General features: G+C 59.2%; 27 protein-coding genes, 2 tRNA genes and 7 rRNA genes (2 of these 36 only partly in view). 19 read left to right on the top strand and 17 right to left on the bottom strand.

Going from position 1 to position 57671, the window contains the following annotated elements; genetic code table 11:
- The 4 genes from ACJA3S_RS00715 to ACJA3S_RS00700 form a co-directional block, all read right to left on the bottom strand.
- Positions 1 to 820: the 5' portion of an ABC transporter substrate-binding protein gene (locus ACJA3S_RS00715; RefSeq protein ID WP_170027730.1), read on the bottom strand. Its footprint begins 200 nt before the window's first position; the window shows 820 of its 1020 coding nt (coding positions 1-820); its start codon is at positions 818 to 820; its stop codon lies off the left edge, out of view.
- 17 nt (positions 821 to 837) lie between these two features.
- Positions 838 to 1737 carry a TauD/TfdA dioxygenase family protein gene (locus ACJA3S_RS00710; protein ID WP_406820544.1) on the bottom strand — a complete coding sequence of 300 codons (900 nt, stop codon included), beginning with the start codon at positions 1735 to 1737 and terminating at the stop codon, positions 838 to 840.
- 198 nt (positions 1738 to 1935) lie between these two features.
- Positions 1936 to 2277: a tryptophan synthase subunit beta gene (locus ACJA3S_RS00705; protein WP_170027728.1), complete on the bottom strand. Its 342-nt coding sequence runs from the start codon at positions 2275 to 2277 to the stop codon at positions 1936 to 1938.
- A 257-nt stretch (positions 2278 to 2534) separates the two neighbouring features.
- Entirely contained in the window at positions 2535 to 18440 is a 15906-nt protein-coding gene (locus tag ACJA3S_RS00700; RefSeq protein WP_406820543.1) for a retention module-containing protein, read from the bottom strand.
- A 1000-nt stretch (positions 18441 to 19440) separates the two neighbouring features.
- On the opposite strand from ACJA3S_RS00700, the gene ACJA3S_RS00695 reads away from it, so the two are divergent.
- Together ACJA3S_RS00695 and ACJA3S_RS00690 are read left to right on the top strand one after the other, a co-directional pair.
- Entirely contained in the window at positions 19441 to 21597 is a 2157-nt protein-coding gene (locus tag ACJA3S_RS00695) for a type I secretion system permease/ATPase (protein ID WP_170027726.1), read from the top strand.
- Between the two features lie 7 nt (positions 21598 to 21604).
- A complete protein-coding gene (locus tag ACJA3S_RS00690; protein ID WP_170027725.1) occupies positions 21605 to 22963 on the top strand; it encodes an HlyD family type I secretion periplasmic adaptor subunit in 1359 nt (452 codons plus the stop codon).
- Positions 22964 to 23120: 157 nt separating this feature from the next.
- Here ACJA3S_RS00690 and lapD read toward each other — a convergent pair whose 3' ends face one another.
- Both lapD and lapG read right to left on the bottom strand, forming a co-directional pair.
- Positions 23121 to 25067: a cyclic di-GMP receptor LapD gene (gene lapD / locus ACJA3S_RS00685; RefSeq protein WP_406820542.1), complete on the bottom strand. Its 1947-nt coding sequence runs from the start codon at positions 25065 to 25067 to the stop codon at positions 23121 to 23123.
- Positions 25068 to 25077: 10 nt separating this feature from the next.
- Complete coding sequence (lapG, locus tag ACJA3S_RS00680; RefSeq protein ID WP_406820541.1) at positions 25078 to 25839, bottom strand: cysteine protease LapG; 762 nt, start codon at positions 25837 to 25839, stop codon at positions 25078 to 25080.
- Between the two features lie 203 nt (positions 25840 to 26042).
- Here lapG and ACJA3S_RS00675 point away from each other — a divergent pair, with 203 nt between their 5' ends.
- The 4 genes from ACJA3S_RS00675 (at position 26043) to ACJA3S_RS00660 (ending at position 30914) form a co-directional block, all read left to right on the top strand.
- Positions 26043 to 26732 (top strand): GntR family transcriptional regulator, encoded by a 690-nt coding sequence (locus ACJA3S_RS00675; protein WP_406820540.1) that lies wholly within the window; start codon positions 26043 to 26045, stop codon positions 26730 to 26732.
- A 110-nt stretch (positions 26733 to 26842) separates the two neighbouring features.
- On the top strand, positions 26843 to 27346 hold the full coding sequence (locus ACJA3S_RS00670) for a sigma-70 family RNA polymerase sigma factor (RefSeq protein WP_186690703.1): 504 nt from the start codon (positions 26843 to 26845) through the stop codon (positions 27344 to 27346).
- 4 nt (positions 27347 to 27350) lie between these two features.
- On the top strand, positions 27351 to 28307 hold the full coding sequence (locus tag ACJA3S_RS00665) for a FecR domain-containing protein (RefSeq protein ID WP_406820539.1): 957 nt from the start codon (positions 27351 to 27353) through the stop codon (positions 28305 to 28307).
- A 255-nt stretch (positions 28308 to 28562) separates the two neighbouring features.
- Positions 28563 to 30914, top strand: a complete 2352-nt coding sequence (locus ACJA3S_RS00660) for a TonB-dependent siderophore receptor (RefSeq protein ID WP_406820538.1) — start codon at positions 28563 to 28565, stop codon at positions 30912 to 30914.
- 115 nt (positions 30915 to 31029) lie between these two features.
- Here ACJA3S_RS00660 and rrf (ACJA3S_RS00655) read toward each other — a convergent pair.
- From rrf (ACJA3S_RS00655) to ACJA3S_RS00605, 11 genes are all read right to left on the bottom strand, one after another.
- A 5S ribosomal RNA gene (gene rrf, locus ACJA3S_RS00655) occupies positions 31030 to 31145 on the bottom strand.
- Between the two features lie 109 nt (positions 31146 to 31254).
- A 5S ribosomal RNA gene (gene rrf / locus ACJA3S_RS00650) occupies positions 31255 to 31370 on the bottom strand.
- 134 nt (positions 31371 to 31504) lie between these two features.
- A 23S ribosomal RNA gene (locus tag ACJA3S_RS00645) occupies positions 31505 to 34396 on the bottom strand.
- Positions 34397 to 34645: 249 nt separating this feature from the next.
- A tRNA-Ala gene (locus tag ACJA3S_RS00640) sits at positions 34646 to 34721 on the bottom strand.
- A gap of 24 nt (positions 34722 to 34745) precedes the next feature.
- A tRNA-Ile gene (locus ACJA3S_RS00635) sits at positions 34746 to 34822 on the bottom strand.
- An 85-nt stretch (positions 34823 to 34907) separates the two neighbouring features.
- Positions 34908 to 36444: ribosomal RNA gene (locus ACJA3S_RS00630) — 16S ribosomal RNA — on the bottom strand.
- 445 nt (positions 36445 to 36889) lie between these two features.
- Positions 36890 to 37005, bottom strand: a 5S ribosomal RNA gene (gene rrf, locus ACJA3S_RS00625).
- A 134-nt stretch (positions 37006 to 37139) separates the two neighbouring features.
- A 23S ribosomal RNA gene (locus tag ACJA3S_RS00620) occupies positions 37140 to 40031 on the bottom strand.
- Positions 40032 to 40347: 316 nt separating this feature from the next.
- Positions 40348 to 41884: ribosomal RNA gene (locus ACJA3S_RS00615) — 16S ribosomal RNA — on the bottom strand.
- The 16S, 23S and 5S rRNA genes sit together here with 2 tRNA genes alongside, the layout of an rRNA operon.
- 569 nt (positions 41885 to 42453) lie before the next feature.
- Positions 42454 to 43674 carry a CaiB/BaiF CoA transferase family protein gene (locus tag ACJA3S_RS00610; RefSeq protein WP_406820537.1) on the bottom strand — a complete coding sequence of 407 codons (1221 nt, stop codon included), beginning with the start codon at positions 43672 to 43674 and terminating at the stop codon, positions 42454 to 42456.
- 14 nt (positions 43675 to 43688) lie between these two features.
- On the bottom strand, positions 43689 to 44870 hold the full coding sequence (locus ACJA3S_RS00605; RefSeq protein ID WP_225779925.1) for an acyl-CoA dehydrogenase: 1182 nt from the start codon (positions 44868 to 44870) through the stop codon (positions 43689 to 43691).
- A 161-nt stretch (positions 44871 to 45031) separates the two neighbouring features.
- Between ACJA3S_RS00605 and ACJA3S_RS00600 the strand changes: the two genes are divergently transcribed.
- The 13 genes from ACJA3S_RS00600 to ACJA3S_RS00540 all read left to right on the top strand — a co-directional run.
- Positions 45032 to 45931, top strand: a complete 900-nt coding sequence (locus ACJA3S_RS00600) for a LysR family transcriptional regulator (RefSeq protein ID WP_406820536.1) — start codon at positions 45032 to 45034, stop codon at positions 45929 to 45931.
- Between the two features lie 437 nt (positions 45932 to 46368).
- Positions 46369 to 47490, top strand: coding sequence for a Re/Si-specific NAD(P)(+) transhydrogenase subunit alpha (locus ACJA3S_RS00595; protein ID WP_406820535.1), 1122 nt, complete (start codon positions 46369 to 46371; stop codon positions 47488 to 47490).
- An 11-nt stretch (positions 47491 to 47501) separates the two neighbouring features.
- Complete coding sequence (locus tag ACJA3S_RS00590) at positions 47502 to 47816, top strand: NAD(P) transhydrogenase subunit alpha (RefSeq protein WP_016484308.1); 315 nt, start codon at positions 47502 to 47504, stop codon at positions 47814 to 47816.
- A 2-nt stretch (positions 47817 to 47818) separates the two neighbouring features.
- Positions 47819 to 49255 carry an NAD(P)(+) transhydrogenase (Re/Si-specific) subunit beta gene (locus tag ACJA3S_RS00585; protein WP_170027715.1) on the top strand — a complete coding sequence of 479 codons (1437 nt, stop codon included), beginning with the start codon at positions 47819 to 47821 and terminating at the stop codon, positions 49253 to 49255.
- A 184-nt stretch (positions 49256 to 49439) separates the two neighbouring features.
- Positions 49440 to 50933 (top strand): acetyl-CoA hydrolase/transferase family protein, encoded by a 1494-nt coding sequence (locus ACJA3S_RS00580; protein WP_170027714.1) that lies wholly within the window; start codon positions 49440 to 49442, stop codon positions 50931 to 50933.
- A gap of 455 nt (positions 50934 to 51388) precedes the next feature.
- Complete coding sequence (locus ACJA3S_RS00575; protein ID WP_003256968.1) at positions 51389 to 51604, top strand: DUF1127 domain-containing protein; 216 nt, start codon at positions 51389 to 51391, stop codon at positions 51602 to 51604.
- Positions 51605 to 51907: 303 nt separating this feature from the next.
- The gene (locus tag ACJA3S_RS00570; RefSeq protein ID WP_170027713.1) at positions 51908 to 52225 is read left to right on the top strand and encodes a DUF2388 domain-containing protein; all 318 of its coding nucleotides are present in this window, start codon (positions 51908 to 51910) and stop codon (positions 52223 to 52225) included.
- Between the two features lie 79 nt (positions 52226 to 52304).
- A complete protein-coding gene (locus ACJA3S_RS00565; protein ID WP_406820534.1) occupies positions 52305 to 52598 on the top strand; it encodes a DUF2388 domain-containing protein in 294 nt (97 codons plus the stop codon).
- Between the two features lie 34 nt (positions 52599 to 52632).
- The gene (locus ACJA3S_RS00560) at positions 52633 to 52953 is read left to right on the top strand and encodes a DUF2388 domain-containing protein (RefSeq protein ID WP_406820533.1); all 321 of its coding nucleotides are present in this window, start codon (positions 52633 to 52635) and stop codon (positions 52951 to 52953) included.
- Complete coding sequence (locus tag ACJA3S_RS00555; RefSeq protein WP_406820532.1) at positions 52950 to 54905, top strand: DUF4105 domain-containing protein; 1956 nt, start codon at positions 52950 to 52952, stop codon at positions 54903 to 54905. Before ACJA3S_RS00560 ends, ACJA3S_RS00555 begins: the two co-directional genes overlap by 4 nt.
- Before the next feature lie 435 nt (positions 54906 to 55340).
- A complete protein-coding gene (locus ACJA3S_RS00550) occupies positions 55341 to 56648 on the top strand; it encodes a CitMHS family transporter (protein WP_406820531.1) in 1308 nt (435 codons plus the stop codon).
- 71 nt (positions 56649 to 56719) lie between these two features.
- Positions 56720 to 57490, top strand: a complete 771-nt coding sequence (locus ACJA3S_RS00545; protein WP_406820530.1) for a TerC family protein — start codon at positions 56720 to 56722, stop codon at positions 57488 to 57490.
- A gap of 108 nt (positions 57491 to 57598) precedes the next feature.
- Positions 57599 to 57671, top strand: a protein-coding gene (locus ACJA3S_RS00540; protein ID WP_264311055.1) for an IS3 family transposase (it continues 1147 nt past the right edge of the window). Within the gene, positions 57599 to 57671 belong to an annotated coding region that runs on past the window's edge; the region does not span the whole gene.

The raw sequence follows: 57671 nt of genomic DNA, 5'->3' as shown, positions 1-57671 counted from the left end.
AGGTGTCGGCAGCCGCTGCCTTGTCGTTCTGGGCGAAGTCGGCAGCCTCGGCCAGCGCATCGACGAAGGCCTTGTAGGTCTTGGGGTTGTCCTTGCGGAATTTCTCGGTGGCAAACAGCAAGGTCGGCGAGTTGGGGCCGAGCAGGTCGTAGCTGTTGAGCACCACGTGCACGGCCTTGTTGGCCAGCACCTGGTCCTGGAACGGCGGGTTGGAGAAATGCCCGTTGAGCTCGGTGCCGCCGGCCAGCAACGCGGCGGTGGCATCCGGGTGCGGCACGGCCAGGGTGTACTTGTCGAGGCGGTCGTATTGCTTGTCACCCCATTGCTGGGCGGCAGCGTATTGCAGGAAGCGCGACTGCACCGAAACGCCTACCGCCGGCACGGCGATGCGGTCCTTGTCGGAGATGTCGGCGATGGTCTTGACGTTGGGGTTGCTGCTGACCAGGTAATACGGGAAGTTGCCCAGCGAGGCCACAGCCTTGACGTTCTGCCGGCCCAGGGTACGGTCCCATACCGTCAGCAGCGGGCCGACGCCGGCGCCGGCGATATCCACCGAGCCGGACAGCAAGGCGTCATTGATGGCCGAACCACCGGATAGCTGGGCCCAGTCGACTTCGATGTCGATGCCCTGCGCCTTGCCATGTTTTTCAATCAGGTGCTGGTCCCGCACGACGTTGAGCAGCAGGTAGACGATACCGAACTGCTCGGCGATGCGGATCTTGCCTTCTGCCTGCGCCGCAGCAGGGGCGGCCAGGCTGCCGACAACCAGGCTCGCGCCCAGGCCGATGCTTGCCGCCAGGCGGCTGATGGATTTGCGCATGTTGGGTTCCTCGGTCGTCAAAACGGGGCATCGCCCTGGATAGTGGTGCGGTACAGCTTGCGACGCAGGTGTGCGGGGCAGCCGGTGGCCAGGTGGATCAGCGAGCGGTTATCCCAGAACACCAGGTCGTGGGGCTGCCACTGGTGGCGGTAGATGTTCTGTTCCAGCACGCTCAGGGCATACAGCTGTTGCAGCACGTCGCGGCTTTCGTCGTCTGGCAGGCCGACGATGCGGGTGGTGAAGCCTTCACTGACGAACAGCGCCTTGCGGCCGTTTTCCGGGTGGGTACGGACGACCGGGTGGATGACTTCCTGAACCTGCGCCAGCTGCTCTACGGTCAGGGTCGGGCGCCAGTTGCCTTCGAACTTGGTCTCGGCATAACGGGCCGTGTAGGAGTGCGCGGCACTGCGGCCCTCGACCACCTTGCGCAAGGCTTCGGGGACGGCGTCCCAGGCTTTGTGCATATCGGCGAACAGGGTATCGCCGCCCTCGCTGGGCAGCTCCTGGGCATGCAGCATGGAACCGAGGCTTGGCAGTTCCTTGTACGACAGGTCCGAATGCCAGAACTTGCCAGCATCCCCCAGGCCAATGTTGCGGCCATCCTCGATGATGTTGGATACGATCAGGATCTCGGGGTGGCCGGCGAGCAGGAACTGCTTGAGTACGTGGATCTGCAACTCGCCGAAGCGGCGGCTGAAGGCGATCTGCTGATCGGGGCTGATGCGCTGGTCGCGGAACACCAGCACATGATGGTCGAGGTGGGCACGGTGGATACGGGCGAAATCTTCGGCGTTGACCGGTTGAGCCAGGTCCAGGCCGATGACCTCGGCGCCTGTGGCAGCGGAGAACGGGCGGATTTCGAAGCGTTGCGGCTGGGCGCTGTCGATGATCGACAAGGCGTTCGAGGCGGCTGACATTTTTAACTCCCACGCAGTGCGCGACATCAATGGCGCGCAACGATCAGAAACGCACGGGGATTTCCCGTGTGGGTTCAAGTCGTGCGGCGCGCCGATTGGTCGACGGGTACGCAGTGGAAGTGACTATAAATGCATAAAAGCTATATTTTAAATAACTTTAAAGAATAAACATAGCACTGGCATTTGCCTGTTCCCCGATCAGATCAGGCCGCCCTGCTCTTCTTCTTCGATAAGGTTGTTCAGGCTGCTGAGCGCCTTGCGCGCCGTGGAACGATTAAGCAGCTTGGCCTGCGCCCCGGGAGGCAGGTCGGTGATCTTGAAGACCCCCTTGGCAGTCAGCACGTCGATCAGGTCCTCGAGCACCCGGATCATGTCGAGGTCGCTTTGCTTGAGCTGGTTGAGGCTGTTTTCGACAATGTCGTCGGCGAACCAGGCCTGGATATCGGCATGGTCGGCAGGGAGCATTTCTGTGAACTCGTCGAAAGCGGCTGCCTCTACCCGCCGCAACTGGCCGGCAGCATCGCGTTGCACATAGAACATGGCGTCCCTCGTCACATTGGTTCCTTGTTGGTAGGCAGCAGCATAGGCAAAGATTGCCGGGCACGCAGGCATGGCGCCAGAGTATGCGCTGTCGCAGGGGTCGCGGGAAAGGCCCGTAAGGGCAGCCTTGTGTCGCGAAAAGGCCGCAAGGCGGCCCCAGCGATTTTCAGCATCGTTGCCGAAACCCCGGGGCCGCTCCGCAACCCTTTCGCGACACAAGGCCGCCCTACAGGGCGCGCCAGCCGGCTCGTCGGCTATCAGCTGTCCTTGTTGTGGATGATGATGGTCGGGTCGGCACCGCTGATCAACGAGTTGATCGTGGTGTTGGACCAGTTCACCCCTTCCAGCTTGATGGTCACATCAGCATTGGCGATACCACCTTCGGCGTTCAGCTTGCCTTCGCTGCTGACCTGCAGCGTCGTCGTGCCTTCCACCGTGGTGAGCTTCAGGTAGTTGTCGATGGTGCTGCCCTTCTCGCCCTGGAGCAGGTCCTTCAGGTCGATCCGGTCGCCCTCGGCCACCTTGAAGTCCTTGATCACATCGTTGCCGATGTCACCAGCCTTCCACACGAAGGTGTCGGCACCGCTTCCGCCGATCAGGATATCGTTACCCTGGCCTCCGATGAGGGTGTCGTTGCCGGTACCGCCCAGCAGGATGTCGTTACCTTTGCCACCATCCAGCGTGTCGTTACCCCCCTGGCCAAAGAGGATGTCATTGCCATTGCCGCCCGACAGGAAGTCGTGGCCGTCGTTGGCACCAGAAATATCGAACTCGTTGTAGTGCTCGGTAATGTACTGGTGGACATTGCTGGTGGTGACGGCACTGGCTTCGACACCGCTCTTCTGTGCCACATAGGTCTGCAGCGCCTGGTAGCCTTCGCTGACGACACCGTTGAGGGTAATCAGGTCACCGAAGATGATGTCGTTGCCGTTGCCGCCATCAAGGCTGTCAGCGCCCGGCAAGGTCGCCTCGGAATGGCCGAGAATCGCCTTGGCCAGGTCGGACGGATCGATGCCTGCTTGAGGCTTGCCAGCAGAGTCGTACGGTTTCAGATCGTTCAGCGTGACATCGCTGTTCAAGCCAATCGCCTGCACTTTACTCACGCCATTGGTGCCACCGAGCAGGTTGAAGCTGGCGGTAGTGCCTGCTGCCGACTCCTGGTAGTTCCAGTACTCACCGTAGCCCGAACCGTCCAGGCTGGAGAACTCGTAGGTGCCGTCGCCCTGGGCATGCAGGGTTCCGACGGTGCTGGTGGACTGCAGCACCAATTCACCGCGCTTGTTCTCGCCGTAGGTCAGCACCTTGACCGAGCCACTGCTGCTGATCTCGACTTTGTGAGTGGCGTCGGCCCAAACGCTGAAGGTGTCGCCAAGCTTGTAGTTGTTGACGTTGACCACGTCATCCAGGTATTTGCCGTTGGTCCACAGCCGCGGGTTGGTGCTCTCCCCGCTCTGGTAGTAGGTCGGCTTGCCATCGGTGATGAAGTAGGTCAGGTTCTCGGCATTGGCATTACCGCTGGCCATGGTGCTCTTGAAGAAGTTGGCGGTGGCCTTGAACACGTCTTCGTAGTTGGTACCACCACCGCTCGCCATGGAGTTCAACACGGACTGCAGTTTGCTCAGGGCATTCGGGTCGGCAAGGTTCACCGCCACGTTCTGCTTGACCTGGGTGTCGAAGTCGACCAGGAAGATGTTGACCGTGCCCGACGTGTCCGAACCCAGGCTGGCCTTGAGCGTATTGAACACCGAGGCGAGCTGGGTCTTCGCATCGGAAAGCGACTTGTCGCTCATGCTGCCCGAGCTGTCGACGATAAAGGCAATGTTGTAGTTCTTGCCTTGCACCACGTTCAGGCCGGATACGTCGGCGACCATGATGTCGTTGCCTTCGCTGCCGGTCATCGCATCGTTGCCCGAAGTACCAACGTTGGCTTTGTAGGTGGCAGCGTATACGGTCACCGGAATATTACCGGTGGTGACAGCCGAACCGCCCACGCTTTCGGTCGCGACCGAGGTGACCGTGATGTCGAACGAACCTTTGAAGTAGGCCGGTGGAGTCAGCGTCAGGCTGCTGAGCTTCCAGCCGGTCACGTCTACGGGGCCCGTACCGACCGTGACAGTGTGGCCTGCGCCATCGCTCAGCACGGTGCCTTTCGGAATGCCACTGAGGGACACGCTCAGGCTTTCGGAACCGTCGGTATCGGTCAGCGCCGTCGAGATACCGACCAGTTTCACCGAACCACCTTCCGGCCCTTCATTGAGCTTGTAGCCGTCGTAGTAGCTCTGGCCATTGACGGTGTGCAGGTCGGACACGCCCAGGCCGGCGTTGGCCATCTCGGTCACGTTCTGGTACATCTTGATGTTCGAGCTGCTCAGGTCGGTGACAGCACCCGAGCCGACCTGGATGTTCAGGTCATAGCTGCCTGGCCCGCTCTGGTTGGCATGGTAGACCTCGATCGGGTAGTAGCCACTGGTGTTCGGCGTGAAGCTGCCCGAAACCTGGCCACCCGCGCCCCAGGTGGCGGTGACCACGGTCTTGCCACCGATGGTGACCACGAAGCTGTCGTCGGCAGTGCCGCTGAAGTTGTAGGTCTTGCCGGCTTCCAGATAGATCAGGCCGGAGGTTTTCGAGCCGGTACCAGCACTGACGCTGCCGTCGGACTGCACATTGGTGGTGGTGCTGCTGGCGTTGGCATTGCCGGAGTTGGCAAAGACCGTCTTCAGGGCGTCACCGGTGATGCCACTACCGTCGGTACCCAGGCCTTTGAGGCTGGTCCACACTTCCTTGGTCAGGCCTTTGGACTCGATCTCGGCGCTGCCGAAGCTCAGGGTCGGCTTGTCGGCAACCGGGCTGATGTCGACCTTCATGGTCACTTCACTGCCCAGGTTGGTGCCATCGTTCGGCTTGAACTTGAACTGCGCGTAGTCGGCCTGCTGGTTACCTACGCCATTCCCTCCGTAGTTGTCCGTACCTGACTGGTTGGGAGCCGGAACGAACTTGAGGTTGTTGGCCGTAATGTCAGCCTGGCTGACCACTTGGCCAACGGTCACGTTCACCCACGTTGTACCGTTGAAGAACTGCAGGCTACCCGCGGCCGGGAGCGAGGTAATGGTCACGGACAAGCCGGTGTTGGTATCGGCATCGGTGACTTTGAAATCGCCCCAGGCAAACACATAGTCGGTGTCTTCCACGCCAAACACTGCACCGCCAGGCGAAACCGGCAAGTGGTCATTGTCGAGGATGGCCGTGGTCACGCTGGCATTGCTGCTGTCGACCTTCAGGTTTTCGAAGCTGCCACCGGTAGCACTTTCGATCTTCACGGTGAAGTTCTCGGTGCCCTCGACAAGCTTGTCGTCGATGGTCGCGATGTCGAAGGTGGTGCCGGTGCTGTTGGCCGGGATCTTCACGGTGGTGACACCGGTGAAGTCCTCGCCATTCTTGGCAGTGCCGCTGTAGCTGAGGGTAATGGTTACCTCAGACTTCGACGGGTTGCTCAGGGCCAGCGTGTAGTGGCCGGTTTCGCCTTCGGTCAGCGACGTACTACCGCTGATGCCAACCGTGGTGACATCGCCCTGGCCGCTGCCTGGCTCATCGGTCACGGTGGTGCTTACCGGGGTCTTGTCCAGGGTCAGCTGTTCGAACTTGCCGACGTCGGTGCCGCTGACCGAGGCGATCGATTTGATCACAGGGTCATTGGTGCCGACATAGACGTTGTCCGGAGCGGTGACAGTAGCCGAACCGGTCGTGCTATTGGCTGGCACGGTGATGGTGGTGCCATCGTTCAGGGTGAAGGTCAGCGCACCGTGCTTGTCGATCGGCAGCCCGTCTTTGTTGGTCAGGGTCACGGTGTAGGTGATTACGCCGCCTTCGGTAACCGAAGGGGTGGCGGTCAGCTTGGCCACCACTTCGTCAGTGGTGTCGGTGACCTGAACCTTGGCCGCATCGCCCAGTTGCAGGTTTTCGAAGGTACGGCCATCGGCGTCCACCGCGGACTTGATGCCCAGGCTGAGTTCACCCGAGTCCTTGTAGACGTCATCGCCTTGGGCCGCGTGTTCGTACGCTGCGCTGGTCTCACCCGCCTTGATGGTGACCTGGGCATTGTTGCTCAGGGTCACGACCAGATCGTGGGCCAGGGCCTGGTTGATGTGAACGGTGAAGGTCGGTTTGACGTTCTCGGCCACCGAAGGCTGGTCGGCAGTGATGGTCACCTTGACCAGATCGCCTTCGTTGCCTGGAGTACCTGGCTCGTCGGTGACGGTGGTGCTGACGGGGGTCTTGTCCAGGGTCAGTTGCTCGAACTTGCCGACATCGTTGCCGCTGACCGAAGCAATCGATTTGACCACAGGGTCGTTAGCGCCGACATAGACGTTGTCTGGCGCAGTGACAGTGGTGCTGCCGGTGGTGCTGTTCGCCGGAACGGTGATGGTCGTGCCGTCGTTCAGGGTGAAGGTCAGCGCACCGTGCTTGTCGATCGGCAGGCCGTCTTTGTTGGTCAGGGTCACGGTGTAGGTGATTACGCCGCCTTCGGTAACCGAAGGGGTGGCGGTCAGCTTGGCCACCACTTCGTCAGTGGTGTCGGTGACCTGAACCTTGGCCGCATCGCCCAGTTGCAGGTTTTCGAAAGTACGGCCATCGGCGTCCACGGCGGACTTGATGCCCAGGCTGAGTTCACCCGAGTCCTTGTAGACGTCATCGCCTTGGGCCGCGTGTTCGTACGCTGCGCTGGTCTCACCCGCCTTGATGGTGACCTGGGCATTGTTGCTCAGAGTCACGACCAGATCGTGGGCCAGGGCCTGGTTGATGTGCACGGTGAAGGTCGGCTTGACGTTCTCGGCCACCGAAGGCTGGTCGGCAGTGATGGTCACCTTGACCAGATCGCCTTCGTTGCCTGGAGTACCTGGCTCGTCGGTGACGGTGGTGCTGACGGGGGTCTTGTCCAGGGTCAGTTGCTCGAACTTGCCGACATCGTTGCCGCTGACCGAAGCAATCGATTTGACCACAGGGTCGTTAGCGCCGACATAGACGTTGTCCGGAGCGGTGACAGTGGCCGAACCGGTCGTGCCATTGGCTGGCACGGTGATGGTGGTGCCGTCGTTCAGCGTGAAGGTCAGCGCGCCGTGCTTGTCGATCGGCAGGCCGTCTTTGTTGGTCAGGGTCACGGTGTAGGTGATTACGCCGCCTTCGGTAACCGACGGCGTCGCAGTCAGCTTGGCCACGACTTCGTCAGTGGTGTCGGTGACCTGAACCTTGGCCGCATCGCCCAGTTGCAGGTTTTCGAAAGTACGGCCATCGGCGTCCACGGCGGACTTGATGCCCAGGCTGAGTTCACCCGAGTCCTTGTAGACGTCATCGCCTTGGGCCGCGTGTTCGTACGCTGCGCTGGTCTCACCCGCCTTGATGGTGACCTGGGCATTGTTGCTCAGAGTCACGACCAGATCGTGGGCCAGGGCCTGGTTGATGTGCACGGTGAAGGTCGGCTTGACGTTCTCGGCCACCGAAGGCTGGTCGGCAGTGATGGTCACCTTGACCAGATCGCCTTCGTTGCCTGGAGTACCTGGCTCGTCGGTGACGGTGGTGCTGACGGGGGTCTTGTCCAGGGTCAGTTGCTCGAACTTGCCGACATCGTTGCCGCTGACCGAAGCAATCGATTTGACCACAGGGTCGTTAGCGCCGACATAGACGTTGTCCGGAGCGGTGACAGTGGCCGAACCGGTCGTGCCATTGGCTGGCACGGTGATGGTGGTGCCGTCGTTCAGCGTGAAGGTCAGCGCGCCGTGCTTGTCGATCGGCAGGCCGTCTTTGTTGGTCAGGGTCACGGTGTAGGTGATTACGCCGCCTTCGGTAACCGACGGCGTCGCAGTCAGCTTGGCCACGACTTCGTCAGTGGTGTCGGTGACCTGAACCTTGGCCGCATCGCCCAGTTGCAGGTTTTCGAAGGTACGGCCATCGGCGTCCGCAGCGGACTTGATACCCAGGCTGAGTTCACCCGAGTCCTTGTAGACGTCATCGCCTTGGGCCGCGTGTTCGTACGCTGCGCTGGTCTCACCCGCCTTGATGGTGACCTGGGCATTGTTGCTCAGGGTCACGACCAGGTCGTGAGCCAGTGCCTGGTTGATGTGCACGGTGAAGGTCGGTTTGACGTTCTCGGCCACCGAAGGCTGGTCGGCAGTGATGGTGACTTTGACCAGGTCACCTTCGTTGTTGCCGCCAGGGTTGCCCGGAGTACCCGGCTCGTCGGTAACGGCGGTGCTGACCGGCGTCTTGTCCAGAGTCAGTTGCTCGAACTTGCCGACGTCGGTGCCGCTGACCGAAGCGATCGATTTGACCACAGGATCGTTAGCGCCGACATAGACGTTGTCTGGCGCAGTGACAGTGGTGCTGCCGGTGGTGCTGTTCGCCGGAACGGTGATGGTCGTGCCGTCGTTCAGGGTGAAGGTCAGCGCACCGTGCTTGTCGATCGGCAGGCCGTCTTTGTTGGTCAGGGTCACGGTATAGGTGATTACACCGCCTTCGGTAACCGAAGGGGTGGCGGTCAGCTTGGCCACCACTTCGTCAGTGGTGTCGGTGACCTGAACCTTGGCCGCATCGCCCAGTTGCAGGTTTTCGAAAGTACGGCCATCGGCGTCCACGGCGGACTTGATGCCCAGGCTGAGTTCACCCGAGTCCTTGTAGACGTCATCGCCTTGGGCCGCGTGTTCGTACGCTGCGCTGGTCTCACCCGCCTTGATGGTGACCTGGGCATTGTTGCTCAGAGTCACGACCAAGTCGTGGGCCAGGGCCTGGTTGATGTGCACGGTGAAGGTCGGCTTGACGTTCTCGGCCACAGAAGGCTGGTCGGCAGTGATGGTGACTTTGACCAGATCACCTTCGTTGTTGCCGCCTGGGTTGCCCGGAGTACCTGGCTCGTCGGTAACAGTGGTGCTGACAGGCGTCTTGTCCAGAGTCAGCTGTTCGAACTTGCCGGCATCAACCCCATCAACGGTAGCGATGGACTTCACAACCGGATCGTTGGCACCGGTGTAGACATTGTCTGGCGCAGTGACAGTGGTGCTGCCAGTGGTGCTGTTCGCCGGAACGGTGATGGTCGTGCCGTCGTTCAGGGTGAAGGTCAGCGCACCGTGCTTGTCGATCGGCAGGCCGTCTTTGTTGGTCAGGGTGATGGTGTAGGTGATGTCACCACCTTCGGTAACCGAAGGGGTGGCGGTCAGTTTGGCCACCACTTCGTCAGTGGTGTCGGTGACCTGAACCTTGGCGGCATCGCCCAACTGCAGGTTTTCGAAGGTACGGCCATCGGCGTCCACCGCGGACTTGATGCCCAGGCTGAGTTCGCCCGAGTCCTTGTAGACATCATCGCCTTGGGCCGCGTGCTCGTACGCTGCGCTGGTTTCACCCGCCTTGATGGTGACCTGGGCATTGTTGCTCAGGGTCACGACCAGATCGTGGGCAAGTGCCTGGTTGATGTGCACGGTGAAGGTCGGCTTGACGTTCTCGGCCACCGAAGGCTGGTCGGCGGTGATGGTGACCTTGACCAGATCGCCTTCGTTGCCCGGAGTACCCGGCTCGTCAGTGACAGTGGTGCTGACGGGCGTCTTGTCCAGAGTCAGTTGCTCGAACTTGCCGACGTCGGTGCCGCTGACCGAGGCGATCGATTTGATCACAGGGTCATTGGTACCGACATAGACGTTGTCCGGAGCGGTGACAGTGGCCGAACCGGTCGTGCCATTGGCTGGCACGGTGATGGTGGTGCCATCGTTCAGCGTGAAGGTCAGCGCGCCGTGCTTGTCGATCGGCAGCCCGTCTTTGTTGGTCAGGGTCACGGTGTAGGTGATTACGCCGCCTTCGGTAACCGAAGGGGTGGCGGTCAGCTTGGCCACCACTTCGTCGGTGGTGTCAGTGACCTGAACCTTGGCCGCATCGCCCAGTTGCAGGTTTTCGAAGGTACGGCCATCGGCGTCCACCGCGGACTTGATGCCCAGGCTGACTTCGCCCGCATCCTTGTACACGTCATCGCCTTGGGCCGCGTGCTCGTACGCTGCGCTGGTTTCACCCGCCTTGATGGTGACCTGGGCATTGTTGCTCAGGGTCACGACCAGATCGTGAGCCAGTGCTTGGTTGATGTGCACGGTGAAGGTCGGCTTGACGTTCTCGGCCACCGATGTCTGGTCGGCAGTGATGGTGACCTTGACCAGGTCGCCTTCGTTGCCCGGAGTACCCGGCTCATCGGTGACAGTGGTGCTGACCGGAGTTTTATCCAAATTGAGGTTTTCGAACTTCCAGACATCTGCACCGCTGACCGCCTCGATGGCATTGACCACCGGTTGGTTGGCACCGACATAGACGTTATCCGGCGCGGTTGCGGTGGCCGAACCGGTAGTGCTGTTGGCTGCCACGACGACTGTGGTGCCATCACTCAACTTGAAGTACAGCTCCGAGTGGTTGTTGATCGGCAGACCGTCTTTATTGGTCAGCGTGATGGTGTAGGTGATCTCGCCGCCTTCGGTAACCGACGGTGTTGCGGTCAGTTTGGCCACCACTTCATCAGTGGTGTCGGTGATCTGAACCTTGGCGGCATCGCCCAGCTGCAGGTTTTCGAAGGTACGGCCATCGGCGTCCACCGCGGACTTGATGCCCAGGCTGAGTTCACCCGAGTCCTTGTAGACGTCATCCCCCTGCGCAGCATGCTCGTATGCTGCACTGGTCTCACCCGCCTTGATGGTGACCTGGGCATTGTTGCTCAGGGTCACGACCAGGTCATGGGCCAGAGCCTGGTTGATGTGCACCGTGAAGGTCGGTTTGACGTTTTCAGCCACCGAAGGCTGGTCGGCGGTGATGGTTACTTTGACCAGGTCGCCTTCGTTGCCCGGGGTACCCGGCTCGTCGGTGACGGAAGTGCTGACCGGAGTCTTGTCCAGATTCAGATTTTCGAACTTCCAGACATCTGCGCCGCTGACCGCCTCGATGGCATTGACCACCGGTTGGTTGGCACCGACGTAAACGTTGTCTGGCGCAGCTGCAGTAGCCGAACCGGTGGTGCTGTTGGCTGCCACGACGACGGTAGTACCGTCGGTCAGCTTGAAGTACAGCTCCGAGTGGTTGTTGATCGGCAAGCCGTCTTTATTGGTCAGCGTGATGGTGTAGGTAATCTCGCCGCCTTCGGTAACCGACGGCGTTGCGGTCAGTTTGGCCACCACTTCATCAGTGGTGTCGGTGACCTGAACCTTGGCGGCATCGCCCAGCTGCAGGTTTTCGAAGGTACGGCCATCGACATCCACAGCGGACTTGATGCCCAGGCTGAGTTCGCCCGAGTCCTTGTAGACATCATCGCCTTGGGCCGCGTGCTCGTACGCTGCGCTGGTTTCACCCGCCTTGATGGTGACCTGGGCATTGTTGCTCAGGGTCACGACCAGGTCGTGGGCCAGGGCCTGATTGATGTGCACGGTGAAGGTCGGCTTGACGTTCTCGGCCACCGAAGGCTGGTCGGCAGTGATAGTGACCATGACCAGGTCGCCTTCGTTATTGCCGCCTGGGTTGCCCGGCGTACCTGGCTCGTCGGTGACCGTGGTGCTGACCGGGGTCTTGTCCAGAGTCAGTTGCTCGAACTTGCCGGCGTCAACGCCATCAACGGTGGCGATGGACTTAACAACCGGATCATTGGCACCTGCGTAGACATTGTCTGGCGCAGTGACATTTATGCTGCCGGTAGTGCTGTTCGCCGGAACGGTGATGGTAGTGCCATCGTTCAGCGTAAAGGTCAGCGCACCGTGCTTGTCGATCGGCAGGCCGTCTTTATTGGTCAGGGTCACGGTGTAGGTGATGTCACCACCTTCGGTAACCGAAGGAGTCGCAGTCAGCTTGGCCACCACTTCGTCAGTGGTGTCGGTGACCTGAACCTTGGCGGCATCGCCCAGCTGCAGGTTTTCGAAGGTACGACCATCGACATCAACAGCGGAGTTGATACCCAGGCTGAGTTCACCCGAGTCCTTGTAGACGTCATCGCCTTGGGCCGCGTGCTCGTATGCTGCGCTGGTTTCACCCGCCTTGATGGTGACCTGGGCATTGTTGCTCAGGGTCACGACCAGGTCGTGGGCCAGGGCCTGGTTGATATGCACGGTGAAGGTCGGCTTGACGTTCTCGGCCACCGAAGGCTGGTCGGCGGTGATGGTGACCTTGACCAGGTCGCCTTCGTTGCCCGGAGTACCCGGTTCGTCAGTGACAGTGGTGCTGACGGGGGTCTTGTCCAGGGTCAGTTGCTCGAACTTGCCGACATCGTTGCCGCTGACCGAGGCGATCGACTTGATCACAGGGTCGTTGGCACCGACGTAGACGTTGTCCGGCGCAGTGACAGTGGTGCTGCCGGTAGTGCTGTTCGCCGGCACGGTAATGGTAGTGCCGTCGTTCAGCGTGAAGGTCAGTGCACCGTGCTTGTCGATTGGCAGGCCGTCTTGGTTGGTCAAGGTCACGGTATAGGTGATTTGACCACCTTCGGTAACCGAAGGGGTGGCGGTCAGCTTGGCCACGACCTCACTGATAGTATCCGAGATCTCAACGGTAGCTGGGCCACCCAAGGCCAGCTTCTCGAAAGTGGCACCTGGAACAGTGGCGTCAGTAACGCTCAGGGTAATAGAGCCGGCGTCCTTGATGACGTCATCGCCCTGGGCTGGCGTTTTGTATTCGACTTCGGTTTTACCTGCCTCGATGGTCACGGTCTCGCCGTTAGACAGGGTTACGGTCAATGGTCGATCCAGCGCCTGGCTTACCTTCACGGTAAAGGACGGCTGCTGATCTTCAGTCACATTGCCATTGCTGACGATACTTACCGTGACGGTATCAATGCTGTCATTGATGACGGTAGAAGCCGGAGTCGGGTTCGGGACCAACTGCTCGAAGTTGCCACCGGTTGCGCCGGTAATCGTGGTGCTGACGGTCGAGCCGTTGTTGTAGACATCGTTCGCCGGAGTCGCGAAATCGACGCTGCCCTGGGTCTTGCCGGCCTCGACCGTGATGGTCTGGCCGTTGGACAGGGTCACCGTCACCGGAGTCTGGGCCGGATTGCTCAGGGTCACGGTGTAGGTGATGACGCCGCCTTCGGTTACCGAAGGAGTGGCTGTCAGGGTCGCAGTGGTGGTGTCGACCGAGTCATTGATCGTGGTCTGGGCCGGAGCCGGGTTCGGAACCAGCTGCTCGAAGTTACCACCGGTCGCGCTGGTAATCGTGGTGCTGACGATCGAGCCGTTGTTGTAGACGTCGTTGGCCGGGGTCTCGAAATCGACACTGCCCTGGGTCTTGCCCGCTTCCACAGTGATGGTCTGACCGTTGGACAGGGTCACGGTCACCGGAGTCTGGGCCGGATTGCTCAGGGTCACGGTGTAAGTGATAACACCACCTTCGGTCACCGATGGGGTAGCCGTCAGGGTCGCAGTGGTGGTGTCGACCGAGTCATTGATCGTGGTCTGAGCCGGAGCCGGGTTCGGGGTCAGCTGCTCGAAGTTGCCACCGGTTGCGCCGGTAATCGTGGTGCTGACGGTCGAGCCATTGTTGTAGACGTCGTTCGCCGGAGTCGCGAAATCGACGCTGCCCTGAGTCTTGCCGGCTTCCACAGTGATGGTCTGCCCGTTGGACAGGGTCACAGTCACCGGAGTCTGGGCCGGATTGCTCAGGGTCACGGTGTAGGTGATGACGCCGCCTTCGGTTACCGATGGGGTAGCCGTCAGGGTCGCGGTGGTGGTGTCGACCGAGTCGTTGATCGTGGTCTGGGCCGGGGCCGGGTTGGGGGTCAGCTGCTCGAAGTTGCCACCGGTTGCGCCGGTAATCGTGGTGCTGACGGTCGAACCGTTGTTGTAGACGTCGTTCGCTGGGGTCGCGAAGTCAACGCTGCCTTGGGTCTTGCCGGCTTCAACGGTGATGGTCTGACCGTTGGACAAGGTCACGGTCACCGGAGTCTGGGCCGGATTGCTCAGGGTCACGGTGTAAGTGATAACACCACCTTCGGTCACCGATGGGGTAGCCGTCAGGGTCGCAGTGGTGGTGTCGACCGAGTCATTGATCGTGGTCTGAGCCGGAGCCGGGTTCGGGGTCAGCTGCTCGAAGTTGCCACCGGTTGCGCCGGTAATCGTGGTGCTGACGGTCGAGCCGTTGCTGTAGACATCGTTCGCCGGGGTCTCGAAGTCGACGCTGCCCTGGGTCTTGCCGGCTTCCACGGTGATGGTCTGCCCGTTGGACAGGGTCACGGTTACCGGGGTCTGAGCAGGGTTGCTCAGGGTCACGGTGTAGGTGATGACGCCACCTTCAGTCACCGAAGGAGTGGCTGTCAGAGTCGCGGTAGTAATGTCGACCGAGTCATTGATCGTGGTCTGAGCCGGAGCCGGGTTCGGGGCCAGCTGCTCGAAGTTGCCACCGGTTGCGCCGGTAATCGTGGTGCTGACGGTCGAGCCATTGTTGTAGACGTCGTTCGCCGGAGTCGCGAAATCGACGCTGCCCTGAGTCTTGCCGGCTTCCACAGTGATGGTCTGCCCGTTGGACAGGGTCACAGTCACCGGAGTCTGGGCCGGATTGCTCAGGGTCACGGTGTAAGTGATAACACCACCTTCGGTCACCGATGGGGTAGCCGTCAGGGTCGCAGTGGTGGTGTCGACCGAGTCATTGATCGTGGTCTGAGCCGGAGCCGGGTTCGGGGTCAGCTGCTCGAAGTTGCCACCGGTTGCGCCGGTAATCGTGGTGCTGACGGTCGAGCCGTTGCTGTAGACATCGTTCGCCGGGGTCTCGAAGTCGACGCTGCCCTGGGTCTTGCCGGCTTCCACGGTGATGGTCTGCCCGTTGGACAGGGTCACGGTTACCGGGGTCTGAGCAGGGTTGCTCAGGGTCACGGTGTAGGTGATGACGCCACCTTCAGTCACCGAAGGAGTGGCTGTCAGAGTCGCGGTAGTAATGTCGACCGAGTCATTGATCGTGGTCTGAGCCGGAGCCGGGTTCGGGGCCAGCTGCTCGAAGTTGCCACCGGTTGCGCCGGTAATCGTGGTGCTGACGGTCGAGCCATTGTTGTAGACGTCGTTCGCCGGAGTCGCGAAATCGACGCTGCCCTGAGTCTTGCCGGCTTCCACAGTGATGGTCTGCCCGTTGGACAGGGTCACAGTCACCGGAGTCTGGGCCGGATTGCTCAGGGTCACGGTGTAGGTGATGACGCCGCCTTCGGTTACCGATGGGGTAGCCGTCAGGGTCGCGGTGGTGGTGTCGACCGAGTCGTTGATCGTGGTCTGGGCCGGGGCCGGGTTGGGGGTCAGCTGCTCGAAGTTGCCACCGGTTGCGCCGGTAATCGTGGTGCTGACGGTCGAACCGTTGTTGTAGACGTCGTTCGCTGGGGTCGCGAAGTCAACGCTGCCTTGGGTCTTGCCGGCTTCAACGGTGATGGTCTGACCGTTGGACAAGGTCACGGTCACCGGAGTCTGGGCCGGATTGCTCAGGGTCACGGTGTAAGTGATAACACCACCTTCGGTCACCGATGGGGTAGCCGTCAGGGTCGCAGTGGTGGTGTCGACCGAGTCATTGATCGTGGTCTGAGCCGGAGCCGGGTTCGGGGTCAGCTGCTCGAAGTTGCCACCGGTTGCGCCGGTAATCGTGGTGCTGACGGTCGAGCCGTTGCTGTAGACATCGTTCGCCGGGGTCTCGAAGTCGACGCTGCCCTGGGTCTTGCCGGCTTCCACGGTGATGGTCTGCCCGTTGGACAGGGTCACGGTTACCGGGGTCTGAGCAGGGTTGCTCAGGGTCACGGTGTAGGTGATGACGCCACCTTCAGTCACCGAAGGAGTGGCTGTCAGAGTCGCGGTAGTAATGTCGACCGAGTCATTGATCGTGGTCTGAGCCGGAGCCGGGTTCGGGGCCAGCTGCTCGAAGTTGCCACCGGTCGCACCGGTAATCGTGGTGCTGACGGTCGAACCGTTGTTGTAGACGTCGTTCGCTGGGGTCGCGAAGTCAACGCTGCCTTGGGTCTTGCCCGCTTCAACGGTGATGGTCTGGCCGTTGGACAGGGTCACGGTCACCGGAGTCTGGGCTGGATTGCTCAGGGTCACGGTATAGGTGATGACGCCACCCTCAGTCACCGAAGGAGTGGCCGTCAGGGTCGCGGTAGTAATGTCGACCGAGTCATTGATCGTGGTCTGGGCCGGAGTCGGGTTTGGAGCCAGCTGCTCGAAGTTACCGCCGGTTGCACCAGTAATCGTGGTGCTGACGGTCGAGCCATTGTTGTAGACGTCGTTCGCCGGGGTCTCGAAATCGACACTGCCCTGGGTCTTGCCGGCTTCAACGGTGATGGTCTGGCCGTTGGACAGAGTCACGGTTACCGGGGTCTGGGCTGGATTGCTCAGCGTCACGGTGTAAGTGATGACGCCACCTTCGGTTACCGAAGGAGTGGCTGTCAGGGTCGCAGTGGTAATGTCGACCGAATCGTTGATTGTGGTCTGAGCCGGGGCCGGGTTCGGGGTCAGCTGCTCGAAGTTACCACCGGTCGCGCTGGTAATCGTGGTGCTGACGATCGAGCCGTTGTTGTAGACGTCGTTCGCAGGAGTCGCGAAATCAACGCTGCCCTGAGTCTTGCCGGCTTCCACGGTGATGGTCTGCCCGTTGGACAGGGTCACGGTCACCGGAGTCTGAGCAGGGTTGCTCAGCGTCACGGTGTAGGTGATGACGCCACCTTCGGTTACCGAAGGCGTGGCTGTCAGAGTCGCGGTAGTGGTGTCGACCGAGTCGTTGATCGTGGTCTGTGCCGGAGTCGGGTTCGGGGTCAGCTGCTCGAAGTTACCGCCGGTCGCGCCGGTAATCGTGGTGCTGACGGTCGAGCCGTTGTTATAGACATCGTTCGCCGGGGTCTCGAAGTCGACGCTGCCCTGGGTCTTGCCCGCTTCAACAGTGATGGTCTGCCCGTTGGACAGGGTCACGGTCACCGGAGTCTGAGCAGGGTTGCTCAGCGTCACGGTGTAGGTGATGACGCCACCCTCAGTCACCGACGGGGTAGCCGTCAGGGTCGCGGTAGTAATGTCGACCGAGTCATTGATCGTGGTCTGGGCCGGAGTCGGGTTCGGAACCAACTGCTCGAAGTTGCCACCGGTCGCACCGGTAATCGTGGTGCTGACGGTCGAGCCGTTGTTGTAGACGTCGTTCGCCGGGGTCTCGAAATCGACGCTGCCCTGAGTCTTGCCGGCTTCAACGGTGATGGTCTGCCCGTTGGACAGGGTCACGGTTACCGGGGTCTGGGCTGGATTGCTCAGGGTCACGGTATAGGTGATGACGCCGCCTTCGGTTACCGACGGGGTAGCCGTCAGGGTCGCAGTCGTGGTGTCGATGGTATCGGTAACCTGGGTAACCGCTGGCGTTTGCGGCACTGTCACCGTCAAACCATTGCCTCCGCTGGTACCCGTCACGGTCGTCGAAATCTGACCACCGTCGATATACGGGGTGTCGTTCGCCGGGACTACCACGTTAACGCTACCGCTGGTCTGCCCGGCGGGAATGACGATGACGGCACCATTGGACAGGGTGACGATCAGATTGCTGGTCGGAGCCTGACCAACCGTGGCGGTATAGACAATTACGCCGCCCGCTTCGCTGATTGAAGGTGTAGCACCCAAAACCAGGTCGGTAATGACATTGCTTTCCGTCGGCGGCGTGGTCACCAGGTTGTTGCTGGTTGTGTCCAGCACGCCAACCTCTTCGTCACCAGGCGCCGCGGCAAAGCCCAGCCCTTCAGTCTGGAAGCCGACGGTAGGATCAACCCGGCCTGCCGTTTCTTCGAGCATGACAAAGCTGTGGCCACCGCCCAGCGCACCACCACCGCCCGCCGCCGATGGACCAGCCGCAGTCGCTTCCAGCTCGGTAGTCGGGTCGACACCGGCAGCGATCGCCTGTTGCAGTTCCTCCACCGACGGTGCGGCCTGGGCAGTCGCCTGGCTCAGATCGGCGCTGCTGTCAGGTGCATCAGCGCTCCACTGGCTATCGCGACCCAGGTCAAGCAAACGGCCATCGGCCAGCTCCAGCGTAACTGCGCCGCCCGGGCCGGTAAGCACTTCTTCACCGGCCAACAGCCGATCCCCTTCAATCAGTACACGCCGGATGCCCTCTGGGGATACCGCAATAACCTGGCCGACAATACTTTTGACGATGGCTACAACGCTGCTCATTGGACTCTCCGTGTGACCCGATGGGTACTTCCCTGCCAGAGCGGCACTCGCAAGCCACTTCAGGCGGAACTATGTCGATGATCTGTTGACGCTTTTTGGCGTCAATATTCCGTCTATAACGATTGAGGATTGTATAACTGCCAAACTATTGACCTTATACATGCCATCCTAAACAATCGGCAATGTAATGTCACATTGATATTTGAACCCTAGCCAAACGTTTCCTGGGAACAACTGCCGCACATCATCAAAAGCGTGTCCATGGTTTGAATAACGTGCGATTTTCCATGCGGTCACAGTCACATATTTGACGTCAGCGCCACCGTCCATCGGCAGCTGGCATAGAGGCCGAAACAATATTCAGGGTTAATTTCCGTCACCCAGGCGCTCACAATGACTACAAGCACAAACCTTGCCCAACACGCGGCCTGCAGCGCCCGAAAGGCCGGCCGGAGCGGGGTTGCAAGCCAATCCGATTGGCAGCAGCTCGCAGCGCTGCCTAGCCCGTGAGAACGATTTGCCTTGGATCAAAGAGATAACGAAGAACTGCGCGAATACTTGTCACACCGCCAATCAAAAAGCATTGCAAACCTGCGCAACCAAACCTGACTGAAGCCCATTTTTCAATATATGAATTTTGACTAATTACCCGCCAAAAACCGTCAACGCGCCAGCGCCTGATTCCTGACACCAGATAAATCGGTACTGATTGCAGCCTGTCGGCAATGAGATGGCAGGCTATGCTGCAAATGAGCTTCGGCGTGCAAGCCGACTGGTACAAAACTGAAGCAACCACAACCAGGCATCGTCTGGTAAGAATGAAGACCGAAGAATTGTTTACTCAATATCGATTCAAGGCGACCATTGGCCGGTTGCCCAAGCGTCAGATGCCGTAGCCCCCAGGACTGCCTGGCAGCAGCATTTGAACGCCAAGGTGAGCTACCCAACTTGAACGGCGGCTCACCCACCCCACCCACCACAAGGATGAAGAGAGCGCCGCGTGGAATCCGAAGTCAGTCGAGTCCAACTCAGCCACGATCCACGCAGTCAGCATGACGATCCTCTGCTGGATAGTCTGTTGAGCCTGTGTGTCCTGCACCAGAAACCAGCCAGCCGGGTCATGCTGACCACCGGCCTGCCGCTGCCTGCCCAGCGCCTGAGCCCCGAACTGCTGCCGCGCGCAGCTGCCAGAGCCGGGCTGCAAGGGCGCCTGCTGCAGCGCAAGCTGGAGCAGATCCCGAGCATCGCCATGCCGGCCATGCTGCTGCTCAAGGAGGGCCGCAGCGCCGTCCTGCTGGGCTGGGAAAACGAAGACACTGCGCGTCTGCTACTAAGCGAGAGCGATGGTGGCGAGGTGCATGTCAGCCGCGAAGCCCTGCAGAGCGATTACAGCGGCCGGGTGTTCTTCGCACAGCCGCAGCACAAGTTCGACGTCAACCACGGCAACCTCATCCCGCGAGCGAAATCGTGGTTCCGTGACACCTTGCTGCGCAGCAAGTGGCTATACATTGATGCCATCGCCGCCAGCCTGGTGATCAACCTGATCGCCCTGGCCGCCCCTTTGTTCGTGATGAACGTGTATGACCGGGTAGTGCCCAACCAGGCCACTTCGACCCTCTGGGTACTGGCCATCGGTATCGCCGGCGCCTACATCTTCGACCTTATTCTCAAGGGCCTGCGTGGCTTGTGCCTGGATCTGGCCGGCAAGAAGACCGACCTGATCATCTCGGCGACCCTGTTCGAACGTATCGTCGGCATGTCGATGAAGTACCGCCCGGCCAGGGTCGGCAGCTTTGCCCAGAACATTCACGAGTTCCAGGGCCTGCGCGATTTTCTCGCCTCGCTGACCCTTACCAGCCTGATCGACCTGCCATTCACCATTCTCATCCTGATCGTCATCGCAGTTATTGGCGGGCACCTGGTATGGATCCCGATCATCGCCTTCCCGTTGGCACTGGGCATCGGTTATGCCCTGCAGCGGCCACTGATGGCGACCATGGAGCGGACCATGGCCCTGGCCTCGGAGCGCCAGTCCAGCCTGATCGAGACACTGGCTGGCCTGGACGCGGTCAAGGTCAACAATGCCGAAAGTGAGCGCCAGTACCTCTGGGAGCAGACCCTGGGCACCCTCAGCCGCCTGGAACTGCGGGTCAAGCTACTGTCGAGCCTGGCGATGAACATCACCCTGCTGATTCAGCAACTGGCGGGCGTGGCGATGATCTGCGTCGGCGTGTACCTGATCATCGACGGCAACCTCAGCATGGGCGGCCTGGTTGCCTGCTACATGCTCAGCGGCCGTGCCCTCGGCCCGCTGGGCCAGCTCAACGGCCTGCTCGCCCGCTACCAGCAGGCCAAGGTGACCATGGTTTCCACCGACCACATGATGGAGCTGCCGCAAGAGCGCAACTTCGAAGAGCGCCCGCTAAGCCGTAAGGTGTTGCAGGGCAGCGTCGAGTTCCGCGGGGTCGATTTCACCTACCCGAACCAGCAGAACCAGGCGCTGAAGAACATCAACCTGACCATCCGCCCTGGCGAAAAGGTGGGCATCATCGGCCGCAGCGGCTCGGGGAAAAGCTCGCTGGCCAAGCTTATCGTCGGCCTCTACGAGGCCGATGCCGGGTCGCTGCTGGTCGATGGCGTGGACATTCGCCAGATCGACGTCAGCGAACTGCGCCACAACATTGGCTACGTACCGCAGGACATCCAGTTGTTGGCGGGCACTCTGCGCGACAACCTGGTCAGCGGCGCGCGCTACATCGAGGACGAATTGATTCTGCAAGCCGCCGAACTGGCGGGCGTCCATGAGTTCGCTCGGCTGCACCCGGACGGCTACGAGCTGCAAGTGGGTGAACGTGGCCAGAACCTCTCCGGCGGCCAGCGGCAGAACGTCGCCCTTGGCCGTGCGCTGCTGCTCAACCCGCAGATCCTTCTGCTGGACGAGCCGACCAGCGCCATGGACAACACCGGTGAAGAACGCCTCAAGCAACGCCTGCAAGCGGTGGTGGAAGGCAAGACCGTGCTGCTCGTCACGCACCGTGCCTCGCTGCTGTCGCTGGTGGACCGGCTGATCGTGATCGATCGCGGGCAGATTGTCGCCGACGGCCCGAAAGCCGCGGTCATGGATGCGTTGAAGAAGGGGCAGATCAGTGTTGCATAAGCTGGATATGGGGCAATTCAAGGATGGCCTGCGGCGCTATTTCAAAGGTTCCGACTCACTGGGTGGCCAGCCGCTGCCCGAGGTCAACAAGGCCCTGATCGAGGATGCGCCGCGGGTCGTGCGCCTGACCATCTGGGGCGTGATCCTGTTCTTCGTGTTCCTTATCGTATGGGCCAGCGTTGCCCCCATCGACGAAGTCACGCGCGGCGAAGGCAAGGCCATCCCGTCCTCCAAGGTACAGAAGATCCAGAACCTGGAAGGCGGCATCGTTGCCGAAATCTTCGCCAAGGAAGGGCAGATCGTCGAAGTGGGCCAGCCGTTGTTGCGCCTGGATGAAACCCGCTTCGCCTCCAACGTTGGTGAAACCGAGGCAGACCGCCTGTCCATGGCCCTGCGGGTCGAGCGCCTGAGTGCCGAAGTGGAAGATCGCCCACTGAAGATCGACGAGGCGCTGCGCAAGGCTGCACCAAGCCAGGCCGCCAGCGAAGAGTCGCTGTACCAGAGCCGGCGCCAGCAGCTGCAGGACGAGATTGGCGGCCTGCAACAACAGCTGGTACAGCGCCAGCAGGAGCTGCGCGAGTACAGCTCCAAACGCGCCCAGTACGCCAACAGCCTGGAACTGCTGCGCAAAGAAATCAGCATGTCCGAGCCGTTGGTGGCCACTGGCGCGATTTCCCAGGTCGAAGTACTGCGCCTGCGCCGTGCCGAAGTGGAAAACCGCGGCCAGCTGGATTCCACCGCGCTAGCCATCCCCCGGGCCGAAGCGGCGATCCGTGAGGTGCAAAGCAAGATCGAAGAGACCCGCGGCAAATTCCGCAGCGAGGCGCTGACCCAACTGAACGAAGCGCGCACCGAGTTGAACAAGGCCACTGCGACCAGCAAGGCCCTGGACGATCGGGTCAACCGCACCATGGTCACCTCGCCGGTACGCGGTATCGTCAAACAGTTGCTGGTCAACACCATTGGTGGGGTCATCCAGCCTGGCAGCGATATCCTCGAAGTGGTACCCCTGGACGATACGCTGGTCATCGAGGCGAAGATCCTGCCCAAGGACATCGCCTTCCTGCACCCGGGGCAGGAGGCGACGGTCAAGTTCACCGCGTATGACTACACCATCTATGGCGGGCTCAAGGCCAAACTGGAACAGATCGGCGCTGACACCATCACCGATGAAGACAAAAAGACCACCTATTACCTGATCAAGCTGCGCACCGATCGCAGCCACCTGGGGACTGACGAGAAGCCGTTGCTCATCATTCCGGGGATGGTAGCAACGGTGGACATCATGACCGGCAAGAAGACCATCATGAGCTACCTGCTCAAGCCGATCATGAAGGCGCGTTCGGAGGCGCTGCGCGAGCGTTGATCGCTGCAGGAGCGGCCTTGTGCCGCGAAAGGGCCGCACAGCGGCCCCGGAATTCAGCAGCGATGCGTAAAACGCTGGGGCTGCTGTGCAGCCCTTTCGCGACACAAGGCCGCTCCTACAAGTTACTGCATTGTCCCTCAGCGATAGCTGTAGGCTGTCAGCGCCAAGGCGCAGGCTCGCCGACCAACTGCCCCTGAATCCCGCCCACGCCCATTTCGCGCAACACCAGCCGCTCCCCTTCCGTCTCGACCCGCTCGGCAATCAGCGGCAGGTCGATGCTGTGTGCCGCGCGCTGGATCGCTTCGATGAACAGCCGCTTGTGCTGTTCATGGTCGATGTTGCGGATGTAGCTACCGTCGATCTTCAGGTACGCCAGGCCCAGATGCGCCAGGTTGCCGATCATGCTGAAGCGCCCGCCAAAGCGTTGCAGCGCCAGGCCGAAGCCAAGCGCATGCAGGCGCCGGGTCAGCTGCTCCAGGGCAGCTTGTTCGGGCAGTTGCTCTTCGCCAATCTCGAAAATCAGACGCGGCCCCAGCGCCACATGCTGGCTCAGCAATTCGAAGATACGCTGCAGGGCCTTGGCATCGGCCAAGGTGGCTGCAGAGAGGTTCAGCGCCAGCACCTGGTCATGCCCGCGCAGGTGTGCGAGCACCTTTTCCAGCACCAGCACATCCAGCCGTGGCATCCAGCCAAAACGCTCCAGCCAGGGCAGGAAGCGGCCCGCCGGCAGTGCCTCGCCCTGGCCATCCTGCAAACGTGAGATCACCTTGTGGTGCAGTACTCGTTGCGCAGTGCCGCAATCCACTACCGGTTGGAAGAACAGCTCGAAATGCCCATTGTTGAACGCCTGGTCCAGCCGCTCATGCCAGGCATGCTGGCTGTCGGCGGCAACGGCGGCCACGCCCTGCTCAAGGCATACCCAGCCCGGCGTCGGTTGGTTCTCGGCACGCGCCAAGGCCTCGTCGGCAAGCTTCAGCAGCGCCTGTGGTGCGTCGCCTGGGCTGTAGGGCGCCAGGCCGATGCACGCCACCGGGTCGATATCACTGGCGCCAGTCTCATGCAGGCTGTGCAAGGTCGCTTCCAGGGCTTGGGCAAGCTGCACCGCCTCTTCATGCACCATGCCTGGCGCAAGCACGGCGAACTCGCCACCGCGGCTGCGGGAAATCAGGTCGTTGGTTTCCGGGTAGCTGGCACAGGTGCGGCGCAACTGCTCGCCCACAGCCTGCAGCAACTGGTCGGTACGCTGACCACCAAGGCGGGCGTTCAACCCCGCCAGCCCCTGGACCCGCAGCAACAGCAAGTAGCCGGAGCGCGCTTCTTCCAGGTTGCTCACACGGGTGTTCAGTTGCATCTCGAAATAGCGCCGGTTGGACAACCCGGTCAGGCTGTCCTGGTAGGACTCGGCCCGCAGCCGTTCGCTACGCTCGGCCTGTTCGGTGAACAGGGCCTTGAGCTTCTCGACCATCTGGTTCATCGCCTGCACCACGCGGCGCAGTTCCGGCGTACGTGGCAACTCTGGCAGGCTGAGGAATTCGCGGCGGGCGATAGCGTGGGACTGCTCGACCATATAATCCAGCGGGCGCAATTGGCGGCGCAGCAGCAACGCGCCGAGCACCGCGCTGGCCGCGCCACACAGCAGCAACCAGCCCAGGCTGCCCAGGGCGCTTCGCCAGAGCTTGGCGATGGCGAACATCGGGTGGCTGATCACTTCAACGCGCGCGGCCTGCTGCCAGCCGCGGCTGACGATGGCATCGCCCCCGGCGGCTTCCAGGCCGATCAGGCGTACGAACCAGCGCGGCACACCGCCAGGGTCCGGTTCGGCATGGCGTTCCACCAGCACCGCATTGGAACCCAGGTCGACGACCTTGATGCTCGAATAGTAGCCGCTGTCGAAGATTGAACTGACCATCAGTTCGACCATCGCCGGGTCGTCGATATTCGGTGTCAGCGACAGCGCCAGCGCAGTCGCCGCATCCTGGGCGTGCGAGCGCAACTGGTTGACGTATTGGCTGCGCGAACTCTCCAGGCTGACCATGAAACTGCCACTGAAGGCGACCACCAGGAACAGGCAAATGGCCAACAGCAATTGTTTGAACAGTGACATCTGTGCTCCTTCAGTAAACCGGCTCGGCCGGGAACCCTTCGGCCTGCATTTTCTTCAGCAGATCCTGCCAGCGGGACAACCGCTTGGTATCGCCGACTTTCTTGTTGCCTGCGGCGCCCGTCAGCCACAGCCCTTCACCATTGAACGCGTAAACCGGCAGCAGGTCGGTGCGCTGGCTGGCCGGCTTGATGGCGTCCATCAGGCTGTCGAGCACCAATGGCTGTGCCTGTGGGCTTGAATAATAGGTCAGGACCATGTGCGCCCGGTTCTGCCGCAGCGCCTTGACGTAGGTGATACGCAGCTTCTCGCTAGGGATACCCATGCGCCGCAGGCTGAAATACTTGGCGATGGCATAGTCCTCACAGTCTCCTGCGCCCTTGATCAGCGCCTGGATCGGCGTGGCCCAGTAATCGACCTCGTGCCACAGGTCGATATCCTCGACATAGCGCAGCTGCTGGTTGAAGAAGCGGTTGACCGCCTGCAGTCGCTCCAGCTCCGTACCCTGCTTCTGGGTAGCCATGAGGTTCTGCCAGGCATCGATGCGACCCTGCCCGCTCCCCAACGAGCCATACAGCGCCTGCGACTTGCGGCTGATCTGGGAAAAGTCCCAATCCGCGTGCAGGCCGCCCAGCAGCAGGCTGCCCAGCAGCGCAGCGAGGCCGACACGTTGCACAACGGTTTTGAGCATCCAGGTTAGCGCCACTGCGAAGCCCTGTTCAGGCCTGTCGAAAGCAGCGATGGTGCGGCTTGCAGCGGCAAAAGACAATGGCACCCTGCAATCATGCACCCGCTTGTCAGCCGGCCTACACTTTAGGCTTATAACCTTCGTTGGGCCGCTTCCTTTGACAGGCGACTTCATCCACCATAGCCGCGCTTTTGGGGCGCCCGTTCCACTGCGGGGGCAAGCTTGACGCTCCCATGAGCTTTACTAGTGTCATTGGATCCAACTTTAGTCATCGTTGAGGCAGACGTCGCGTGGCCCAGAAATTCAAATTGAGCTATGTGCTGGCCAGTGAACAGCTGTTGCCGCACCAGGCCCGTGGCGTTATCGAAGAACGCCTGCGCAGTGCCATTCTGGATGGCCGCCTGCCTCCGGGTACTGCTGTGCGGCAACAGGAGCTCGCTACCTTGTTCGGTGTCAGCCGCATGCCCGTGCGCGAGGCGCTGCGCCAGCTCGAGGCTCAATCGTTGCTGAAGGTGGAAATGCACAAGGGTGCAGTGGTTGCGCCGTTGATTGGCGAGGACGCAGTGGATACCTATGCCCTGCGCGTGCTGCTCGAAACCGAGGCGCTGCGGCAGTCCATTCCGCTGCTCGATGCCAGCGACATCGCCAGCGCTCGCGGATATATCCAGCAACTGGAGAACGAAACCCGGCATGCCGAAATCGGCCGTCTCAATCGCCTGTTGCACATGTCGTTGTACAACAAGGCACCCAACAAGAAATTGCTGCGCCTGATCGAAGATGAGCTGAACCAGGAAGAACGCTTTCTGCGCTTTCATCTCTCATCCATGGGCCTGGGCAAGCTTACCCAGGACGATCACAACGCACTGGTCGATGCGGCCAGCGCCAAGCAGGTAGACGAAGCGATAACGGTGCTGGAAAAACACCTGAATACCGCAGCAGGGGTGATCCGCAGGTACCTCGATAGCCAGTTGGGGCGCTAGCCGTGCAATGACACCCGGGCAGGGATCAGGCATGGGTTGCAAATCGATCGGCCTCCGCCAACAATGAGACTAATTATCATTCATGCCCATTGATGGCAGCGCCCTCATCCATGTCCAGCAACGACTCCTTGCAAACGCTCTACAGTGACCACCACAGCTGGTTGCATGCCTGGCTGCGCAGCAAGCTGGGCAATGCCGCCGATGCCGCAGACCTGGCCCAGGATACCTTCGTGCGCTTGCTGCAGCGTCGCGAACACCTGCAACTGAATACGCCACGTGCCTTCCTGCGGACGGTCGCGCGTGGGCTGGTAATCGATCACTGGCGGCGCGAGGAACTGCACAGGGCCTATCTCGAGGCGCTGGCACACCTGCCGCAAGCACACACCCCCTCGGCCGAAACCCAGGAATTGCTGCTGGAGTTGCTGGAGCGCATCGCGCGCATGCTCGACGGCCTCAAACCCAAGGTACGCCGCGCCTTCCTGCTGGCCCAATGCGAGGGGCTGAAGCACCAGGCCATTGCCGACCAGATGGGAATCTCGGTGCGGACCGTGGAGCGCTACATCGCCGATGCGCTCTACCACTGCTACCTGCTGCGCTACGCAGACGAGTACTGATGCCATGAGCACCGCACCGCCTGATGCAACGTCGGTCAAGCAGGCCATCCAGTGGATGCTGAGGCTACGCGAAAGCGGGCACGACCTTGCCCTGCAGCGACAGTGCGCGCAATGGCGGGAAGCCCGCCACGAACACGAACAGGCTTGGCAACGGCTGGTACACCTGCACCAGGAACTCGACATGCGCGCAATCCCCGGAGCTGGGCTGGCCATGCAAACCCTGGAAAGCAGCCAGCGCCGCTTGCAGCGTCGGCAGGCCCTGAAACTGCTTGGCGGGGTTGCGATGGTGGGCTCGGCGGCATGGCTGGGCACAGGCCTTGATGGAATCAATAGCTGGACATCGGGCTATGCCACCGGGACCGGAGAACGACGCAGCTTCCGGCTTCCCGACGGAACGTCGATGCAACTGAATACGCGCAGCGCAGTCGACCTGGCTTTCAAAGACGGGCAAACCCTGATCCGCCTGAAGCAAGGGGAAATGCTGATTACCTGCGGCCCGCAGCGGCCGATTCTTGTACAAACACGCGACGCACTGCTGGAAGGGCTCGAAGGACGCTTCGTGGCGCGGCAGGACAGCGACTGCACCAGGGTCAGTGTCAGCCATGGCAGGGTAGCGATACACCGGCCCGGCAAAGGCGCGATGCAGTGGATCGAGAGCGGTCAGAACTGGCGCCTGGATGCACAAGGGGCCTATCGGCTTGAGCAGGTGGACATGGATGCGATGGCCTGGACTGAAGGGTTGCTCGTCACCCGGGACATTCGCCTGGTCGACTTTCTCGCGCAGGTCAGCCGTTATCGTCACGGTTATCTGGGCTGCAGCGATGACACCGCCGATTTGCGCCTGTCGGGCGTATTCCGCCTCGAAGACCCGGAGCAATTGTTGCTGGTGCTGCCACGGACGCTGCCGGTAAAGCTCCGGCAAGTCACCCGCTGGTGGGTGCGTGTCGAGGGGCTGGCCTGACGGGTGACGACGCTTGCCTTGGGCGCTGCGAAGCGCTCCAACAGCTTTTTTGGCGGGTTTCGAATGCCAGTTCGGCTAGGACAGTAAACCATCCCCTGCCCTCACGTTAACGGACCCTTCATGCCTAACGCCTCCGTGCACGCGCACCCATCCAACGCGAATGATTTTCGACCTGTCTTAGACTCAACAAAACTTCACAAAGCGATCCGGTCTGCCTTGTTCGGCACCGCATTAGGCCTGGCAGCTGTCACATCGATGTCCATGGCAGCTGAAACTGCCGAGCTTAGCCAACACTATGCAATTTCGGCCGGCCAACTGGATGATGTGCTCAACCAGTTCGCCCGCCAGGCCGGCATCACTCTGTCAGCCACACCGCAGCTCACCCAAGGCCTGCAGTCCAACGGGTTGCAGGGGCAATACCCTACCGACAAGGCACTGCGGCAGCTGCTTAACGGCAGCGGCCTGGAAGCAGTCAGCCAGGACGGGCGTAGCTACGTGCTGCAAGCCCAACCGCAAGGTGCGGCGTTGTCGCTGCCAGACACCGATATCCATGGTTTCACCCTAGGCAATGCGCTGGGTAGCATGGACGGGTACAACGCCACGCACAGCCAGGTGGCGACCAAGACCAGTATGGCGTTGGTCGAGACATCCCAATCGGTCTCGGTGGTCACCCGGCAGCAGATCGATGACCAGGGCTCACAGACGGTTGCCCAGGCCATGCGCTACACACCCGGGGTACTGACCAACCCCTACGGTGCTACCCACCGCTACGATTATGTGGCCATGCGTGGTTTCAATGACGGCTCGGTCGACAACATCTACGTCGACGGGCTCAAGTCGATGGGGGACAACGGTACCTACAGCACAATGCAGGTGGACCCTTACTTCCTGGAACGAATAGACATCCTCGAGGGGCCTTCTTCGGTACTCTATGGCCGTAGCTCCCCAGGAGGCCTGGTAGCACTGACCACCAAGAAGCCGTTGTTCACCCGCTACCGCCAGGTTCAGGCCACGGCCGGTACCCAAGGCCAGCGAGGCATGGGTTTCGACTTCAGCGGCCCTGTGGATGACGACAAGCGCATTGCGTACCGCCTGACAGGCCTTGCGGACGCTTCCGACACGCAGTTCGACCACAACAAGGAAGAACGCTACGCCATCGCGCCGGCCATCAGCATCGACTTCAGCGAGGACACCTCGCTTACCCTGCAGGCCTACCTGCAACACGACCCCAACGGCGGGTACCACGGCGGCAACCCCGCAAACGGCATGCTGCACAAGCGCAACGGCTTGCGCCTGTCGGACCATTTCTTCGAGGGTGAGCCGGGTATCGACAACTACGAGCGTACCCAACAGTCCTTCAGCTACCAGTTCGAGCATCGCTTCAACGATGTACTCACCGCGCGACAGAACTTCCGCTACCAGGATTCGGACGTGTCGATGGACCAGGTGTATTCCGCCGGTTGGGTGGATGCCGACAGCAATATCCTCAACCGCGCCTACACCGGCGGCGACGAGCGCCTGCATTCGTACATCATCGACAATATGCTGCAGGCGGAATTCTTCACAGGGGCCGCCAAACATACCTTGCTGCTGGGTACCGATTATCAACGACGCAAGGCCGATGTGGCATGGCGTTATGGCACAGTCGACCCGCTGGATGCCGGCAACCCGCAGTACGGCAATGGCAACCTGCAGGTGCTGGGCGAAAACCGCTACCAGCGGCGTTTACAACAAACCGGCGTGTACTTGCAGGACCTTGTGGAACTGGACCAGTGGCGTTTGTCCTTGGGGCTGCGCCAGGATTGGGTGAAGGTGTCCGAGGAGAACCGCGATAGCAACACCAAGGTCAATGATCAGCGCTCCAGGTTTACTACCCGCGCTGGGGTGCTCTACCTGTTCGAAAATGGCATTGCGCCTTATGTCAGCTACTCGGAGTCATTCAACCCCAATACGGTTTCCGACCAGGCTGGTCGCCCATTGGCACCAACCGAGGGCACTCAATGGGAGGCCGGCATCAAGTATCAACCGCCCGGGAGCGACAACCTGTTCACTGCATCGTTATTCCGAATAGAACAGGAGAACCTGGCCTCCAAGCAGCCTGACGAAGACTTCTATCGCCCTGTAGGTCAAGTGCGCTCGCAAGGGCTCGAGTTGGAGGCCCATGTGCAGCTGACCGACAGCTTGAAGGTGCTGGGCGGCTATACCTTCACCGATATCGAGTACGCCAAGTCCATGCCCAGCCTGGTGTCGGCCACCTTGGACAACAAGGGCAATTCACCAACCCAGGCGCCGAAACAGATGTTCTCCCTGTGGGCGGATTACAACTTCCGGCAAGGGGCGCTGGATGGCCTGCGGCTGGGCGGTGGCGTGCGATATGTGGGGTACAGCTGGGTCGATGCGGAAAACAGCATGAAAGTGCCCGCCTACACCTTGTTCGACGCCTCGATCGGCTATGACCTGGGCAAGATCGGCCTTCGGGGTGTGGATGTCCGCCTGAACGCCAACAACCTGACCAATGAAAGCTACATCAGCTCTTGTGCCAGCTTGGACTACTGTTACATGGGAGAGGAACGCAACGTGAGTGCTACCGTCAGCTATCAGTTCTGAACCCGCGGTAGCCGTAGCTGCACATTCCTATACCGCTATCGCCCTGGCTTGGGAATCATGGCCCGGAAAAGACAAAGCCCCTGTCTGCAGCGCAGACAGGGGCTTTGGATTTGAATCTTGACGATGACCTACTCTCACATGGGGAAGCCCCACACTACCATCGGCGATGCATCGTTTCACTGCTGAGTTCGGGATGGGATCAGGTGGTTCCAATGCTCTATGGTCGTCAAGAAATTCTGTGTGCTGGCCCGTCCCTCGGACGTGCCTGCGAATCTCTGTAGTTCCTACTTAAAGACAAAACCCCTACCTGCATGCGCAGATAGGGGTTTTGCGAAATGAATCTTGACGATGACCTACTCTCACATGGGGAAGCCCCACACTACCATCGGCGATGCATCGTTTCACTACTGAGTTCGGGATGGGATCAGGTGGTTCCAATGCTCTATGGTCGTCAAGAAATTCTGTTGCCAGAAGGTCTTGGTAGACACTCCAGCGAATTCGGATATGTGATGTTCGTGGTTCGTTGCGAACTTTCGGTTCGTATCATCTTCACCACCGCAATCTGCGTCAGCAAATTGCTTGGGTGTTATATGGTCAAGCCTCACGGGCAATTAGTATTGGTTAGCTCAACGCCTCACAGCGCTTACACACCCAACCTATCAACGTCGTAGTCTTCGACGGCCCTTCAGGGAACTCAAGGTTCCAGTGAGATCTCATCTTGAGGCAAGTTTCCCGCTTAGATGCTTTCAGCGGTTATCTCTTCCGAACATAGCTACCCGGCAATGCCACTGGCGTGACAACCGGAACACCAGAGGTTCGTCCACTCCGGTCCTCTCGTACTAGGAGCAGCCCCTCTCAAATCTCAAACGTCCACGGCAGATAGGGACCGAACTGTCTCACGACGTTCTAAACCCAGCTCGCGTACCACTTTAAATGGCGAACAGCCATACCCTTGGGACCGGCTTCAGCCCCAGGATGTGATGAGCCGACATCGAGGTGCCAAACACCGCCGTCGATATGAACTCTTGGGCGGTATCAGCCTGTTATCCCCGGAGTACCTTTTATCCGTTGAGCGATGGCCCTTCCATACAGAACCACCGGATCACTAAGACCTACTTTCGTACCTGCTCGACGTGTTTGTCTCGCAGTCAAGCGCGCTTTTGCCTTTATACTCTACGACCGATTTCCGACCGGTCTGAGCGCACCTTCGTACTCCTCCGTTACTCTTTGGGAGGAGACCGCCCCAGTCAAACTACCCACCATACACTGTCCTCGATCCGGATAACGGACCTGAGTTAGAACCTCAAAGTTGCCAGGGTGGTATTTCAAGGATGGCTCCATGAGAACTGGCGTCCCCACTTCAAAGCCTCCCACCTATCCTACACAAGCAAATTCAAAGTCCAGTGCAAAGCTATAGTAAAGGTTCACGGGGTCTTTCCGTCTAGCCGCGGATACACTGCATCTTCACAGCGATTTCAATTTCACTGAGTCTCGGGTGGAGACAGCGCCGCCATCGTTACGCCATTCGTGCAGGTCGGAACTTACCCGACAAGGAATTTCGCTACCTTAGGACCGTTATAGTTACGGCCGCCGTTTACCGGGGCTTCGATCAAGAGCTTCGCTTGCGCTAACCCCATCAATTAACCTTCCGGCACCGGGCAGGCGTCACACCCTATACGTCCACTTTCGTGTTTGCAGAGTGCTGTGTTTTTAATAAACAGTCGCAGCGGCCTGGTATCTTCGACCGGCATGGGCTTACGGAGCAAGTCCTTCACCCTCGCCGGCGCACCTTCTCCCGAAGTTACGGTGCCATTTTGCCTAGTTCCTTCACCCGAGTTCTCTCAAGCGCCTTGGTATTCTCTACCTAACCACCTGTGTCGGTTTGGGGTACGGTTCCCAGTTATCTGAAGCTTAGGAGCTTTTCTTGGAAGCATGGTATCAACCACTTCGTCGCCTAAAGGCAACTCGTCATCAGCTCTCGGCCTTGAAATCCCGGATTTGCCTAAGATTCCAGCCTACCACCTTAAACCTGGACAACCAACGCCAGGCTGGCCTAACCTTCTCCGTCCCTCCATCGCAATAACTGGAAGTACAGGAATATTAACCTGTTTTCCATCGACTACGCTTTTCAGCCTCGCCTTAGGGACCGACTAACCCTGCGTCGATTAACGTTGCGCAGGAAACCTTGGTCTTTCGGCGTGCGAGTTTTTCACTCGCATTGTCGTTACTCATGTCAGCATTCGCACTTCTGATACCTCCAGCAAGCTTCTCAACTCACCTTCACAGGCTTACAGAACGCTCCTCTACCGCGTCATCAAAGATGACACCCGTAGCTTCGGTGCATGGTTTGAGCCCCGTTACATCTTCCGCGCAGGCCGACTCGACTAGTGAGCTATTACGCTTTCTTTAAAGGGTGGCTGCTTCTAAGCCAACCTCCTAGCTGTCTAAGCCTTCCCACATCGTTTCCCACTTAACCATGACTTTGGGACCTTAGCTGACGGTCTGGGTTGTTTCCCTTTTCACGACGGACGTTAGCACCCGCCGTGTGTCTCCCATGCTCGGCACTTCCAGGTATTCGGAGTTTGCATCGGTTTGGTAAGTCGGGATGACCCCCTAGCCGAAACAGTGCTCTACCCCCTGGAGTGATACATGAGGCGCTACCTAAATAGCTTTCGAGGAGAACCAGCTATCTCCGAGCTTGATTAGCCTTTCACTCCGATCCACAGGTCATCCGCTAACTTTTCAACGGTAGTCGGTTCGGTCCTCCAGTCAGTGTTACCTAACCTTCAACCTGCCCATGGATAGATCGCCCGGTTTCGGGTCTATACCCAGCGACTAAACGCCCTATTAAGACTCGCTTTCGCTACGCCTCCCCTATTCGGTTAAGCTCGCCACTGAATATAAGTCGCTGACCCATTATACAAAAGGTACGCAGTCACCTAACAAAGTAGGCTCCCACTGCTTGTACGCATACGGTTTCAGGTTCTATTTCACTCCCCTCTCCGGGGTTCTTTTCGCCTTTCCCTCACGGTACTGGTTCACTATCGGTCAGTCAGTAGTATTTAGCCTTGGAGGATGGTCCCCCCATGTTCAGACAAAGTTTCTCGTGCTCCGTCCTACTCGATTTCATTGACAAGAGATTTTCGTGTACGGGGCTATCACCCACTATGGCCGCACTTTCCAGAGCGTTCCACTAATCTCAAATCAACTTAAGGGCTGGTCCCCGTTCGCTCGCCACTACTAAGGGAATCTCGGTTGATTTCTTTTCCTCAGGGTACTTAGATGTTTCAGTTCCCCTGGTTCGCCTCTTGCACCTATGTATTCAGTACAAGATACTCAGCTTGTGCTGAGTGGGTTCCCCCATTCAGAGATCTCTGGATCACAGTCTGTTTGCCGACTCCCCAAAGCTTATCGCAGGCTACCACGTCTTTCATCGCCTCTGACTGCCAAGGCATCCACCGTATGCGCTTCTTCACTTGACCATATAACCCCAAGCAATCTGGTTATACTGTGAAGACGACATTCGCCGAAAATTCGCATGTTGCTCTTTCGAGCAGAACTCACAAATTTTACCTTAGCCTGATTAACCAGCAGTGAAACTGGTCATCAGTCTATATCTATCACATATCCGAATTTTTAAAGAACGATCTGACAAAAGTCAGAAATCAACATTCGAAGCGAATGCTCATTTCTGAGTTTGATCAAGTGCAACATTTCACAACAGCAGAAAGTGGTGGAGCCAAGCGGGATCGAACCGCTGACCTCCTGCGTGCAAGGCAGGCGCTCTCCCAGCTGAGCTATGGCCCCGTATTCTACGGCTGAACCATGTAATGGTAGGTCTGGGCAGATTTGAACTGCCGACCTCACCCTTATCAGGGGTGCGCTCTAACCAACTGAGCTACAGACCTATAACAGGGTCGCGTTACAACATCGTCTTTTACAATGAATCAAGCAATTCGTGTGGGAGCTCATCAGCAGGCTGATGTCGTCGATTAAGGAGGTGATCCAGCCGCAGGTTCCCCTACGGCTACCTTGTTACGACTTCACCCCAGTCATGAATCACACCGTGGTAACCGTCCTCCCGAAGGTTAGACTAGCTACTTCTGGTGCAACCCACTCCCATGGTGTGACGGGCGGTGTGTACAAGGCCCGGGAACGTATTCACCGCGACATTCTGATTCGCGATTACTAGCGATTCCGACTTCACGCAGTCGAGTTGCAGACTGCGATCCGGACTACGATCGGTTTTGTGAGATTAGCTCCACCTCGCGGCTTGGCAACCCTCTGTACCGACCATTGTAGCACGTGTGTAGCCCAGGCCGTAAGGGCCATGATGACTTGACGTCATCCCCACCTTCCTCCGGTTTGTCACCGGCAGTCTCCTTAGAGTGCCCACCATAACGTGCTGGTAACTAAGGACAAGGGTTGCGCTCGTTACGGGACTTAACCCAACATCTCACGACACGAGCTGACGACAGCCATGCAGCACCTGTGTCAGAGTTCCCGAAGGCACCAATCCATCTCTGGAAAGTTCTCTGCATGTCAAGGCCTGGTAAGGTTCTTCGCGTTGCTTCGAATTAAACCACATGCTCCACCGCTTGTGCGGGCCCCCGTCAATTCATTTGAGTTTTAACCTTGCGGCCGTACTCCCCAGGCGGTCAACTTAATGCGTTAGCTGCGCCACTAAAATCTCAAGGATTCCAACGGCTAGTTGACATCGTTTACGGCGTGGACTACCAGGGTATCTAATCCTGTTTGCTCCCCACGCTTTCGCACCTCAGTGTCAGTATCAGTCCAGGTGGTCGCCTTCGCCACTGGTGTTCCTTCCTATATCTACGCATTTCACCGCTACACAGGAAATTCCACCACCCTCTACCGTACTCTAGCTCGCCAGTTTTGGATGCAGTTCCCAGGTTGAGCCCGGGGCTTTCACATCCAACTTAACGAACCACCTACGCGCGCTTTACGCCCAGTAATTCCGATTAACGCTTGCACCCTCTGTATTACCGCGGCTGCTGGCACAGAGTTAGCCGGTGCTTATTCTGTCGGTAACGTCAAAACAGCAAGGTATTAACTTACTGCCCTTCCTCCCAACTTAAAGTGCTTTACAATCCGAAGACCTTCTTCACACACGCGGCATGGCTGGATCAGGCTTTCGCCCATTGTCCAATATTCCCCACTGCTGCCTCCCGTAGGAGTCTGGACCGTGTCTCAGTTCCAGTGTGACTGATCATCCTCTCAGACCAGTTACGGATCGTCGCCTTGGTGAGCCATTACCCCACCAACTAGCTAATCCGACCTAGGCTCATCTGATAGCGTGAGGTCCGAAGATCCCCCACTTTCTCCCGTAGGACGTATGCGGTATTAGCGTTCCTTTCGAAACGTTGTCCCCCACTACCAGGCAGATTCCTAGGCATTACTCACCCGTCCGCCGCTGAATCAAGGAGCAAGCTCCTGTCATCCGCTCGACTTGCATGTGTTAGGCCTGCCGCCAGCGTTCAATCTGAGCCATGATCAAACTCTTCAGTTCAATACTGCTTGGGTTTTTAAGAAACCCTAAACTTGGCTCAGCAATCTCAAATGACTATGTGATTTCTCGCATGGCCACTTGTGATGCTGATAATCTTTGTGACTATCAGTCCGTACTCACAAGCACCCACACGAATTGCTTGATTCGATTTGTTAAAGAGCGTTTGGTTAAGAGCTTTTCGTCTCAACCGAGGCGCGCATTCTACGCTTTCCTCATTTGCTGTCAAGCGTTTATTTTGAAGTTTTTTAGGAAAACCCGTTTAACTTCAGACACTTAACTCGCTTCGATCTCTCGTCGCGGGAGGTGAATAATACAGCATTCAAAAACGCTGTCAACCACCTTTTTTGCCACCGACCGGCCATTCAGCCAACCAGGAGAAGCGATAGCTTCTACTTAAAGACAAAACCCCTACCTGCGTGCGCAGATAGGGGTTTTGCGAAATGAATCTTGACGATGACCTACTCTCACATGGGGAAGCCCCACACTACCATCGGCGATGCATCGTTTCACTACTGAGTTCGGGATGGGATCAGGTGGTTCCAATGCTCTATGGTCGTCAAGAAATTCTGTTGCCAGAAGGTCTTGTTAGACACTCCAGCGAATTCGGATATGTGATGTTCGTGGTTCGTTGCGAACTTTCGGTTCGTATCATCTTCACCACCGCAATCTGCGTCAGCAAATTGCTTGGGTGTTATATGGTCAAGCCTCACGGGCAATTAGTATTGGTTAGCTCAACGCCTCACAGCGCTTACACACCCAACCTATCAACGTCGTAGTCTTCGACGGCCCTTCAGGGAACTCAAGGTTCCAGTGAGATCTCATCTTGAGGCAAGTTTCCCGCTTAGATGCTTTCAGCGGTTATCTCTTCCGAACATAGCTACCCGGCAATGCCACTGGCGTGACAACCGGAACACCAGAGGTTCGTCCACTCCGGTCCTCTCGTACTAGGAGCAGCCCCTCTCAAATCTCAAACGTCCACGGCAGATAGGGACCGAACTGTCTCACGACGTTCTAAACCCAGCTCGCGTACCACTTTAAATGGCGAACAGCCATACCCTTGGGACCGGCTTCAGCCCCAGGATGTGATGAGCCGACATCGAGGTGCCAAACACCGCCGTCGATATGAACTCTTGGGCGGTATCAGCCTGTTATCCCCGGAGTACCTTTTATCCGTTGAGCGATGGCCCTTCCATACAGAACCACCGGATCACTAAGACCTACTTTCGTACCTGCTCGACGTGTTTGTCTCGCAGTCAAGCGCGCTTTTGCCTTTATACTCTACGACCGATTTCCGACCGGTCTGAGCGCACCTTCGTACTCCTCCGTTACTCTTTGGGAGGAGACCGCCCCAGTCAAACTACCCACCATACACTGTCCTCGATCCGGATAACGGACCTGAGTTAGAACCTCAAAGTTGCCAGGGTGGTATTTCAAGGATGGCTCCATGAGAACTGGCGTCCCCACTTCAAAGCCTCCCACCTATCCTACACAAGCAAATTCAAAGTCCAGTGCAAAGCTATAGTAAAGGTTCACGGGGTCTTTCCGTCTAGCCGCGGATACACTGCATCTTCACAGCGATTTCAATTTCACTGAGTCTCGGGTGGAGACAGCGCCGCCATCGTTACGCCATTCGTGCAGGTCGGAACTTACCCGACAAGGAATTTCGCTACCTTAGGACCGTTATAGTTACGGCCGCCGTTTACCGGGGCTTCGATCAAGAGCTTCGCTTGCGCTAACCCCATCAATTAACCTTCCGGCACCGGGCAGGCGTCACACCCTATACGTCCACTTTCGTGTTTGCAGAGTGCTGTGTTTTTAATAAACAGTCGCAGCGGCCTGGTATCTTCGACCGGCATGGGCTTACGGAGCAAGTCCTTCACCCTCGCCGGCGCACCTTCTCCCGAAGTTACGGTGCCATTTTGCCTAGTTCCTTCACCCGAGTTCTCTCAAGCGCCTTGGTATTCTCTACCTAACCACCTGTGTCGGTTTGGGGTACGGTTCCCAGTTATCTGAAGCTTAGGAGCTTTTCTTGGAAGCATGGTATCAACCACTTCGTCGCCTAAAGGCAACTCGTCATCAGCTCTCGGCCTTGAAATCCCGGATTTGCCTAAGATTCCAGCCTACCACCTTAAACCTGGACAACCAACGCCAGGCTGGCCTAACCTTCTCCGTCCCTCCATCGCAATAACTGGAAGTACAGGAATATTAACCTGTTTTCCATCGACTACGCTTTTCAGCCTCGCCTTAGGGACCGACTAACCCTGCGTCGATTAACGTTGCGCAGGAAACCTTGGTCTTTCGGCGTGCGAGTTTTTCACTCGCATTGTCGTTACTCATGTCAGCATTCGCACTTCTGATACCTCCAGCAAGCTTCTCAACTCACCTTCACAGGCTTACAGAACGCTCCTCTACCGCGTCATCAAAGATGACACCCGTAGCTTCGGTGCATGGTTTGAGCCCCGTTACATCTTCCGCGCAGGCCGACTCGACTAGTGAGCTATTACGCTTTCTTTAAAGGGTGGCTGCTTCTAAGCCAACCTCCTAGCTGTCTAAGCCTTCCCACATCGTTTCCCACTTAACCATGACTTTGGGACCTTAGCTGACGGTCTGGGTTGTTTCCCTTTTCACGACGGACGTTAGCACCCGCCGTGTGTCTCCCATGCTCGGCACTTCCAGGTATTCGGAGTTTGCATCGGTTTGGTAAGTCGGGATGACCCCCTAGCCGAAACAGTGCTCTACCCCCTGGAGTGATACATGAGGCGCTACCTAAATAGCTTTCGAGGAGAACCAGCTATCTCCGAGCTTGATTAGCCTTTCACTCCGATCCACAGGTCATCCGCTAACTTTTCAACGGTAGTCGGTTCGGTCCTCCAGTCAGTGTTACCTAACCTTCAACCTGCCCATGGATAGATCGCCCGGTTTCGGGTCTATACCCAGCGACTAAACGCCCTATTAAGACTCGCTTTCGCTACGCCTCCCCTATTCGGTTAAGCTCGCCACTGAATATAAGTCGCTGACCCATTATACAAAAGGTACGCAGTCACCTAACAAAGTAGGCTCCCACTGCTTGTACGCATACGGTTTCAGGTTCTATTTCACTCCCCTCTCCGGGGTTCTTTTCGCCTTTCCCTCACGGTACTGGTTCACTATCGGTCAGTCAGTAGTATTTAGCCTTGGAGGATGGTCCCCCCATGTTCAGACAAAGTTTCTCGTGCTCCGTCCTACTCGATTTCATTGACAAGAGATTTTCGTGTACGGGGCTATCACCCACTATGGCCGCACTTTCCAGAGCGTTCCACTAATCTCAAATCAACTTAAGGGCTGGTCCCCGTTCGCTCGCCACTACTAAGGGAATCTCGGTTGATTTCTTTTCCTCAGGGTACTTAGATGTTTCAGTTCCCCTGGTTCGCCTCTTGCACCTATGTATTCAGTACAAGATACTCAGCTTGTGCTGAGTGGGTTCCCCCATTCAGAGATCTCTGGATCACAGTCTGTTTGCCGACTCCCCAAAGCTTATCGCAGGCTACCACGTCTTTCATCGCCTCTGACTGCCAAGGCATCCACCGTATGCGCTTCTTCACTTGACCATATAACCCCAAGCAATCTGGTTATACTGTGAAGACGACATTCGCCGAAAATTCGCATGTTGCTCTTTCGAGCAGAACTCACAAATTTTACCTTAGCCTGATTAACCAGCAGTGAAACTGGCCATCAGTCTATATCTATCACATATCCGAATTTTTAAAGAACGATCTGACAAAAGCCAGAAATCAACATTCGAAGCGAATGCTCATTTCTGAGTTTGATCAGGAACAAAACTTGACCCAGACAGGGCCTTGATCGTCTTCAACCATGAATCAAGCAATTCGTGTGGGAGCTCATCAGCAGGCTGATGTCGTCGATTAAGGAGGTGATCCAGCCGCAGGTTCCCCTACGGCTACCTTGTTACGACTTCACCCCAGTCATGAATCACACCGTGGTAACCGTCCTCCCGAAGGTTAGACTAGCTACTTCTGGTGCAACCCACTCCCATGGTGTGACGGGCGGTGTGTACAAGGCCCGGGAACGTATTCACCGCGACATTCTGATTCGCGATTACTAGCGATTCCGACTTCACGCAGTCGAGTTGCAGACTGCGATCCGGACTACGATCGGTTTTGTGAGATTAGCTCCACCTCGCGGCTTGGCAACCCTCTGTACCGACCATTGTAGCACGTGTGTAGCCCAGGCCGTAAGGGCCATGATGACTTGACGTCATCCCCACCTTCCTCCGGTTTGTCACCGGCAGTCTCCTTAGAGTGCCCACCATAACGTGCTGGTAACTAAGGACAAGGGTTGCGCTCGTTACGGGACTTAACCCAACATCTCACGACACGAGCTGACGACAGCCATGCAGCACCTGTGTCAGAGTTCCCGAAGGCACCAATCCATCTCTGGAAAGTTCTCTGCATGTCAAGGCCTGGTAAGGTTCTTCGCGTTGCTTCGAATTAAACCACATGCTCCACCGCTTGTGCGGGCCCCCGTCAATTCATTTGAGTTTTAACCTTGCGGCCGTACTCCCCAGGCGGTCAACTTAATGCGTTAGCTGCGCCACTAAAATCTCAAGGATTCCAACGGCTAGTTGACATCGTTTACGGCGTGGACTACCAGGGTATCTAATCCTGTTTGCTCCCCACGCTTTCGCACCTCAGTGTCAGTATCAGTCCAGGTGGTCGCCTTCGCCACTGGTGTTCCTTCCTATATCTACGCATTTCACCGCTACACAGGAAATTCCACCACCCTCTACCGTACTCTAGCTCGCCAGTTTTGGATGCAGTTCCCAGGTTGAGCCCGGGGCTTTCACATCCAACTTAACGAACCACCTACGCGCGCTTTACGCCCAGTAATTCCGATTAACGCTTGCACCCTCTGTATTACCGCGGCTGCTGGCACAGAGTTAGCCGGTGCTTATTCTGTCGGTAACGTCAAAACAGCAAGGTATTAACTTACTGCCCTTCCTCCCAACTTAAAGTGCTTTACAATCCGAAGACCTTCTTCACACACGCGGCATGGCTGGATCAGGCTTTCGCCCATTGTCCAATATTCCCCACTGCTGCCTCCCGTAGGAGTCTGGACCGTGTCTCAGTTCCAGTGTGACTGATCATCCTCTCAGACCAGTTACGGATCGTCGCCTTGGTGAGCCATTACCTCACCAACTAGCTAATCCGACCTAGGCTCATCTGATAGCGTGAGGTCCGAAGATCCCCCACTTTCTCCCGTAGGACGTATGCGGTATTAGCGTTCCTTTCGAAACGTTGTCCCCCACTACCAGGCAGATTCCTAGGCATTACTCACCCGTCCGCCGCTGAATCAAGGAGCAAGCTCCCGTCATCCGCTCGACTTGCATGTGTTAGGCCTGCCGCCAGCGTTCAATCTGAGCCATGATCAAACTCTTCAGTTCAATACTGCTTGGGTTTTTAAGAAACCCTAAACTTGGCTCAGCAATCTCAAATGACTATGTGATTTCTCGCATGGCCACCTGTGATGCTGATAATCTTTTTGACTATCAGTCCGTACTCACAAGCACCCACACGAATTGCTTGATTCGATTTGTTAAAGAGCGTTTGGTTAAGAGCGTTTCGTCTCAACCGAGGCGCGCATTCTACGCTTTCCTCATTTGCTGTCAAGCGTTTATTTTGAAGTTTTTTGCGAGAAACTCGTTTAGCTTCAAACACTTGACTCGCTGCGATCTCTCGTAGCGGGAGGCGAATCATACAGCGTTTTGAAACGCTGTCAACCTTCATCTCGACCGCTGCCGATCATTCGATCGAAGCACTTCCGATACTACCTGAATTACTCAACCCTTTGATTATCAAGGAGTTTTGCGTTTCGACCACCTCGGAAGTGGGGCGCATTATAAGGGCATTCCAGACCGCGTCAACCCTTGAATTCGAAGAAAGCTGAATATCGCTGAAAAGCAAAGCGGGGTGGCCTGACGGCCACCCCGCTTTTGATCAACGCCATACGCCTTCATAGCACGCCGGTATCGCGAAGCCGTCGCACCTCATCTGCATCCAACCCCAGCACGTCTACCAGCACCGCATCGGTATGCTCACCCAGCAGAGGCGGCGCCCGTCGGTATTCCACCGGCGTCTCCGACAGGCGGATAGGGCTCGCCACCTGCGGCACGCTACCCGCCAATGGGTGTGGAATGTGCACCGCCAACCCACGCGCGAGCACCTGCGGGTCCTGGAACATCTGCGCCAGGTCATTGATAGGCCCACACGGCACCCCGGCGGCCTCCAGCTGGCTCACCCACTCGGCAGTGGTCTTGAACACCGTGGCCTGACGAATCAAAGGGATCAGTTCCGCCCGGTTGGCCACTCGCATTTTATTGGTAATGAAGCGCGGATCGTCCGCCCATTGTGGTTGCCCGGCCACCTCGGCAAACTTGCGGAACTGGCTGTCGTTACCCACGGTAAGGATGAAATCGCCATCCGCCGTCGGGAAGTCCTGGTACGGCACGATATTCGGATGCGCATTTCCCAGGCGACGAGGCGGTACACCTGTGGTCAGGTAGTTCATCGCCTGGTTGGCCAGGCAGGCGACTTGAACATCGAGCAATGCCATGTCGACGTGCTGGCCCACTCCGGTCTGCTCCCGGTGGGCGAGGGCAGCGAGCACCGCCACGGTGGAATACAGCCCGGTCAGGATGTCGGTCAGCGCCACTCCCACTTTCACCGGCCCTGCGCCTAGCTCACCCTCCGGGCGGCCGGTCAGGCTCATCAGCCCACCCAACCCCTGGATCATGAAGTCATAGCCGGCGCGCTTGGCATAAGGCCCGGTCTGGCCGAAGCCGGTGATGGAACAGTAGATAAGCCGCGGATTGATGGCTTTCAGGCTTGGGTAGTCCAGGCCATAGGCAGCCAACCCACCCACCTTGAAGTTCTCGATGACGATATCGGACTTTGCCGCCAACTCACGCACCAGGCGTTGCCCCTCGGGCTGGGTGAAATCGATGGTCACCGAGCGCTTGTTGCGGTTGGCCGACAGGTAATAAGCAGCCTCGCTGGTATTCTGCCCCTCGGCATCCTTGAGGAAGGGCGGCCCCCATGAGCGCGTGTCGTCGCCACTGCCAGGGCGCTCGACCTTGATCACATCAGCGCCGAGGTCAGCGAGAATCTGGCCAGACCATGGGCCGGCCAACACGCGCGAAAGGTCCAACACCCGCAGATGTGATAGCGCGCCCATGGGCTGGCTCCTTATCAATAGAAGGCCTGGATACCGGTTTGCGCACGCCCCAGGATCAGCGCATGCACGTCATGGGTACCTTCATAGGTGTTGACCACCTCAAGGTTGACCAGGTGACGGGCCACACCGAATTCATCGGAAATGCCATTGCCACCCAGCATGTCACGGGCCATGCGGGCGATATCCAGTGCCTTGCCGCAGGAGTTGCGCTTCATGATCGAGGTGATTTCCACTGCAGCCGTGCCTTCGTCCTTCATCCGCCCAAGGCGCAGGCAGCCCTGCAGCGCCAGGGTGATTTCGGTCTGCATGTCGGCCAGCTTTTTCTGGATCAGCTGATTGGCCGCCAATGGGCGACCGAACTGCTGCCGGTCCAGGGTGTACTGACGCGCGGTGTGCCAGCAGGCTTCGGCGGCACCCAGCGCCCCCCAGGAGATGCCATAGCGCGCCGAGTTCAGGCAGGTGAACGGACCTTTGAGGCCGCGCACGTCAGGGAATATGTTCTCTTCCGGCACGAACACATTGTCCATGACAATTTCGCCGGTGATCGAGGCGCGCAAGCCAACCTTGCCGTGGATCGCCGGCGCACTGAGACCTTCCCAGCCCTTTTCCAGGACAAAGCCGCGGATATCCCCCTCGTCATCCTTGGCCCAGACTACGAACACATCGGCGATCGGACTGTTGGTGATCCACATCTTGCTGCCGGTCAGGCGGTAGCCGCCGTCGACCTTGCGTGCACGGGTAATCATCGAACCCGGGTCGGAGCCGTGGTTAGGCTCGGTCAGGCCGAAGCAGCCGATCCATTCGCCGCTGGCCAGCTTGGGCAGGTACTTCTGCTTCTGCGCCTCGGTACCGAATTCGTTGATCGGCACCATCACCAGCGAGGACTGTACGCTCATCATCGAGCGGTAACCCGAGTCGATACGCTCCACCTCGCGGGCGATGAGGCCGTAGCACACGTAGTTCAGGCCACTGCCACCATACTGCTCGGGAATGGTGGCGCCCAGCAGCCCGACCTCACCCATTTCACGGAAGATCGCAGGGTCGGTCTGCTCATGACGGAAGGCCTCGAGCACCCGCGGCGCGAGCTTGTCCTGGGCGAACTGATAAGCGCTGTCACGCACCATGCGCTCTTCTTCAGTGAGCTGCTGATCGAGCAGCAGCGGGTCGATCCAGTTGAAGCTTGCTTTACCGGCCATGAGTGAAATCCTCGAAATTGGGAGCAGTTTCTTGTGCCTTTGAGCCTAGGCCTGATCGGCTGCGGGGACAAACGAGGATTGCGCACCAATTAGTGATAATTTGTCACTTCGTAAAGGGGCGAAACGCCTTGTTGACAGCGTGACAAGTGAGGTTGACGTACATGCGGCGCAAGATTCCCAGTACCGCTGCGCTGGTTTGCTTCGAAGCGGCGGCGCGCAACGAGAGCTTTACCAAAGCCGCCCAGGAGCTCGCCCTGACCCAGGGGGCTGTTTGTCGGCAGATAGCGGGCCTGGAAGCTTTCCTCAATGTGGAACTGTTCCGCCGCTCGCGGCGTGGAGTGAAATTGACCGAAGCCGGCCTTTCCTACAGCCGCCAGGTAGCCGCCCAGCTGGATGCGGTCGAGCGCGACACCTTGTCGGTGATGCGCCAGCAGGGCGCCAATGTGATCGAATTGGCCGTGGTGCCTACCTTCGGCACCCAGTGGCTGCTCCCGCGGCTCAAGGATTTCCAGCAGCGTCACCCAGAGGTCACGGTCAACCTCACCAATCGCACCCGGCCTTTCCTGTTTGCCGACACGACCTTCGATGCAGCCATCTACTTTGGCGATGGCGACTGGTCCGGCACCCAGTCGCACCGGCTGATGGGAGAAAACCCGGTACCGGTATGCAGCCCGGCGCTGCTGCACGGCCAGGGTACGCTCGAGCCACAGCGGATTGCCGAACTGCCGTTGCTGCAGCAAAGCACGCGCCCCTATGCCTGGCGCCAATGGTTCAGCAGCATCGGCATGAACGTGGAACGCGACATGACAGGCCCGCGCTATGAACTATTCTCGATGCTCGCCCAGGCGGCCATGCATGAAATGGGCATTGCCCTGATTCCGCCATTCCTGATCCAGCGCGAGTTGGAGGAGGGTAGGTTGGTGGTCGCTAACAGGCATGCCCTCAGCAGTGACAAGGCCTACTATCTGATGATTCCGGAGCGCAAGGTGGAGTCGGCTTCGCTGCGCGCTTTCCGCGACTGGCTGGTTGGTCAGGCCCAGGCATACACAGCAAGAACTTAGTTGAAGCGCTACAACCTGACTTCGTAGTCAATTATTTTAAACACCTACAGATATATGTATTTGTCGCATAGACATAAACTGTTATGCGAGTGCAAAAATCCTGTTTGACCCGGCTTACTGCGCGGCTTTGCGGGTTATTTTGCGACATTCACCAAGCTGTAAGCGAATTGGCCAGAAAATTTTTGATTTTTTCTCCTAGTCTGCCAATAGCCCTTGCTTGACGGGCTGCAGCCTGACCGTTGCGACATACGGTCACAGGGTGACTTGTAGTTTTGACTTCGTTTCGCTCCAGAACCGGTTGAAGGCCCCTGGCTTCGTCTGCAAAATGCTTCGCCCGCCCAGGATTCGGCGGGCCGGCGCTCCACAGCCGCCCCAGCGCACCATCCGAAGTGTGTTGGCTTTTACAAAGACAAAAGGTCACCGCAGGAGAAATAGTCGTGCACATTGGTGTTCCTCTCGAGACGCAGACCGGTGAGACAAGGGTCGCTGCGACCCCCGAAACCATCAAGAAACTGATTGGCCAGGGCCATCAGGTGACCGTCCAACGGGGGGCAGGGCTCAATGCCAGCATTCCGGACAGTGCCTATGAGGCCGTGGGCGCTTCCCTGGGGAGTGCAGCCGATGCCTACGGCGCCCAATTGGTGCTCAAGGTGGTCGCCCCCGACGACCAGGAACTGGCCCTTATCAACAGCGGCAGCCTCCTGGTGGGCATGCTCAATCCCTTCAACAACGAGCTGATCGGCAAGATGGCCGAACGCGGCATTACCGCCTTCGCCCTGGAAGCCGCGCCACGCACCTCGCGGGCCCAGAGCCTCGATGTGCTGTCGTCGCAGGCCAACATCGCCGGTTACAAGGCAGTGTTGCTGGCAGCCCATCACTATCCACGTTTCATGCCCATGCTGATGACCGCCGCCGGTACCGTTAAGGCTGCGCGCGTGCTGATTTTGGGGGCGGGCGTTGCCGGCCTGCAGGCCATCGCCACGGCCAAGCGCCTGGGCGCAGTGATCGAGGCTTCGGATGTACGCCCGGCGGTGAAGGAGCAGATCGAGTCGCTGGGTGCGAAGTTCATCGACGTGCCGTACGAGACCGATGAGGAACGCGAGTGCGCCGAAGGCGTGGGTGGGTACGCCCGGCCGATGCCAGCCAGCTGGATGCAACGCCAGGCCCAGGCCGTGCACGAGCGCGCCAAGCAAGCGGATATCGTCATCACCACCGCGCTTATCCCAGGGCGCAAGGCGCCAACCCTGCTCAGCGCCGAAACCGTCGCGCAGATGAAGCCTGGCTCGGTGGTCATCGACCTTGCAGCAGCCCAGGGCGGCAATTGCCCGCTGACCATCGCCGACCAGGTGGTGCAGCACAACGGCGTGACTATCGTCGGCCCGACCAACCTGCCAGCCCAGGTGGCTGCCGATGCTTCGGCGCTGTATGCGCGCAACCTGCTGGACTTCATGAAGCTGCTGTTCGACAAGGACGGCGTGCTGGTCATCAACCTCGAAGACGACATCGTCGCGGCCTGCCTGATGTGCCGCGATGGCCAGGTCGTCCGCAAGAACGGCTAAGGAGCACGACAATGGAAGACATGCTGATTTCCCATGGCATCTACAACCTGATCATCTTCGTGCTGGCCATCTATGTGGGCTACCACGTGGTCTGGAACGTCACCCCGGCGCTGCACACCCCGCTGATGGCCGTCACCAACGCCATCTCCGCCATCGTCATCGTCGGCGCCATGCTGGCCGCCGCGCTGACCGTGACCCCGGCCGGCAAGCTGATGGGTACCCTCGCCGTGGCCCTGGCCGCGGTCAATGTGTTCGGTGGCTTCCTGGTCACCCGCCGCATGCTTGAGATGTTCAAGAAGAAAGCCAAGAACGAGGGGCAGAAGTAAGCATGAGCATGAATCTGGTAACACTCCTCTACCTTGTCGCCTCGGTCTGCTTCATCCAGGCGCTCAAGGGCCTGTCGCATCCGACCACCTCGCGGCGCGGCAACCTGTTCGGCATGATCGGCATGGGGATCGCCATCCTCACCACGGTTGGCCTTATCTACAAGCTTGGTGCCGAGCTGGCTACCGCCGGCATCGGCTACGTCCTGGTTGGCCTGCTGGTCGGCGGTAGCGCTGGCTCGATCATGGCCAAGCGCGTCGAGATGACCAAGATGCCGGAGCTGGTCGCCTTCATGCACAGCATGATCGGCCTGGCCGCGGTGTTCATCGCCATCGCTGCCGTGCTGGAGCCGCAATCGATGGGCATCGTCGCCGCGATCAGCGACCCAATCCCCACCGGTAACCGCCTGGAGCTGTTCCTCGGCGCGGCCATCGGTGCCATTACCTTCTCCGGTTCGGTGATTGCCTTCGGCAAGCTTTCGGGCAAGTACAAGTTCCGCCTGTTCCAGGGCGCACCGGTACAGTTCGCCGGCCAGCACAAACTGAACCTGATCCTCGGCCTGACCACCATCGCGCTGGGCTTGCTGTTTACCTTCACCGGGCACTACAGCGCCTTCACCCTGATGCTGGTATTGGCCTTCATCATGGGCGTGCTGATCATTATTCCGATCGGCGGCGCCGACATGCCGGTGGTGGTGTCGATGCTCAACAGCTATTCGGGCTGGGCAGCGGCCGGCATCGGCTTCTCGCTGAACAACTCGATGCTGATCATTGCAGGCTCGCTGGTCGGTTCGTCCGGTGCCATCCTTTCGTACATCATGTGCAAGGCAATGAACCGTTCGTTCTTCAACGTCATCCTTGGCGGTTTCGGCGGCGATACCGATGCTGGCGCGGCGCAAGGCTCGAAAGAGCAGCGCCCGGTGAAATCCGGCTCGGCTGACGATGCCACCTTCCTGCTCAGCAACGCCGACAGCGTGATCATCGTCCCGGGCTACGGCTTGGCGGTGGCCCGCGCACAGCACGCACTGAAGGAACTGACCGAGAAGCTGAGCCACAACGGTGTGACCGTGAAGTACGCGATCCACCCGGTGGCCGGCCGTATGCCCGGGCACATGAACGTGTTGCTGGCCGAGGCGGAAGTGCCTTACGACCAGGTGTTCGAGATGGAAGATATCAACGCCGAGTTCGGTCAGGCCGACGTGGTACTGGTTCTGGGCGCCAACGACGTGGTCAACCCGGCCGCGAAGAACGACCCCAAATCGCCGATTGCCGGTATGCCGATCCTCGAAGCCTTCAAGGCCAAGACCATCATCGTCAACAAGCGCTCCATGGCCAGCGGCTATGCCGGGCTGGACAACGAACTGTTCTACCTCGACAAGACCATGATGGTGTTTGGCGATGCCAAGAAAGTCATCGAGGACATGGTCAAGGCAGTAGAGTGACAGCCGCTACTGCAAACCAGCTGATATAAAGAAAGCCCCGGTCAGAATCTGCCGGGGCTTTTTTGATTGATCCGGATCAACGGCTCTACTTCAAGGCTTCTCATACGACCATGGTCGTGGGACGGCAAGGGGCGAAGTCTCTAGACTGCGCTGCAGTAGTTTCAGTAGCCCGAGATAACAATCCATGTACCGTGATCGTATCCGCTTGTCCTCCCTGCATAGCAAGGTAATGAGTGCGGCTGATGCCGCTGGTCTGATCGAGGACGGCATGACCGTCGGCATGAGCGGTTTCACCCGCGCTGGCGAAGCCAAGGCCGTGCCGCATGCCCTGGCCGAGCGAGCCAAGCAGTCGCCACTGAAAATCAGCCTGATGACCGGCGCCAGCCTGGGCAACGACCTGGACAAGCAACTGACCGAGGCCGGCGTGCTGGCTCGTCGCATGCCGTTCCAGGTCGACAGCACACTGCGCAAGGCCATCAACGACGGCAAGGTGATGTTCATCGACCAGCACCTGTCGGAAACCGTCGAACAACTGCGCAACCAGCAGTTGAAGCTGCCGGACATCGCGGTCATCGAAGCCGTGGCCATCACCGAGCAAGGCCATATCGTGCCAACCACCTCGGTGGGCAACTCGGCCAGCTTCGCGATCTTCGCCAAGCAGGTGATTGTCGAGATCAACCTCTCGCACAACACCAACCTCGAAGGCCTGCACGACATTTATATCCCCACCTACCGCCCGACCCGCACGCCTATCCCGCTGGTCAAGGTAGACGACCGAATCGGCAGCACCGCGATCCCGATCGACCCGGCCAAGATCGTCGGTATCGTCATCAGCGACCAGCCGGACTCGCCATCCACCGTCCTGCCGCCGGATGACGAAACCCAGGGCATCGCCGACCACCTGATCAACTTCTTCAAGAAGGAAGTGGAAGCTGGCCGCATGACCAACAAGCTCGGCCCGCTGCAGGCCGGTATCGGCAGCATCGCCAACGCGGTGATGTGCGGCCTGATCGAATCACCGTTCGAAGACCTGACCATGTACTCCGAAGTACTGCAGGACTCCACCTTCGACCTGATCGATGCCGGCAAGCTGAGCTTCGCCTCGGGCAGCTCGATCACCTTGTCCACCCGCCGTAACGCCGACGTGTTCGGTAACCTGGAGCGCTACAAGGACAAGTTGGTGCTGCGCCCGCAGGAAATCTCCAACCATCCGGAAGTGGTCCGGCGCCTGGGCATCATTGGTATCAACACGGCGCTGGAGTTCGATATCTACGGCAACGTCAACTCCACCCATGTGTGCGGCACCAGGATGATGAACGGCATCGGTGGCTCGGGGGACTTCGCCCGTAACGCTCACCTGGCGGTATTCGTCACCAAGTCGATTGCCAAAGGTGGCGCGATCTCCAGCGTGGTACCGATGGTAAGCCACGTCGACCACACCGAGCACGACGTCGACATCCTGGTGACCGAGCAAGGCCTGGCCGACCTGCGTGGCCTGGCGCCGCGTGAACGGGCAAGGGCGATCATCGACAACTGTGTGCACCCGGACTATCGCGCTGCGCTGAACGATTACTTCGAACGCGCCTGCCAGCGGGGCGGCCATACTCCGCATATCCTGCGTGAAGCGCTGAGCTGGCACGAAAACCTGGAAGAAACCGGGCGCATGTTGGCTGGCTGACCACACCGTTCCCGGAATGGCGGCCCTGCTTCCGCTGTTCCGGTCCTTGTATCTGTAGGCGCGGCCTTGGGCCGCGATGGGCTGCGCAGCAGCCCCTGCAATCTCAGCTGTAACATCGGATCTTGGGGCCGCTTTGCGGCCCTATCGCGACACAAGGCCGCTCCTACAAGACTGTGCTGTACAGGCCAATCATTCTGTTCAGCAAAAACTGTTCTACTGTACTTGTATTCTTACCGCTGCGAACCGAACCAAACCCTCTACAGACCTAAAAACGCACCATATGTGTGCGGACCAGTACAGTTACGCCTATTTCGGGTGCAACAGTAGGGTTACACAGTTAACTGAGCCATCGTCTTTCCACTGAACTGTATCTACTGTTATGGACGGCAGAGGAGGATCATTGGCATCAGTTAAATCACTACCTAATCCCGCCATAAGCGGAAGGATGAAACATCATGGAACGTACCCTCAGTTCCGGTCTGGTTTTTGAAAGCAACGCCCAACAATCCAACGCTTCGCTGCCGCTGCGCGCCCTGTCCACCCTGCTGCTGTGGCAGCGCCGTATGGCCAGCCGCCGTCAACTGGCTCGCCTGGACGCCCGCCTGCTGGCCGATGCTGGTATCAGCGAGTCGCAGCGTTACGAAGAGCTGAGCAAGCCTTTCTGGCGCTAAGCTCCGGCTTGCCGGCTTCGGCCGGCACCGCGAATTCTCAAAACCCGTTGCAGGAGACTGCAGCGGGTTTTTTGTTTGTAAAGCCCATGCTAGAGCCTTTGCAGGCGATACCAGTACAGTTCTTATAACTTGTAAATCAACCGGTACAATTACTCTCCCGCCGTTCATTAACATCTGGAAACACCGGCGCGTGATACGCTTGGCTTTACAGTCTGGTAGAACCCACTGTTAAAAGTACCGCGACGAGCTGTGCGAGCGTCCGATAAGCAGAACCACCCGACCCTAGTCCAGGAGTCCACCATCATGTCTCGTAAATACCTGATCGGCGCAGCCCTGATGCTGAGCCTGGCCGGCACCGCAAGCGCCACCAGCTTCGTTGTCACCACTGACGCCGTCGTTGGCGCAGTGGCTGCGTCCACCGATGCCACTTCCGACATTTCTTCCTCGTTCCGTGACGACAAGATTGTCCAGGCTGCCCGTGACGACGCCGCCAGCTTCGTTGGCAGCCAAGGGGATATCCGCGGTGCCAAGCTGGAGAGCGCGTTCCTGCACATCCGTTCGCAGATGCCAGCGCTGCAGGCCAGCGACGCGCAACTGGCCCAGGCCATCCTGGCGCTCTGACCCCGACTGATTCGTGCGGCTGTGCCGGTTAGCGCCGGCACGGGCCGTTGCTCCCACGTTTCCAGCTGTCGTAAAGCCCATGCGTTATCTGCTGCCGCTGTTGTTCTCCGTTGTTGGCGTGGCCAATGCCCATGCCCTGGATACCACCACGCAAGGCCTGGTCATCACAGGCTATGTCACCAGCCAGGTCACCACTGCACCGTTCGACCGTAAACTGGTCCGCCAGGCCCGCGACGATGCGGCTGCCTTCGTTGCCAGCGACGGCCAGATCCGTGGCGTGCGGCTTGAGGCAGCACTGCAGTCGTTACGCCACGACTGCGCATGGCAGGCCGTCGGCGACCTGGAACTGGCGCAAGCAATTCTCGTCCAATAATTCATCTGGCTCCTTGTATTTTCGGAGATGTTCCATGCGTAAACCGCTGATTGCCGCTACCCTCGGCATGCTCCTGCTGGCCGACGTGGCCCAGGCACAGACCCTGGTGGCCACCAGCAATATCATCGTGCGTGCCTTTGGCCGCTCGATCGATTTCACTTCTGACACCACCACCTCGATCCGCGACTCCAAAGTGGTGCGCGAAGCCCATGACGACGCTGCCAGCTTCGTCGCAAGCAACGGTGATATCCGCGGCGCCCAGCTGGAGGCAGCCTTCAATACCTTGCGCGAGCGCGTGCCGGAAGCACGCGGCGCCAGCGACCAGGTACTGGCTGAAGCCATCCTCGCGCTGTGAACCGCGTGCGCGCCTGGCTGCTCGGCTGCGCCCTGACGCTGCTCGGCACGCCCGCCCTGGCCGACCTGCAGCTCGAGCTGCAGGCGTCCGGCCTTGATTCGCAACAAACTCAAGCCACCCAGGCCCTGCTCGACGAAGCCCTGGGCAAGCTCCCACCCCGTTTCAAGCAACAGCTGGACCGCCGTGTGCGGGTCAGCTGGAGCGACAACATGCCGGCCGACGCCTATGGCCAGGCATCGCTGGTCTCTACCCTGGAGCTTAACCGTCGCCTGCTGCCCAGCCTCGCTGATGGCAGTGCTGCCAGCGAACGTACCAACCGCCCACATGGCACGGTGCGTCAAGAACTGCTGGCTACCGTGCTGCACGAGCTCACGCATATCTACGACCGCGCCCGGCTGTGGCCTAGCGCCGAAAGCTCGCTGATCGCCCGCTGCAAGCGCCAGCAAGGCACGCTTGGCAAGATCGGCCTGCCCGAGGCATGCCGTGGCCAGGCAGAGCGTCGCTTCACCCTCAGCGACGACCCGCGCCTGCTCGATCTGGCCGGCTGGCAGCAATACGTGGGCCGGCGCGGCGAGCGCGAACAGCACAATGGCCAGTTCGTGCGCAGCCCGGACAGTTATGAGCTGACCAGCCCCAAGGAATACATCGCGGTCAACATGGAGTATTTCCTCCTCGACCCGAGCTACGGTTGCCGCCGCCCGGCACTGAACCAGTACCTGCGCGAGCACTTCGGGTGGGCACCGCAACAGGACGCCTGCGCCAAAGGCCTGCCGTTCATCAATGCCGGCAGCGATTTCGCCCGCCAGCCGCTCGGCGAAATCGACCCTGAGCGGGTCTATGAAGTGGACTATCTGCTGGCCGAAGCCAACCAGAACCTGGTCAGCCGCTGGGGCCACAGCATGCTGCGCCTGGTGATCTGCAAGCCGGGCCGGCCACGCGGGCCGGACTGCCGTCTCGACCTCGAGCAGAGCCTGGTGCTGTCGTACCGCGCGTTCGTCAATGATGTGCAGCTGTCGAGCTGGGACGGCCTGGTCGGCGCCTATCCCTCACGGCTGTTCGTGCTGCCGCTGGGCCAGGTGATCGACGAATACACCAAGACCGAACTGCGCAGCCTGGCCTCGGTGTCCCTGCGGCTCAGCCGCGACGAGATAGAGAACCTGGTACGCCAGGCCGCCGAAATGCACTGGAGCTACGACGGCAACTACTGGTTCCTGTCCAACAACTGCGCGGTGGAGTCGTTGAAACTGCTGCGCAGCGGCACTGCCAACCCACGCCTGAACGACCTTGACAGCATCATGCCCAACGGCTTGCTGGCGGTGCTCAAGGGCAGGGGGCTGGCTGATACCAGCGTGCTTGACGACCCGCGCGAAGCGCTGCGCCTCGGTTACCGCTTCGACTCCTACCGCGACCGCTATCAGGCCATGTTCGAGGTATTGAAGAAGCAGCTGCCGATCAAGCAGGACAAGGTCGAAGACTGGCTGGGGCTGGACGCCGAGCAACGGCGGGCCTGGTTCGCCAAGGCCGACCTGCGCACCAGTGCCGCCTTGCTGCTGCTTGAACAGGCCAGCTTGCGCCGGCAATTGCTGCTGGCACAGGACGAGGTCAAACAGCGCTACCTGAATGCCGCCGCGCAGAATGACGGCAGCGTCAGCAAGGCCGACGCCACCCTCAGGCAGATGCTCGCCAACAGCGGCTTCCTCAGCCGCCCGGCAGAGTTGCTCGACACCAAGGGCTACGGGCTGCCGCAACCGCAGGAGCGCAAGCACCTGGAGCGCGTCAGCAGTGAGCGGCAGGCGCAGCTGTTGCGCTTGAGCAACAACCTGGACAAAGAGGTGAGGGCGCTGCTGGAGCCGTCGCGGGCCAGGGAAATTGCTGCCGTCGAGGCCAATGTAAAGCAGATCGGCGAACATTTGCGGGCCTTGCACAAGGCCGCCGGTGGCCTGCAGCTGTAAGGTTGGCAGTAACGAACTCTTCACCGCTGAACCCGCTCCCCCAGGATCCATACAGCAGCTGGGATCTACGCCGTACCTGTGCGAGCGGGCTCATCCACGGAAGCGCCAGAACAGGGCGCACAGGGCGTGCAGGCTCACTCGGCCCGCACTTTCGGTCACAACCTGCATTCAGCTACCTCTCGTCGCCTTTGCTTCGGCGAAAGCTGGCTGAAAGCTTGCCCTCATAGGATAGCCACCACTACCGGCACCAGACCGGTCAGCCAAGGCGTCGGTAAACCCCGCGCCCGGCCTAATCAACAACAACAATGGTGATCCCGATGTACGCTTGTGCCCGCCTTTCCGTAGTCCCTCTGCGCATGCTCCCTGTACAGCGCCCGACGCGCTGACCCGCCCGAATCGTCTTTCCTTTCGCCGCGCCACACCTGGAGTACTGCCATGCTGACCTTCCTCGGCTTTGCCATGGTCATCACCTTCATGTACCTGATCATGACCAAGCGCCTGTCGGCGTTGATCGCGCTGATCCTGGTACCGATCCTGTTCGCCCTGTTCGGCGGCTTTTCCGCCAAGATCGGCCCGATGATGCTCGAGGGCATCAGCAAGCTCGCGCCAACCGGCGTGATGCTGATGTTCGCCATCCTCTACTTCGCCCTGATGATCGACTCCGGCCTGTTCGACCCGGCCGTGCGCAAGATCCTCAAGCTGGTCAAGGGCGACCCGCTGAAAGTCTCCGTCGGCACCGCCGTGCTGGCCCTGGTGGTCTCGCTCGACGGTGACGGTGCCACCACCTACATGATCTGCTGTGCTGCCATGCTGCCCATGTACAGCCGCCTGGGCATGAGCCCGCGGATCATGGCCGGCCTGATCATTCTCGCTGGCGGGGTGATGAACATGACTCCGTGGGGTGGCCCGACTGCCCGCGCCGCCAGCGCCCTGCACGTGGACCCGTCGGAGATCTTCGTGCCGATGATCCCGGCCATGCTGTTCGGCGTACTGGCGATCCTGGCCATCGCCTACCTGTACGGCAAGCGCGAGCGTGCCCGCCTGGGCGAACTGCACCTGCCCAGCGACGATATCGACCATAGCGAAATCACCGTTTCGCAGTTCCCCGATGCGCGTCGGCCGAAACTGCTGTACTTCAACGGGGCCCTGACCGCTGCGCTGATGGCGGCGCTGATCGCCGGGGTGCTGCCGCTGCCGGTGTTGTTCATGATCGCCTTCAGCATCGCCATGATCGTCAACTACCCCTGCCTGCAGCAGCAGAAGGACCGCATCGCCGCTCACGCCGGCAGCGTGCTGGCGGTCACCGGGCTGATCTTCGCCGCCGGCATCTTCACCGGCATCCTGTCGGGTACCGGCATGGTCGACGCCATGTCCAAGAGCCTGCTGGCGGTCATCCCGGAAGCGCTCGGCCCGTACCTGGCGGTGATCACCGCGATCGTCAGCATGCCGTTCACCTTCTTCATGTCCAACGACGCGTTCTACTACGGCGTGCTCCCCGTGCTGGCCGAAGCCGCCAGCCACTACGGCATCAGCCCGGTGGAAATGGCCCGTGCCTCGATCGTCGGGCAGCCGGTACACCTGCTCAGCCCGCTGGTACCCTCCACCTATCTGCTGGTGGCCCTGGCCGGCATCGAGTTCGGCGATCATCAGCGCTTCACCTTGAAGTGGGCAGTGCTGGTGTGCCTGTGCATAATGCTCGCCGCGCTGCTGATGGGGATTTTCCCGCTGTTCAGTAGTCTTTAATAAACGCGAATCACCCTAACGCGACGTGCCCTGGTGTGGGCACGTCGCCTTTACCGCTCGAAGGAAAACACATGGAATGGCTGACCAGCCCGGAAATCTGGGTTGCCTTTTTCACCCTTACCACGCTTGAGATCGTCCTCGGTATCGACAACATCATCATGATCTCGATCCTGGTCAGCCGCATGCCCAAGCACATGCAGCCGCGCACCCGGATCTTCGGCCTCGCCCTGGCCATGGTCACCCGCATCATGCTGTTGCTGTCGATCACCTGGGTCATGCGCCTTACCGCCGACCTGTTCGTGGTGTTCGACCAGGGTATTTCCGGGCGTGACCTGATTCTGTTCTTCGGTGGCCTGTTCCTGCTGTGGAAAAGCTCGCAAGAGATCTACCACGGCCTGGAAGGCGAGGACGAGAACGCTGAAGAGCCGAAAGGCGCGGGTGGCAAGTTCTTCTATACCATCATCCAGATCGCCATCATCGACATCGTGTTCTCGCTGGACTCGGTCATTACCGCAGTGGGCATGGTGTCCCACGTACCGGTGATGATCGCCGCCATCGTCGTCGCGGTGCTGGTGATGATGCTGTGCGCCGGCACCATCAGCGAGTTCATCGACAAGCACCCGTCGTTGAAGATGCTCGCATTGTCGTTCCTGATCGTGGTCGGTACCGTGCTGATCGCCGAATCTTTCGACGTGCACGTGCCGAAGGGCTACGTCTACTTTGCCATGGCATTTTCGCTGGCGGTGGAGGCCATCAACATTCGCATGCGCACTGCCCTGGCCCGCAAGGAAGGCAAAGAGCACGAACCGGTGAAACTGCGCAAGGACATTCCGGGTCAATAAGATCAGGAAGCACAGTACAAAAAGGGCCCTTCGGGGCCCTTTTTTTCATGCCGGTGTCCCGTCCTGAATAAGGTTTACACCTCCCATCCCGAATTTCCGGAGAGTCAGATGGAGCAAGGTGTAAAGCGCACACAGCGTGATTACTCACTGTCTTTTAAATTGGCGGTGGTTGATCAGATTG

The organism is Pseudomonas sp. KnCO4 (genome assembly GCF_045344305.1).
GTDB lineage: Bacteria > Pseudomonadota > Gammaproteobacteria > Pseudomonadales > Pseudomonadaceae > Aquipseudomonas > Aquipseudomonas anuradhapurensis.
This window is presented reverse-complemented; position numbering and strand designations above follow the sequence as displayed.

Excerpts from the sequence above, each read along its gene's own strand:
- lapD (WP_406820542.1), bottom strand. The coding sequence starts at position 25,067 with ATGTCACTGTTCAAACAATTGCTGTTGGCCATTTGCCTGTTCCTGGTG.
- ACJA3S_RS00585 (WP_170027715.1), top strand. The coding sequence starts at position 47,819 with ATGAGCATGAATCTGGTAACACTCCTCTACCTTGTCGCCTCGGTCTGC.
- ACJA3S_RS00670 (WP_186690703.1), top strand. The coding sequence starts at position 26,843 with ATGTCCAGCAACGACTCCTTGCAAACGCTCTACAGTGACCACCACAGC.
- ACJA3S_RS00545 (WP_406820530.1), top strand. The coding sequence starts at position 56,720 with ATGGAATGGCTGACCAGCCCGGAAATCTGGGTTGCCTTTTTCACCCTT.
- ACJA3S_RS00705 (WP_170027728.1), bottom strand. The coding sequence starts at position 2,277 with ATGTTCTATGTGCAACGCGATGCTGCCGGCCAGTTGCGGCGGGTAGAG.
- ACJA3S_RS00575 (WP_003256968.1), top strand. The coding sequence starts at position 51,389 with ATGGAACGTACCCTCAGTTCCGGTCTGGTTTTTGAAAGCAACGCCCAA.
- ACJA3S_RS00570 (WP_170027713.1), top strand. The coding sequence starts at position 51,908 with ATGTCTCGTAAATACCTGATCGGCGCAGCCCTGATGCTGAGCCTGGCC.
- ACJA3S_RS00590 (WP_016484308.1), top strand. The coding sequence starts at position 47,502 with ATGGAAGACATGCTGATTTCCCATGGCATCTACAACCTGATCATCTTC.
- ACJA3S_RS00580 (WP_170027714.1), top strand. The coding sequence starts at position 49,440 with ATGTACCGTGATCGTATCCGCTTGTCCTCCCTGCATAGCAAGGTAATG.
- ACJA3S_RS00665 (WP_406820539.1), top strand. The coding sequence starts at position 27,351 with ATGAGCACCGCACCGCCTGATGCAACGTCGGTCAAGCAGGCCATCCAG.
- ACJA3S_RS00710 (WP_406820544.1), bottom strand. The coding sequence starts at position 1,737 with ATGTCAGCCGCCTCGAACGCCTTGTCGATCATCGACAGCGCCCAGCCG.
- ACJA3S_RS00690 (WP_170027725.1), top strand. The coding sequence starts at position 21,605 with ATGGGGCAATTCAAGGATGGCCTGCGGCGCTATTTCAAAGGTTCCGAC.
- ACJA3S_RS00560 (WP_406820533.1), top strand. The coding sequence starts at position 52,633 with ATGCGTAAACCGCTGATTGCCGCTACCCTCGGCATGCTCCTGCTGGCC.
- ACJA3S_RS00610 (WP_406820537.1), bottom strand. The coding sequence starts at position 43,674 with ATGGGCGCGCTATCACATCTGCGGGTGTTGGACCTTTCGCGCGTGTTG.
- ACJA3S_RS00700 (WP_406820543.1), bottom strand. The coding sequence starts at position 18,440 with ATGAGCAGCGTTGTAGCCATCGTCAAAAGTATTGTCGGCCAGGTTATT.
- ACJA3S_RS00565 (WP_406820534.1), top strand. The coding sequence starts at position 52,305 with ATGCGTTATCTGCTGCCGCTGTTGTTCTCCGTTGTTGGCGTGGCCAAT.
- ACJA3S_RS00600 (WP_406820536.1), top strand. The coding sequence starts at position 45,032 with ATGCGGCGCAAGATTCCCAGTACCGCTGCGCTGGTTTGCTTCGAAGCG.
- ACJA3S_RS00605 (WP_225779925.1), bottom strand. The coding sequence starts at position 44,870 with ATGGCCGGTAAAGCAAGCTTCAACTGGATCGACCCGCTGCTGCTCGAT.
- ACJA3S_RS00660 (WP_406820538.1), top strand. The coding sequence starts at position 28,563 with ATGTCCATGGCAGCTGAAACTGCCGAGCTTAGCCAACACTATGCAATT.
- ACJA3S_RS00550 (WP_406820531.1), top strand. The coding sequence starts at position 55,341 with ATGCTGACCTTCCTCGGCTTTGCCATGGTCATCACCTTCATGTACCTG.